This is a genomic window from Flavobacterium sp. AC267 (assembly GCF_979258715.1).
This window is the reverse complement of sequence record NZ_OZ409875.1, coordinates 2,191,128-2,248,798: the sequence shown is the minus strand read 5'-3', so window position 1 is coordinate 2,248,798 and position 57,671 is coordinate 2,191,128. Positions and strand designations below refer to the sequence as shown.

General features: G+C 32.5%; 63 protein-coding genes and 7 pseudogenes (2 of these 70 cut by a window edge). 39 read left to right on the top strand and 31 right to left on the bottom strand.

Translation table 11 applies throughout. The features are described from left to right. The 14 genes from ACZZ95_RS11560 to ACZZ95_RS11495 form a co-directional block, all read left to right on the top strand. Positions 1-801 carry the end of a hypothetical protein gene (locus ACZZ95_RS11560; protein ID WP_463469126.1) on the top strand. The gene continues 1,140 nt to the left of window position 1, outside the view, so 801 of the gene's 1,941 nt are visible here — the last part of the coding sequence; the start codon falls outside the window, past its left edge; the stop codon is at positions 799-801. A gap of 811 nt (positions 802-1,612) precedes the next feature. Then, positions 1,613-2,548, top strand: coding sequence for a hypothetical protein (locus tag ACZZ95_RS11555; RefSeq protein WP_463469125.1), 936 nt, complete (start codon positions 1,613-1,615; stop codon positions 2,546-2,548). 35 nt (positions 2,549-2,583) lie between these two features. Continuing rightward, on the top strand, positions 2,584-3,819 hold the full coding sequence (locus ACZZ95_RS11550) for a hypothetical protein (protein ID WP_463469124.1): 1,236 nt from the start codon (positions 2,584-2,586) through the stop codon (positions 3,817-3,819). 63 nt (positions 3,820-3,882) lie between these two features. Continuing rightward, positions 3,883-4,074 (top strand): hypothetical protein, encoded by a 192-nt coding sequence (locus ACZZ95_RS11545; RefSeq protein ID WP_463469123.1) that lies wholly within the window; start codon positions 3,883-3,885, stop codon positions 4,072-4,074. Positions 4,075-4,612: 538 nt separating this feature from the next. Next, positions 4,613-4,981: a hypothetical protein gene (locus tag ACZZ95_RS11540; protein ID WP_463469122.1), complete on the top strand. Its 369-nt coding sequence runs from the start codon at positions 4,613-4,615 to the stop codon at positions 4,979-4,981. A 123-nt stretch (positions 4,982-5,104) separates the two neighbouring features. Next, complete coding sequence (locus ACZZ95_RS11535) at positions 5,105-5,662, top strand: DUF6046 domain-containing protein (protein WP_463469121.1); 558 nt, start codon at positions 5,105-5,107, stop codon at positions 5,660-5,662. Next, the gene (locus ACZZ95_RS11530; protein ID WP_463469120.1) at positions 5,655-6,149 is read left to right on the top strand and encodes a hypothetical protein; all 495 of its coding nucleotides are present in this window, start codon (positions 5,655-5,657) and stop codon (positions 6,147-6,149) included. The genes ACZZ95_RS11535 and ACZZ95_RS11530 overlap by 8 nt, the downstream gene beginning before the upstream one ends. A gap of 194 nt (positions 6,150-6,343) precedes the next feature. Then, a complete protein-coding gene (locus ACZZ95_RS11525; protein ID WP_463469119.1) occupies positions 6,344-6,700 on the top strand; it encodes a hypothetical protein in 357 nt (118 codons plus the stop codon). Continuing rightward, positions 6,684-6,983: a hypothetical protein gene (locus ACZZ95_RS11520; protein WP_463469118.1), complete on the top strand. Its 300-nt coding sequence runs from the start codon at positions 6,684-6,686 to the stop codon at positions 6,981-6,983. Before ACZZ95_RS11525 ends, ACZZ95_RS11520 begins: the two co-directional genes overlap by 17 nt. A gap of 61 nt (positions 6,984-7,044) precedes the next feature. Next, on the top strand, positions 7,045-7,980 hold the full coding sequence (locus ACZZ95_RS11515; RefSeq protein ID WP_463469117.1) for a hypothetical protein: 936 nt from the start codon (positions 7,045-7,047) through the stop codon (positions 7,978-7,980). Positions 7,981-7,983: 3 nt separating this feature from the next. Further along, positions 7,984-9,438 carry a DUF4280 domain-containing protein gene (locus ACZZ95_RS11510; protein WP_463469116.1) on the top strand — a complete coding sequence of 485 codons (1,455 nt, stop codon included), beginning with the start codon at positions 7,984-7,986 and terminating at the stop codon, positions 9,436-9,438. Between the two features lie 74 nt (positions 9,439-9,512). Next, positions 9,513-10,130, top strand: a complete 618-nt coding sequence (locus ACZZ95_RS11505; protein WP_463469115.1) for a hypothetical protein — start codon at positions 9,513-9,515, stop codon at positions 10,128-10,130. 16 nt (positions 10,131-10,146) lie between these two features. Further along, positions 10,147-10,860 (top strand): toxin-antitoxin system YwqK family antitoxin, encoded by a 714-nt coding sequence (locus ACZZ95_RS11500; protein WP_463469114.1) that lies wholly within the window; start codon positions 10,147-10,149, stop codon positions 10,858-10,860. Between the two features lie 672 nt (positions 10,861-11,532). Further along, positions 11,533-11,859 carry a hypothetical protein gene (locus ACZZ95_RS11495; RefSeq protein WP_463469113.1) on the top strand — a complete coding sequence of 109 codons (327 nt, stop codon included), beginning with the start codon at positions 11,533-11,535 and terminating at the stop codon, positions 11,857-11,859. Between the two features lie 368 nt (positions 11,860-12,227). On the opposite strand, the gene ACZZ95_RS11490 is transcribed toward ACZZ95_RS11495, so the two are convergent. Continuing rightward, positions 12,228-13,028: an XRE family transcriptional regulator gene (locus ACZZ95_RS11490; protein ID WP_463469112.1), complete on the bottom strand. Its 801-nt coding sequence runs from the start codon at positions 13,026-13,028 to the stop codon at positions 12,228-12,230. 283 nt (positions 13,029-13,311) lie between these two features. Here ACZZ95_RS11490 and ACZZ95_RS11485 point away from each other — a divergent pair, with 283 nt between their 5' ends. From ACZZ95_RS11485 to ACZZ95_RS11375, 23 genes are all read left to right on the top strand, one after another. Then, on the top strand, positions 13,312-13,881 hold the full coding sequence (locus ACZZ95_RS11485) for a hypothetical protein (RefSeq protein WP_463469111.1): 570 nt from the start codon (positions 13,312-13,314) through the stop codon (positions 13,879-13,881). Between the two features lie 81 nt (positions 13,882-13,962). After that, positions 13,963-14,142 carry a hypothetical protein gene (locus ACZZ95_RS11480; RefSeq protein WP_035690512.1) on the top strand — a complete coding sequence of 60 codons (180 nt, stop codon included), beginning with the start codon at positions 13,963-13,965 and terminating at the stop codon, positions 14,140-14,142. A 295-nt stretch (positions 14,143-14,437) separates the two neighbouring features. Next, entirely contained in the window at positions 14,438-15,220 is a 783-nt protein-coding gene (locus tag ACZZ95_RS11475) for a DUF2586 family protein (protein WP_463469110.1), read from the top strand. After that, a complete protein-coding gene (locus tag ACZZ95_RS11470) occupies positions 15,162-15,770 on the top strand; it encodes a DUF2586 family protein (protein ID WP_463469109.1) in 609 nt (202 codons plus the stop codon). Before ACZZ95_RS11475 ends, ACZZ95_RS11470 begins: the two co-directional genes overlap by 59 nt. 105 nt (positions 15,771-15,875) lie before the next feature. Continuing rightward, positions 15,876-16,301, top strand: coding sequence for a hypothetical protein (locus ACZZ95_RS11465; RefSeq protein WP_463469108.1), 426 nt, complete (start codon positions 15,876-15,878; stop codon positions 16,299-16,301). Positions 16,302-16,549: 248 nt separating this feature from the next. Further along, on the top strand, positions 16,550-16,894 hold the full coding sequence (locus tag ACZZ95_RS11460; RefSeq protein WP_463469107.1) for a hypothetical protein: 345 nt from the start codon (positions 16,550-16,552) through the stop codon (positions 16,892-16,894). Between the two features lie 37 nt (positions 16,895-16,931). Continuing rightward, positions 16,932-18,515 (top strand): hypothetical protein, encoded by a 1,584-nt coding sequence (locus ACZZ95_RS11455; RefSeq protein WP_463469106.1) that lies wholly within the window; start codon positions 16,932-16,934, stop codon positions 18,513-18,515. Further along, positions 18,478-18,813, top strand: coding sequence for a hypothetical protein (locus tag ACZZ95_RS11450; protein WP_463469105.1), 336 nt, complete (start codon positions 18,478-18,480; stop codon positions 18,811-18,813). Before ACZZ95_RS11455 ends, ACZZ95_RS11450 begins: the two co-directional genes overlap by 38 nt. Positions 18,814-18,838: 25 nt before the next feature. Further along, positions 18,839-19,111: a zincin-like metallopeptidase toxin domain-containing protein gene (locus ACZZ95_RS11445; RefSeq protein ID WP_463469104.1), complete on the top strand. Its 273-nt coding sequence runs from the start codon at positions 18,839-18,841 to the stop codon at positions 19,109-19,111. Positions 19,112-19,113: 2 nt separating this feature from the next. Next, positions 19,114-19,425, top strand: coding sequence for a hypothetical protein (locus ACZZ95_RS11440; protein ID WP_463469103.1), 312 nt, complete (start codon positions 19,114-19,116; stop codon positions 19,423-19,425). A gap of 514 nt (positions 19,426-19,939) precedes the next feature. Then, complete coding sequence (locus tag ACZZ95_RS11435; RefSeq protein ID WP_463469102.1) at positions 19,940-20,248, top strand: hypothetical protein; 309 nt, start codon at positions 19,940-19,942, stop codon at positions 20,246-20,248. 64 nt (positions 20,249-20,312) lie between these two features. After that, positions 20,313-20,783, top strand: coding sequence for a hypothetical protein (locus ACZZ95_RS11430; protein ID WP_463469101.1), 471 nt, complete (start codon positions 20,313-20,315; stop codon positions 20,781-20,783). A gap of 382 nt (positions 20,784-21,165) precedes the next feature. Further along, complete coding sequence (locus ACZZ95_RS11425) at positions 21,166-21,648, top strand: M15 family metallopeptidase (RefSeq protein WP_463469100.1); 483 nt, start codon at positions 21,166-21,168, stop codon at positions 21,646-21,648. Positions 21,649-21,651: 3 nt separating this feature from the next. Then, positions 21,652-22,122: a hypothetical protein gene (locus tag ACZZ95_RS11420; RefSeq protein ID WP_463469099.1), complete on the top strand. Its 471-nt coding sequence runs from the start codon at positions 21,652-21,654 to the stop codon at positions 22,120-22,122. Between the two features lie 3 nt (positions 22,123-22,125). Further along, the gene (locus tag ACZZ95_RS11415; protein ID WP_463469098.1) at positions 22,126-22,503 is read left to right on the top strand and encodes a hypothetical protein; all 378 of its coding nucleotides are present in this window, start codon (positions 22,126-22,128) and stop codon (positions 22,501-22,503) included. Positions 22,504-22,659: 156 nt separating this feature from the next. Next, positions 22,660-22,947, top strand: coding sequence for a hypothetical protein (locus tag ACZZ95_RS11410; RefSeq protein WP_463469097.1), 288 nt, complete (start codon positions 22,660-22,662; stop codon positions 22,945-22,947). Continuing rightward, positions 22,934-23,236 (top strand): hypothetical protein, encoded by a 303-nt coding sequence (locus ACZZ95_RS11405; RefSeq protein WP_463469096.1) that lies wholly within the window; start codon positions 22,934-22,936, stop codon positions 23,234-23,236. The genes ACZZ95_RS11410 and ACZZ95_RS11405 overlap by 14 nt, the downstream gene beginning before the upstream one ends. A 146-nt stretch (positions 23,237-23,382) precedes the next feature. Then, a complete protein-coding gene (locus ACZZ95_RS11400) occupies positions 23,383-24,288 on the top strand; it encodes a hypothetical protein (protein ID WP_463469095.1) in 906 nt (301 codons plus the stop codon). Further along, positions 24,240-24,458, top strand: coding sequence for a hypothetical protein (locus ACZZ95_RS11395; RefSeq protein WP_463469094.1), 219 nt, complete (start codon positions 24,240-24,242; stop codon positions 24,456-24,458). Before ACZZ95_RS11400 ends, ACZZ95_RS11395 begins: the two co-directional genes overlap by 49 nt. A gap of 15 nt (positions 24,459-24,473) precedes the next feature. Continuing rightward, positions 24,474-25,157 (top strand): hypothetical protein, encoded by a 684-nt coding sequence (locus ACZZ95_RS11390; protein WP_463469093.1) that lies wholly within the window; start codon positions 24,474-24,476, stop codon positions 25,155-25,157. A 26-nt stretch (positions 25,158-25,183) separates the two neighbouring features. Continuing rightward, positions 25,184-25,441, top strand: a complete 258-nt coding sequence (locus ACZZ95_RS11385) for a hypothetical protein (RefSeq protein ID WP_463469092.1) — start codon at positions 25,184-25,186, stop codon at positions 25,439-25,441. After that, complete coding sequence (locus ACZZ95_RS11380; RefSeq protein ID WP_463469091.1) at positions 25,402-26,997, top strand: fibronectin type III domain-containing protein; 1,596 nt, start codon at positions 25,402-25,404, stop codon at positions 26,995-26,997. Before ACZZ95_RS11385 ends, ACZZ95_RS11380 begins: the two co-directional genes overlap by 40 nt. A gap of 155 nt (positions 26,998-27,152) precedes the next feature. Next, positions 27,153-27,551, top strand: coding sequence for a phage holin family protein (locus tag ACZZ95_RS11375; RefSeq protein ID WP_463469090.1), 399 nt, complete (start codon positions 27,153-27,155; stop codon positions 27,549-27,551). Positions 27,552-27,630: 79 nt separating this feature from the next. Here ACZZ95_RS11375 and ACZZ95_RS11370 read toward each other — a convergent pair. The 16 genes and pseudogenes from ACZZ95_RS11370 to ACZZ95_RS11295 all read right to left on the bottom strand — a co-directional run bounded on the left by ACZZ95_RS11370 (position 27,631) and on the right by ACZZ95_RS11295 (position 41,988). Then, a pseudogene (locus tag ACZZ95_RS11370) lies at positions 27,631-29,636 on the bottom strand (protein-disulfide reductase DsbD family protein). Between the two features lie 130 nt (positions 29,637-29,766). Beyond that, positions 29,767-30,039, bottom strand: a complete 273-nt coding sequence (locus ACZZ95_RS11365) for a hypothetical protein (RefSeq protein ID WP_463469089.1) — start codon at positions 30,037-30,039, stop codon at positions 29,767-29,769. 61 nt (positions 30,040-30,100) lie between these two features. Continuing rightward, the gene (locus tag ACZZ95_RS11360) at positions 30,101-30,709 is read right to left on the bottom strand and encodes a M16 family metallopeptidase (RefSeq protein WP_463469088.1); all 609 of its coding nucleotides are present in this window, start codon (positions 30,707-30,709) and stop codon (positions 30,101-30,103) included. A 43-nt stretch (positions 30,710-30,752) separates the two neighbouring features. Next, positions 30,753-30,812, bottom strand: a pseudogene (locus ACZZ95_RS11355) (hypothetical protein); the annotation flags it as partial. Positions 30,813-30,973: 161 nt separating this feature from the next. Further along, the gene (locus ACZZ95_RS11350) at positions 30,974-32,587 is read right to left on the bottom strand and encodes a M16 family metallopeptidase (protein ID WP_463471659.1); all 1,614 of its coding nucleotides are present in this window, start codon (positions 32,585-32,587) and stop codon (positions 30,974-30,976) included. After that, positions 32,551-32,889: an insulinase family protein gene (locus tag ACZZ95_RS11345; protein WP_463469087.1), complete on the bottom strand. Its 339-nt coding sequence runs from the start codon at positions 32,887-32,889 to the stop codon at positions 32,551-32,553. The genes ACZZ95_RS11350 and ACZZ95_RS11345 overlap by 37 nt, the downstream gene beginning before the upstream one ends. A 137-nt stretch (positions 32,890-33,026) precedes the next feature. After that, on the bottom strand, positions 33,027-33,248 hold the full coding sequence (locus ACZZ95_RS11340; RefSeq protein WP_463469086.1) for a peroxiredoxin family protein: 222 nt from the start codon (positions 33,246-33,248) through the stop codon (positions 33,027-33,029). Then, positions 33,214-33,702, bottom strand: a complete 489-nt coding sequence (locus ACZZ95_RS11335) for a peroxiredoxin family protein (protein ID WP_463469085.1) — start codon at positions 33,700-33,702, stop codon at positions 33,214-33,216. The genes ACZZ95_RS11340 and ACZZ95_RS11335 overlap by 35 nt, the downstream gene beginning before the upstream one ends. 79 nt (positions 33,703-33,781) lie before the next feature. After that, a complete protein-coding gene (locus ACZZ95_RS11330) occupies positions 33,782-34,165 on the bottom strand; it encodes a DUF4369 domain-containing protein (protein ID WP_463469084.1) in 384 nt (127 codons plus the stop codon). 147 nt (positions 34,166-34,312) lie between these two features. After that, on the bottom strand, positions 34,313-35,473 hold the full coding sequence (locus tag ACZZ95_RS11325; RefSeq protein ID WP_463469083.1) for a redoxin domain-containing protein: 1,161 nt from the start codon (positions 35,471-35,473) through the stop codon (positions 34,313-34,315). Between the two features lie 109 nt (positions 35,474-35,582). Next, positions 35,583-36,308, bottom strand: coding sequence for a hypothetical protein (locus ACZZ95_RS11320; RefSeq protein ID WP_463469082.1), 726 nt, complete (start codon positions 36,306-36,308; stop codon positions 35,583-35,585). Continuing rightward, entirely contained in the window at positions 36,301-36,990 is a 690-nt protein-coding gene (locus tag ACZZ95_RS11315; protein ID WP_463469081.1) for a RagB/SusD family nutrient uptake outer membrane protein, read from the bottom strand. Before ACZZ95_RS11315 ends, ACZZ95_RS11320 begins: the two co-directional genes overlap by 8 nt. A gap of 18 nt (positions 36,991-37,008) precedes the next feature. Continuing rightward, the gene (locus ACZZ95_RS11310) at positions 37,009-37,392 is read right to left on the bottom strand and encodes a hypothetical protein (protein ID WP_463469080.1); all 384 of its coding nucleotides are present in this window, start codon (positions 37,390-37,392) and stop codon (positions 37,009-37,011) included. Further along, the gene (locus tag ACZZ95_RS11305) at positions 37,313-39,643 is read right to left on the bottom strand and encodes a SusC/RagA family TonB-linked outer membrane protein (RefSeq protein ID WP_463469079.1); all 2,331 of its coding nucleotides are present in this window, start codon (positions 39,641-39,643) and stop codon (positions 37,313-37,315) included. The genes ACZZ95_RS11310 and ACZZ95_RS11305 overlap by 80 nt, the downstream gene beginning before the upstream one ends. Further along, entirely contained in the window at positions 39,579-40,595 is a 1,017-nt protein-coding gene (locus ACZZ95_RS11300) for an STN domain-containing protein (RefSeq protein ID WP_463469078.1), read from the bottom strand. The genes ACZZ95_RS11305 and ACZZ95_RS11300 overlap by 65 nt, the downstream gene beginning before the upstream one ends. A gap of 244 nt (positions 40,596-40,839) precedes the next feature. Next, positions 40,840-41,988 (bottom strand): FecR family protein, encoded by a 1,149-nt coding sequence (locus ACZZ95_RS11295; protein ID WP_463469077.1) that lies wholly within the window; start codon positions 41,986-41,988, stop codon positions 40,840-40,842. 279 nt (positions 41,989-42,267) lie between these two features. Here ACZZ95_RS11295 and ACZZ95_RS11290 point away from each other — a divergent pair, with 279 nt between their 5' ends. After that, on the top strand, positions 42,268-42,723 hold the full coding sequence (locus tag ACZZ95_RS11290; RefSeq protein WP_463469076.1) for an RNA polymerase sigma factor: 456 nt from the start codon (positions 42,268-42,270) through the stop codon (positions 42,721-42,723). Positions 42,724-42,890: 167 nt separating this feature from the next. On the opposite strand, the gene ACZZ95_RS11285 is transcribed toward ACZZ95_RS11290, so the two are convergent. Next, the gene (locus ACZZ95_RS11285; RefSeq protein ID WP_463469075.1) at positions 42,891-43,241 is read right to left on the bottom strand and encodes a gamma-glutamylcyclotransferase family protein; all 351 of its coding nucleotides are present in this window, start codon (positions 43,239-43,241) and stop codon (positions 42,891-42,893) included. 122 nt (positions 43,242-43,363) lie between these two features. After that, entirely contained in the window at positions 43,364-44,086 is a 723-nt protein-coding gene (locus tag ACZZ95_RS11280; RefSeq protein WP_463469074.1) for an MBL fold metallo-hydrolase, read from the bottom strand. Between the two features lie 103 nt (positions 44,087-44,189). On the opposite strand from ACZZ95_RS11280, the gene ACZZ95_RS11275 reads away from it, so the two are divergent. Beyond that, positions 44,190-45,065 carry a LysR substrate-binding domain-containing protein gene (locus ACZZ95_RS11275; protein ID WP_463469073.1) on the top strand — a complete coding sequence of 292 codons (876 nt, stop codon included), beginning with the start codon at positions 44,190-44,192 and terminating at the stop codon, positions 45,063-45,065. Between the two features lie 116 nt (positions 45,066-45,181). On the opposite strand, the gene fsa is transcribed toward ACZZ95_RS11275, so the two are convergent. From fsa to ACZZ95_RS11215, 12 genes and pseudogenes are all read right to left on the bottom strand, one after another. Beyond that, positions 45,182-45,838 (bottom strand): fructose-6-phosphate aldolase, encoded by a 657-nt coding sequence (fsa, locus tag ACZZ95_RS11270; protein ID WP_463469072.1) that lies wholly within the window; start codon positions 45,836-45,838, stop codon positions 45,182-45,184. Between the two features lie 532 nt (positions 45,839-46,370). Further along, positions 46,371-47,697: pseudogene (gene xylA / locus ACZZ95_RS11265) on the bottom strand (xylose isomerase). 9 nt (positions 47,698-47,706) lie between these two features. Then, positions 47,707-49,189: pseudogene (locus tag ACZZ95_RS11260) on the bottom strand (xylulokinase). 3 nt (positions 49,190-49,192) lie between these two features. After that, the gene (locus ACZZ95_RS11255) at positions 49,193-50,056 is read right to left on the bottom strand and encodes a GntR family transcriptional regulator (RefSeq protein ID WP_463469071.1); all 864 of its coding nucleotides are present in this window, start codon (positions 50,054-50,056) and stop codon (positions 49,193-49,195) included. After that, entirely contained in the window at positions 50,028-50,198 is a 171-nt protein-coding gene (locus ACZZ95_RS11250; protein ID WP_463469070.1) for a hypothetical protein, read from the bottom strand. The genes ACZZ95_RS11255 and ACZZ95_RS11250 overlap by 29 nt, the downstream gene beginning before the upstream one ends. Before the next feature lie 396 nt (positions 50,199-50,594). Beyond that, the gene (locus ACZZ95_RS11245) at positions 50,595-51,629 is read right to left on the bottom strand and encodes a glycoside hydrolase family 43 protein (protein WP_463469069.1); all 1,035 of its coding nucleotides are present in this window, start codon (positions 51,627-51,629) and stop codon (positions 50,595-50,597) included. A gap of 24 nt (positions 51,630-51,653) precedes the next feature. Further along, a pseudogene (locus ACZZ95_RS11240) lies at positions 51,654-53,088 on the bottom strand (MFS transporter). 388 nt (positions 53,089-53,476) lie between these two features. Further along, a complete protein-coding gene (locus tag ACZZ95_RS11235; protein ID WP_463469068.1) occupies positions 53,477-54,460 on the bottom strand; it encodes an endo-1,4-beta-xylanase in 984 nt (327 codons plus the stop codon). Positions 54,461-54,724: 264 nt separating this feature from the next. Next, a pseudogene (uxuA, locus tag ACZZ95_RS11230) lies at positions 54,725-55,889 on the bottom strand (mannonate dehydratase). 108 nt (positions 55,890-55,997) lie between these two features. Further along, entirely contained in the window at positions 55,998-56,177 is a 180-nt protein-coding gene (locus tag ACZZ95_RS11225) for an SDR family oxidoreductase (protein WP_463469067.1), read from the bottom strand. Beyond that, positions 56,165-56,737: an SDR family NAD(P)-dependent oxidoreductase gene (locus ACZZ95_RS11220; protein ID WP_463469066.1), complete on the bottom strand. Its 573-nt coding sequence runs from the start codon at positions 56,735-56,737 to the stop codon at positions 56,165-56,167. Before ACZZ95_RS11220 ends, ACZZ95_RS11225 begins: the two co-directional genes overlap by 13 nt. 17 nt (positions 56,738-56,754) lie before the next feature. Then, positions 56,755-57,671: pseudogene (locus tag ACZZ95_RS11215) on the bottom strand (alpha-glucuronidase family glycosyl hydrolase) (it continues 1,235 nt past the right edge of the window).

The following is a 57,671-nucleotide window of genomic DNA, read 5'->3' as shown; positions in this document are numbered from 1 at the left end:
AAAAAATTGATTTTAAATAATAATAAAATTGAATACTTTTCGCCTTTTCATAAATTACCTGATTCTATCGAAGAAATAAATATCGAGGAAAATTTATTCGGAAATTTTGAAGATAATTTAAAATTGCCTGCAAATCTAAAAGTGCTTAACCTTAACAAAAACAGTTTTTGGAACTTTACAATGACTATTCCTAATTCACTAGAAATACTTTTATTATCAGGTAACAAATTAAGTGACTGGCAATCTGATTCTATTCAGCAAACAAATTTAGTTTTACTTGATCTCTCTCATAATGAATTTTCAGGTTTTGATATAACGGGAGAATTACCTGATGGAATAGAAACTCTAAAATTGTCTCACAATAAAATGGATGACTTTAATCCTATGAAACTTCTTCCTTGGTCATTAAAAAAATTAGAATTAAACGATAACGACTTAACAGATTTTGACCCTCAATATTTGGCAGGAGACAATTTAAAAGTATTACTGCTTCATAATAACAAGATTACTAATTTTAATCCACGAAACTTAAATGACAGCTTACAAGAATTGAGTTTAGGTAATAACAAATTAACCAAATTTAACCCAACTTGGATTCCCTCAGAATTACTTGTACTTAATTTAGAATATAATCTAATCACAAGAGATTCTTGGAATCAATACTCTCAATGGGCTGAAAATTTATATGACTATGGTACAATTTACGTTGCCGGTACTACTGCACACATTCAAGGAACAGACACAGAATCATTTTTATTACAGCATAAATGGTCTATGTTACAAACACCGTATTTAGAATAATGATCTTAAAACAACATTCTCAGGAGTAGAGAATAAAAAAAATCATAGTCTATTAAAAAAATCTAAATATTTTTAGAATGAGCCGTCGGTCTGCTAGAAAACAAAACCTTCTAGTTGCTGGCGGTTTCTATTTATTTAATACATCATATCTGAATTAAGATTGTTTTTTCTTACTGAAACTACCGAAAAACCATGCTCTTTTTTTTCATTTTTTGTATCCTTCCAAACTACTTTTACACCCTCAATTTTTTTAATAGCTACTGTCTTTTACGATATCTCTCAAGCTAATTTTAAGACAATACTTCAACTAGTATATAAATCAATTAAATAAATACCACTATGAATCCTCTACTACTAAAAGGCAAAACAAAAATGCCTAAAATTCCCGACAAGAATAGTTTTAAAAATCAATTTCATCGTACCCAGATGAAAGAATTTAACTTCCAAAAACAATAATAATTAGACTTAAAAATCATGGCAATACAAACATTAAATACCATAAAAAATTGGTTTAAAACTTCTTTAAAACCTTCGCGAGCAACAATTTTGGGACACTTGGGATTCTTTTCGACATAAACTCGAAAAAGTTCCTGTCAAAGAGGTTGAGGGACTAGATGAATTATTAAATACTAAAGCAGACAAAACTGCTTTAATTGAACATCTTAATGATAAAAATGCACACGCTGCTCAAGTAAACACAGACTGGAATAGTGAATCTGGCTTTAGTCAATTACTTAACAAACCTGAATTTAAAACAATCAATGGAGAGTCTGTTCTGGGTGATGGGGATATAATTATTGAAGAAAGTGGATTGCAGAATTTAGATCAAACTTTAGCTAATGGAAATACGTCGACTAAAGAAATAATTTTTGAATCTAATGGAGGAGATACTACAACATTCAATAATATGGGAGTTCTTCTTAGAGGAAATAATAGTACAAATTCGTCTTTATCAAGTCTTGGTTTCTATACAGTAGGAACAAATGGTCTTGCTTATGTGGAAAATAGTGGTCAAATAACAGTTTCTCATTTTGGAGGAAGTACATTACAAATACAAAATAATGAAATTAGACATAATACTATTAACGGTAATTCAAGTTCATTACAGTTTGATAATTCGGAGCAAGGCCATTTTATTCAAACCATACCGTCTAAAACAGGAACAATTGCTTTATTAAGTGATATTGAACAAGGAGGATCTCAAAATTTACAAGATATCTTGCAGAATGGAAACGAAACAAATCTAACTGCTTTGTTTACAATGGGAGAAGATGAAGATATTTATGAAAATAAAATCAATGCAAAACAAATTGAAATAAAACATTCAAATGCTAACGATTCTGAAAAAAATAAATCAGTTTCTTTAAAAAGTGATTTAATTGATTTTACCAATTTAAATACCGGAGAAACTACAGCTTTATTTGCTGAAGGATTGGGATTTGGTAATTCAAATTTGAATACCTATTCTGTTTTAGAAATGAATCCAAATACCACGGCAAACTATTCAAATGTTTTAATGCCTGCAATTACAGAAGAAGGACAAACAAAAACCTTGGCTACCACAGATGAACTATCTCTGCAAGGAATTGTAAATGCTAATATTACAGCAACAAAAAATTTAGGGAATTCTTCTGTCGAAATATTAAAAGGAGAAGGGGAATCTGTAGCAGCAGAACTACAATTAGAAGCGCTGCAAATTATAATATTTTTTCTTCTCATGAAATTGGTAAAAATTATCACAATTTAATAAACAGGTCAGAAACTAAAGAAACTTCTATAGAGATGGATTCTGGGCTATTGACAATAAATCAAACTAATTCCATAGATAGAAGTAAAATTACTTCATTAAATTTTTTACCTCCTACGGGAATTAATACTATATCTTTTCCTGCACCTACAGGGGATAATAGTTCTTATGTTTTAGCAACTACATCTGATTTTAAAACTATTAATGGAGAATCGATAGTTGGTGAAGGAAATTTAGAAGTAGCGACCACTATTCCAGATGGTGCAATTAAAGTTGCAGGAGGATTAGCCCTTGATGGAACATTCAGGAATTTAACTGATAATTTAGGAAATCCTACAAGATTATGGATTAACAGAACATCTATTACCAGCGTAGCAGGAGATAATACCCTTAATAATGTGGCTTTTGGTCCTAGCGCAATGTCGGCTGTTTCTTCAGGAGTTTATAATACAGCATTTGGATCTGGAACTTTAATGGATAATACATCTGGTACTCAAAATACAGCTGTTGGATATTCATCATTACAAAATAATACAACAGGCTATAGCAATACAGCTGTTGGATGGAGTTCTTTAGGAGCTAATATTGATGGCGAAAGTAACGTGGCTATTGGTCAAGCGACAATGTTTTTAAACAAGTCTGGAGACAATAATATCGCAGTTGGAAAAAGCGCTTTAAGTGGAAATACTGCTGGCAATAATAATATCGCGATTGGTTATGTCGCATTAAGCAGTAGTCAGTCTTCTTCAAATATTGCTATTGGAACCAGGACATTGGTTTTTGCAGTAAACGGAAGTAATAATCTTGCCATTGGTGAAGAGTCTTTACAATTTAATGTTGACGGATCGTATAATACAGCTATTGGACTTCATACATTAAAAAATATTACTTCTGGTTCTTGGAATGTTGCACTTGGGTTATATGCTGGAAGATATACCTCTAAAAACACAGACAATACCTCATCTAATAATTCTATATTTTTAGGATCAGGTGCAATGCCTTTAGACAATGGAGGTTCTAATGAGGTTGTAATTGGAGATTTTGCAGTGGGTTCAGGGACTAATTCTGTCACTTTAGGAAATAATAATATTACTAAAACTTTTCTAAAAGGTTCTGTAAGTGCGAAATCATATAAAGTTGAAGCTTTAAATACGGCACCAACGAGCTCAACAGATACTGGCAGTCTAGGAGAAATAAGAATAACTGCAAATTACATATATGTATGTACCGCAACAAATACATGGGTGAGGTCTGCTTTATCAGCGTGGTAATTATTAGTAATTATCAATATAAAACTAAATAATGTATTTCAAAAATCACCTTAAATTAATTATATGAATAAATCAAAAATCACAGTAATCATTAGTTTATTAATTGTTTTGACAGGCTTAATTGATACAAAATTTGATCTTTTACAAGATGCTGGATTGTCGCTGATAGCAATCAACAGAATTAAATTAGTTGGTTTATTTTTATCGGTCGCACTTTCTAGCATTATTCCGCTATTTTCTAAAGAGGAAATGTAAAATAGTCTTCTACAGTAAAAAATATCCCAGAATCATTAGAAAAAACAAACCCTAATGATTCTGGGTATTTTTTTTCATTTTAAAAAACGAACCCAAAAATATTACTCCATTTATTTCAACTGAAACTACTGAAAACCAAGCCTTAATTATTCTTTTTTCAGCATTCTAACCTCTACTTTTACATACTCTAATTCCTCTATTAGAATTCCAAAACAAACATAAAATAGTACACTTTCACTTTCAGACTATACTCGAAGGTCACTACTCCAATTGCATAAATCATTCAAATAATTATATCAAAAGTTAAACAATTACTAATCATGGATTATACACCAAAAGATTTAGGTGAAACACCTAAAACACCAGACATGAGCGGCTTTTAAAAATCCACTGGAATCGCAATCTGCAGGAAATATTTTTATCGAAAATTTCAATATTACTCCTTTAGCTTCAACTGAAAAAAGTGAAAGTTTGGCTGAAATCATAAAGAAAGAAAGCAAAGACAGCTGTATTTAATCCGCTAAAAAAACAAAAAAAAATGATAGACGAAATTTCCATCCAAAACTTTAAAGAAAAATACGGGAGAATACTAAAACTTACTTCTGATGATCAATTAATAACAGTTTATTGTAAAAAACCAACTTTCGAGATCTACTTGAATTATCAAAAATTATATAAAGATAATCCGCACGAAGCAATTTTATTTTTATTTAAAGAATGTCTTCTTGAAAAAGAAAATTACGATGAAGAATTCATGCTTTCTGCAGGAAACTCAATTGTTGCAACAATAAAAAAAGACAGCGAATTTATGATCGATTCAACACCTCAAAAAGATGAATTCAAAAAATCTGCTTGCTATTATTCGATATGCTTTTCAGGTAGATCCGTACAAACTTCCTATCGATGAATTTTATAAGCTTCTTGAGGAAGCACTCTGGCTTCAAAAACATAATGACAGCAGAATGGAAAACATTATGATTACAGCCTTTGCCAAAACATTTTCAAACTAAAAATAAAAAATAAAATCATTATGAAATTCAATTTTAATGTAAACGAAATTTTAGAACCAAAAGACATTGAATACAACGGTATTAATTATAACGAGTCAGAATCAAAAGATTTTATTATTGACAAAACTGGCGACGAATTTAACCTGAGGGTTTTTGCTCCTTTAGTTTTTGAACCCCTTGTAAAAAATGATCTTAATCTGCCAAGTTTAAGAGTCGACGCTGTTACGGTAAATCTGAGTCGCTCTAAAACTATTAAAAAAGAGGGAGTTGAAGGAAGAGATTCAACAATCAAAGAACATATTACAAATGGTGATTTTAGTATTTCAATTGAAGGATTGATTGCCAATGAAACGGGAGATGAATATCCAAAAGAAAAACTTTTCCTGCTGAAACAATTCCTTAATGCACCTTATTCATTACGAGTAACACACGCTATTTTGAACCGATTTGGCATATATGAATTAGTTATCGATTCTTATTCTATTCCTTCTATTTCTGGAACAAAAAATATCCAAAAATTTACTGCCAGCGCTACATCAGATGAAACTGTCGAACTAATAATTAGAGACAATGCTTAAACTCAATGCCAAAATTAAAGTCTATGAGACTGTACGTCTCATCCCCTCGCCTAAGTTTTATGAATTCAACTATGTAAAAAATGTAAACATAAACAGTTCTTATAAATCGTTTACAGATACTGCTACCATTGTAATGCCTCAAAAAGTTTATACCGATACCAAAGGATATGATCAAAGCCTCTTTACAAATGCTAGTGGAGAAGAAAAAACAATTCACGATTTTTTTAAAGTTGAAAATTATATCGAAATATTTTTAGGATATGATGGGGATTATAAACCCGCTTTTAGAGGTTATATTACCAGTGTTCAATCTGATACAAACGCTGTAATAACCTGCGAAGATATAATGTATGCTTTTAAAAAAGTAAAAGCAGTAAAAGACAATGATATACAGGATAAAAAAGACAATCTTAATATTGTTGCTGTTAATCCAGTCACAAACGTTGACAATTTTAATCCTAAAACTTTTTTCGAAAAAAAGAATTAGAGAATTAAAACTCCCTTTTAAAATAAACGCTCTTGATGAAAACTTAGGAAATATTGTTGTCAGTAGAAATCATACTCTAGCTCAAGTTTTTGAAATGCTCAAAGACAAAGGAATCTATACTTATTTTAAAACCGAAATAACTGGTCCTGTCCTTACGATAACCAATAATCCACAGCGACGATACAGCAAACGAATTGTCGGGTTTTATCGATCGTAATTTTATAAAAAGTCCTTTAGCAGGAGCACTTGTAAAAAAACTGATTAATGAAGGTCTTAATCTTCTTGCTTCTCAACTTAATAAAGCTGTTCAATCTATTGCTGGAGGTTTTTCAGGAAGAGTAAATTTTAAATTTCGTTATAATATTATTGAAGATAAACTGGTTGTTGTCAATGAATCGAGTAAAAATACCCGAACGCGAGTTGAAAAATATTTCAAAAATTCTAATAGTCCGATTTACATTGAATTGGGAGATCCTAACGGCCAGCTTATAAAAACGCACATATTACACAACGATACCGACGATCTTCCTAAAGATGCTTCGCGCTTTTGAAAAAACAACAACAGAAATAGCTTCAGAATTGTACCAATATGCGGCTTTACGAGCAATGCAGTCTAAGCCAAACGGACTTGAAGGGTACATTCTCACTTTTGGTGAACCATTTGTGCGCCCGACAGATAAAGTAATTCTTGAAAATGCGAAAGACAAAGAAAAAAATGGAACTTTTCAGGTAGAAAAAGTAGAACGAAGTTATGGCGAGAACGGCTACAGGCAAAAAAATTTATTTAGGAAGAAGAGTAGAATCTGTATAAAGAGTAGAAAATGGGAAACATAAAAGATTTAATAAAAAATGTCGCTAACAGCAATCAGAATATTGAAACATTTGCTTTGCAAAAGTGATCGAAATAAATAAAGAGGCAGAATCGCTTCATAATCCTGATGATGCTTATACAGTAAACATTATGAGAGCTGACGGTGCCATTATTAAAAATGTACGTCTAAAAGCCTCTATTCAGGATTTAGAACAAGGAATTATTACCATTCCTAAAAAAGACAGCTGGGTTTTGGCTTCAATCATTGACGGAGTAGAAACTAGAGCGTTTATTTCGCAGTTCTCTGAAGTTGACAGATTAATGGGTAGAATACAAGCAGTAAACGATCCAAAATTGTTCACTGATTACAGTGCAGATGGTAACAAACTCTATATCCGTTATATTAAAGCAAACAACGAAGCCGAAACCGATGAAGTCAAAATTATTGATGTCGCTAAAATAGAATTTAATAAAGATAAAAACTTTAAAATAAGCTATTTTGATGAGGATGAAAAACCATTAGCAATCACACATTTTACATCAGATAGCCTTACAACGACTTTTAATTCAATTAAAGATAATATTGTAACAGAAGGCTCGGTGTTAACAATGACAAAAAGTGTTACTGATCTAAAAATAAATGATGATAAGGGTAAAAAACGAACTAGTTTAATAATAAAATCAAGCAACATATCAGCTCGTTTATTTAATGACGATGAAAAGGAAAAGATATCATTTGAAATGAGCGGTAACGAAAAAGCAGAAATAAAACTTACCGAGTCAAATGACACCATTCTTTTAGAAAAAAATAGAATCCAATTAAAGAAAGATGCTAATAATTTAATTGAAATTTTAGGTCAAAACGGTGTAAACATATTGACTTCTGGCAATATTAATTTAAAAGGAGAAAATATAAATATTGATGCTAATGCCAATATTAATATGAAAGCCAAAATGGAGATACAAGTAGAAGCTGTTAAAAATACTACTATACGAGGAGAAAACGTCTTAATCAATTAAATCATGTCAAAATATATATGTAACGGCGCCCAATGCAAATGCACTTTGGGTACTGCAGGTGGTACGTTGGAGGTTAACTCTCAAAATAAAATTTTTATCCAAAATAAATTAATGGCGACCGAAAATGAAAAAACATTTTCAAAAAATTTCATCAATTGTAAAAGGCAATCTCCGAATCCCCTTTGCACTCCAGATATTAAAGAACCATGGAGCAACACAAAAAGCAACGTACTTCAGACTGAACATAAAGGGCTCTTAGAAGATTCTGAGTGCATATGTAGCTTTGGCGGAAAAATTTCTATTTTAGATTCAAAACAATCTGAAACAAAAAACGTTATATTTGGCGACTACACATCTGAACCAACAGAAATCTCAAAAGTTTATGTCAAAGTAAGAACTTTACCAGACTATAAAGGAGAATATGGCTTTGACTGGTTAGATGTAAATCCAGAAACAACAGAAATCCAAAAAATACAAGGTGTGCCTTTTTCCAATGTTGAATACTTTTACAAAAAGGGAAATTCACCTCAGGATTTGGGAGACATTTTACCTATAAGTGATGATACTAAACCAGATGCCATAAAAGCAATTCAGGAAAATTATAATTTCATTAATTTCTGTGATTATGTTGATACTCCTTTTGTTTTACTAAAACCTGGTCAGGAAGCTAGATTAAGTCTTGAAGTCTTTTTTGAAGGAGACACTCAAGATGACTATATATCAATTACAGGTGATGAGTTTTATTATTTTGAAATTATAGATGGAGAAAAAAACGATAGGACAACAAGGAAAAAAATAGTACCTGGAGAAAAGTATCAACTTAAAGTAAAATGTTTAAAAGAATCTTTAGACAAAAACTATTATTTTGTGCATACTGGAGCAAGAGGCCCAAGAGAAGTTGGTGGACTTACTTTTATGGAGAATAAAGTATTAAAACTTAAATTCAGGGTTATTGCTTTGGTTTCAAATGAAAGAAATCCTAATGAGAAGGCAAAAGCTTTGTTTAAAAAGTTTAAGGATACAAAAGTAAAAGAATATTTAAATAATAATTCGCTTAACCAAGCAGGTTACACAGTCGAGATTGAAAACTTTGAAGCCATGGATGCGGATGATCTAGATGATTACTTGTATGCTTTTGATAAGGAAGAATGGACTAAAAGAAACTTATTTTCAAAAGATCCTAATAGAATCAGATACTATGAAGGATATAATAAAGATGGTGTTTGGGACACATTGAGTGAAGTGCAAGAAGGACAATTAGGAGATTTGATGGAAGAAGATGGAATTGATAACGAAGGAAATATAAAATATAAAGTAAAACAACAAAACGATATTGATTATATAACTATTGATGCCTATAAAAATAAATTAAGTGCCAAGTCTAAAAAATATGACTCAGGTGGGATTATAATTTTATGCGATCTTGAATGCACTGATAGTGCTATAGCAAGCATATAGCCGAATTGATCCTGTAGATCATTATGCTCTATTTGTTTATTCATCAGGAATAAATACTAAAGTTAACTATTCACATGAAATTGGGCATATGCTTGGGCTACCTCACTCTTTTTATAATTCAAAAGAAAAAGAAACTTATAGACTTGCCAGAGAATCTATTCTTGGAAATGGAGAGCCTGAAAAAAAATCAAGACGGAACAAATAATCCTAAGTATATACAAGGAATAAACAAACAAATTGTAAAAATTAAAAATGAAAATTATGCGTATTATGATATGACCGTTTTTTATTCGTTTAAAAACAGTTTGATAAAATATATAAACAATTTTATATCATCTTATAAACAAAAGTTACGAGTAGTAAATTACACTGAAACTGCAAAAATAGACATTAAAAGAAGTATAAAAGAAAGTGAGGATGCATTAGTTACTCTTAAAAGTATCGAAGATTATAATTATATGCTCTATACTTTAAAATGTAGTTTTCTTAAAGATGATTATATTGAGAATATGATTCAAAATAAAAATTATTACTTAGAAAAACTAAATCAAACAGAAAATAGTATGTTATTTTACAAACAAAAATCAACAAATAATATTATGGATTACTCTGAAATTAAGCTTTTTTATAATCATAATCAAATTCAGATAATGAGAAATGATTTTAAAAATTACAGTAAGGAAAAAGGCTAAAAAAATGTACTTAAAAATGAAAAATAAATATTATTATTTTCTTTTTTTTATAATTCTATCCTGCGGTATTTTAAAAAAAGATGTAAAAACAGGCTTTGTAGAAGTAGAATGTCTGACAATTGACAACTACAATAATAATTACTTATTTAAGGACTTTCCAAATAGAGAGAGAGATTTTTCTGGATGTGATATAAGAACTGAATTTGTAGATGGATGTAGTAGAAACGGCAAAATATCAAACGGTTATAAAGAAGGAAAATTTATAACTGAAGCTTGTTGCTGTGATAATTTAGGTAATCTCAAACAGTTCTCCAAAGAAGAATATTTCAAACATGGTCTTCGAGATAGTATTTTCAGACAATTTGATAATGATGGTAAAGTTGTCTATGAGACCACATTTAAAATGGGAACAGGATTATGGAAAGAATTTCATGGCAACGGAAAGATTTACTTTGAAGCTTTTACTAAAGATGGATATTTTACTGATACACTCCGTTTGCATAATAAAGAAGGTACAGTATTTGAAAAACGCCTATATCAAAAAGATACATTAGTTTATTACCAGGGAGATACTTGGTGTTTAAGATATCGATATCGACCTAATGACGGTACTTATATAGAAATAGATTCTTATGAGGTAAAAAATCTAAAACAAGGAGCTTTTAGAAATACTTTTCATTACAAAACCAAAAAGAATTTGACGATGATTACTTTACAAAAAGTACTCTGAAAAAATAAAACATTAAAAACAAATGACAAAAACATATGCTTTTAAGCAATAAAATATCTTTCTGCTTTGTACAAATTCTTTAGTGAAAGATAAACACTAGTCATGTTAATAGATATGAAAATTATAGTACTTCTATTTTTAATTTTTCAGACAAAAGTCATTTAATGAAACTGAAGCTTTAGATTGTTTGATAAGTAGAAAGTACCACACGAAAGGATTCGTGCGGTAGCAGGGGATATGTTTCCTGAAACGAGAGCATATACTTATCAGACACTGGTCGATAAAAATTGGAAATTTGTTTCTTTCGATTTAGAGCAAATTTAAATTCAATTGGTTAGCGACTAGAACTATGTACAAAGATGATTACAAAAAGGCATTTGGAAATTTAGAACAATATGACGGATTCGACCCTAGTGAAAATATTAGTAAACAAATAATAACATTCTGAAGAAATTATTTCTTTTGATTTTTTTAATCTTTCTATTCTCCTGTAACAAGGAGAAAAAAGATTTAAACATAGAATTATTAACCAATGAGATAATTTGCGTTGATAATATAAAGCGGTTCGATTTTATTGAAACTCGTTATCAAACTAACAAAGAATACGACAGTTTATCAAAAAACATGCTCCATTATAAGATAACTAACAATTTTGATAAAAAATATTTCATAATGTTTAATGAAAATTCAATTGGAACATTGGAGCGAGATCTTTATCGTGAAGCTTTAGGAAAAAAGGATTTTTCTCCATTAAATTCATTAGATTTTAGTTTGTACAAAAATGATTCGGTACTAGATGGTCGTTCTACAAAAGCAGAAAATTTCTGTGGCACTATGACTGGCTTCGATATCCAAAAAGAAGAATCCCTTATCACTAATTTTCTTAAACAAAATACACTTGAGAGAACTTATACCTTAAACGAATTGATTTTCCGGATGAATCATTACAAAGTTTTATTCTTCATCCTGGAGAAACAAAATATTTACTTCAGTAATTAATCTACCATATAGAGACGCACAAAAATGGTTTTCGAATATAGAAAAACTGAAACCAAATCAAGGGTCGATTTCTTTAAAGAATGATTCTACATTTACTAAATCAAAAATAACAGAAAATCAAAAAAAAGAAATAAGAGAAAATGCTTATGTTTTATTTGATGGTAAAATATATTCAAATAGAGTTCCAGTCAAACTAATATCATTAAAAGATAAAAACAAGAGAAATAAAAAAAAATTAAATTTCGAACTGAAAAAATTCTTTTACTTCCAAAAAAACAGAGTTAATATAGAAAAGAGAAAGCCTACTTATAAAAGGCTTTCTCTTTTTGCTTTATGAATTTATTGCTTTTTGAAACTGACTTTAATTCCTAATTCAACTTTCTTTTAAAAGCTTCTTCCAATTCAAAATATTTACTTTCTAGAGCATGAAGCTTTTCATAGATATTTATTGGATCTGGCATTTGTCTAGATGCGTACATACTTGCGTACCAAACTTCCAGAATATCTTCCGCATAAATAGAATACATCGGATAATTTCCGTCTCTGTTATCAGATTTAAGTATTAATTTTCCACTTTCCCTAATTCTGTTTAAAACCCTTTTTACAACTACTCCATCATTTTTACTTACAATTACATAAATTCTACCGTCAAGTATATCATCAAAATTATCCACATACTTTCCAAAAAGATAATCCCCGTCATGGATTGTTGTTGACATCGAATTTCCTTTAATTTCAAAACATCTGTAAGTACCGTTTTTAAGCATTGGCATACTAAAAGAAGGAAGGCTTTCCATGTATTCGGGATCTGCATAACCATCTAGATAACCTGCACGGGCTTTTACACCTACATAATTGATGTTTTCATCTCCTTCTTCATTTACGGTTATAATTTTCGGCACATTTAAACTAACCACATTATTTGATTTATTAGTAAAAATATCTTCGCTGTCTCCAAAAAAATATTCTGGATTTATATGACAATATGAAATAATACTTTGCAGTAAATCAAAACCAGGTTTTGTTCGTTTTCGTTCACCATCGGCCTGTAATCTTCCAATTGTAATACTATCAATTGTGGTACTTGTAACTCCAATTAGTTTTGCAAACGAGTTATTATTTAACTTCATTTCGTCTATAATGCGTTTTATCTTATCGTGTATTTCCATTTTGAAAGTCGCTTGGCTTATTATGTAATATGTTTTACTTAAAGCAAAACTTCAAGTATATGTTGCAAAGCTACACAATATATGAGTAATAATCATAACTTTTAATAAAAAATTTTACAATAAACTGATTTTCAATATATTAAATTTTAACAAATTATGAATTATCGTACACATTCATAGTCAAATAGTTAAATCATATTACTGAAACTATTGCGTTTTTATATGTAATATGTTTGCGAAATCTAAACATATGTTTTAAATTTGCTTAAAAATAATCCAACATATGATTTTAAAAGAATTTTACATCGAAAAGAAAAAAGCTATTGAAACGGAATTTAATTCTGATGCGTTAACAGTGCATTTATATAGTGATGCTATTTTTAAAACTCCTGTAGAAGCGCCTACAGTAATGTTTAAATATGATAATATATTTTGGGAAACATCTTCTGAAAAAAATTATAAAGCAGACGTCTCATTTTGTCTTTATGTTGTAATGCCTATTGGAACTGTTTCAAATTACGAAGGTGTTTTTGAAATTGCTCAACGCATCGATAAATCTATATTGTCAGCTAATAATAACAATGTTCTCATTGATACTAATTCTACTTTTAAAGTAAAAGAAAAACAGCACAGTAATGAGTATGATTATTGGAATAAAAACGATTACTTCATCTGGGAGATCACTTATAAAACCACTTTGATAGAAAACATTTTGAAAAAGAAATATATCCTCTTCAATAACGGATTAACGAACGAAGAACTAGAGGAACTAGGATACAATTTAACTTCAGGGATTATTGGAATAAATCCGAATCAAGTTGAAGGCAATGTCGATTTAAACATCAATTCTTAGTCTGAAAGAAAACTGCAAGCACAACCTTACAAAGCCATTTTTAAAACAAAAAAATAAACATACATTCTAAACCGAAAAATCATGAAAAGAAGCAGAACATTATTAGACAAAAGGCGAGATTATGTTATGAATTATATTAACACCAATCAAGCCAAACAAATGAAGGTTGTAGTTGCAGAACTTTCAGACACTTTGTTCCTTACAGAACGTACTATTTACACAATTATAAACGAAGGACTTGCCACGGAAGCCAAAGCATAAAAACTGAAACTACTGGACTTGACACTTCAAAAAATTGAAAAAGCAAACATTAAGTTTTAAATTTGTTCTCACAAATAAGTCTAAATTTTACCTCATGGCTTAAGGTAAAATCAAAGCAAAAGAACTACAAATTACAAAAGTTCAAAAATCAAAATTCTGCATTTTTGGATTAAAAATTACAATCACATTTTCAAATCATAAATACCATACGAACAAGTTTAACAACTTGATCAAGCTGTCTTTTGCTTTTTTGTAGCAAAACCAAAACATATTAAACAATTAAAACAATCATATTATGAGTACATTAAACAATGTAGTAATCAACAAACTATCAGGCGGATTAGGAAGAAGAAATCCAGAGCAGGACATGGTTTCAGGATTACTTTTTAACGGTGAAGAAACTTTAAATTTAAAGTTTAACGAAGTCAAGCGTTTGGCTTCTTTAGAAGATGCAGAAAATCTGGAAATTACAGAAACTTACGACATCAATGGGCAGTCTGCTTATTATCAAATTCAGCAGTTTTTTAGAATGAATCCTTCCGGAGATTTGTACATTATGGTTGTGGAAGCAGAATCTTATCCTGAGACTGTAAAAAATGCAATGAATATGCAGGAAAAAGTAAATGGAAACATTCGTCAAATGGCAATTATCTGCTCTAACGAAACAACATTTGCAGAAACAAAATCCGCATTAGCCATTGCACAAGAACAAGCAAATCTTGCCTTTAATGATTATATGCCTTTTGAAATCATTTTAGAAGGAAAAGGTTTTGATGCGACTTCAGAAATTACTTCCCCTTCTTTGGCATTATTAAACTCAGAAAATGTTTCTATTGTGGTTGCAATGGATGTTGAGAAAGCATTTGAACAGAAATTAATTCAAAGAGACACTAACAAAGTTTATACTTTGGCTCCAGATGAGGAGTTAGTTACTTTTCAAAGTTCTTCAAATATTTATAATATAAAAAATTTTGATGGTTTAAAAAAAGATGGCTCAGATGTTCTTGAATTTATACTTTTTGAAGATTCATACAAAAATACTGTCTGCGGTTGGATTAGCATTAGGCGCATTATCTAAAGCAAAAGTTTCTGAAAACATCGCATGGATCGAAAAATTCAATCTTACTGGCAATGGTTTTGCAAAACCAGGTTTTGTGGGAGGAAAAGAAATTAAGTCTCTAGGAGAATTAAGAAATTTAAATGAAAAAAGATACATTTTTACACAAACTCACACTGGTTTAGCAGGGATTTATTTCAATGACAGCCACACTTGCACTTCTGGAACTTCAGACTTTGCTTATATTGAAAACAACCGTACAGTAAACAAAGCTACACGTTTATTACGCACCGCATTATTACCAAAATTGGCTTCTCCGGTTTTAGTAGACATTGATGGAAAATTACCTCAGTCGGTTTCTAAAAGTTTTGAAGATTTATGCAGAAATGCTTTAGAAGGAATGGTAGCTAATCAAGAGGTATCTGCTTTTGATGTATATGTTGATCCGAAACAAAATATTTTGGCGACTTCTGAATTAAAAGTAAAAGCTGAAATCACTCCTGTTGGAACTGCACGTAAAATTGTGGTTGATTTAGGATTCAAAAACCCTTTCGGAATCGATAAGGCATAATTTTTTCACAAATTACAATTCCCAAAATTACAATTCAAAATACAATATTATAATGTGATAGCCATAAAACGTTATCATAAATATTAAAATAAACAAAAGCTAAATATGAATAAATTACCATTAATAAACGGACAACAACACAGCTGGTCTTCAATTGAAGTAAGCATTGCAGGCAATATTGTTACAGGCATTACCGCTGTAAACTACAGCGACTCAGTTTCTAAAGAAAATCATTACGGTGCAGGTGATATGCCAGTACACAGAGGCCGAGGGAAATATGAAGCCAAAGCTTCTTTAACTTTATATAATTACGAAGTTGAAGCTATTCTGGCAGCTTTACCAAAAGGACAAAGACTTCAGGACATCAACCCTTTCAGCATCATTGTAAGTTATTTAGATGACAGCAACGAAGTAATTACACACACAATTAGAAACTGCGAATTCAATTCAAACAGCAGAGGAATCAGCCAGGGAGACACTAAAATTGCTGTTTCTTTCGATTTAATCTGTTCTCATATTGAGTGGAATTAATCTGCCAAAAATACTTTCCTAAACCATAAAACTGTTTAAAAACCGACTCAAAAGAGAAAACCAAATCACCTCATGCGTTACGCAAAAAAGGAGTTCTGAGCAACATAAATTTTGCAAGCAATCTATTTAAATCTGCTCTTTTAGCAGTCCGTTTTAAACAATTATTTACTTCAGAAGGCTGTCCTGGGCATTTTCGTCCTGAAATAAAGCTCAGGCGACCTCTTTTTTTAATAAAATCGATTTTCAACATGAAAACAAAAACAACAGAAACCACAGAAATCCTTGATGGAAATATCACTCAAGCACAATTCAACCAATGGAAATACAAACATAAAAAAGTAGTTAAACTTTCTATTAAAGACGATGATGGCACTACCCTTTTTGCTTATTTCAAAAAACCAGATATGAGTATTCGTTCGGCGGTATTACAAGCTTCAAAAATGGATGAATTCAAAGCGCTTGAAGTTCTTTTTAAAAACTGCTATCTGGGCGGCGACGGAAAAATTGAACAAGAAGACGATTTGCGCCTTAATATAATTACAGCATTTTCAGATCATATTCAGCCTAAACCTGTAAAAGTAGAAATACTCTAAAAGCCTTTTTTATTCCTTTTTCTGTAAAACCAATATCATGATTATTAAAAACCATACTATAGAACTAAATGACACCAGCGCTTCAGAAATGGCAAGGTTTAGACAAATTATGTTTAACATTTGGCGACAGCAGATTGAGGATGATAGGAGTGCTGAAGAAATGCTAAACTCTTTTAAAAGCTCACAAATCAGCAATACAGCTTATTCCATTTCTGTAGTAGAAGTCATAGATTGTATTAAAAGAAACATTCAGCAAGTTTATTCAAAAATGCTTTTTAGTGATTTTATAGGACTTCCAAACAGTACGCCAGAAAAAACTGGAATTATGTTTTACAACGATAGTCAAGGAACGCAAAAAACAGGAGCCATACATTTAGAATGGAACTATTTTTTAGGGCTAAACTTAATTCCAAAAACTTTTAAACCTAATATAAAAATTGGCAAATATCATACTGAATTTACTTTAAGCATTTTTGATCATAATCTTGAAAAAATTGCTTTCAAATTTATCGTTTACGATTTTGATCACTTTCTTGCATTACTCGACTCATTAGGAGTTGTAATTACTAGTGACGAACAAATAATTATTGATTTATATCGTAAAAAGATTAAAGAAGCCAATGGCAACCCAAATAAATTAGATGTAATTTATGAATCGGCGCCAAAAACTTTATTTGGTAAAAGGGATGATGCTGAATTATATGAACATCTTGAACTCATTCTAAAAGGTATGTCTTTATTAGAAGGAATGATAGGACCTACAGATTTTGATACAAATGAAGACAAAGCAATTTTACAAATTCTTTATGCAATAAAAAACAAGGAGGGGTTATATGTAATTCTTCGTGATACTGATTTATTATATAGAATATACAATAAACTTCATGGTGAAGAAGTACAAGATTTTTTACGCTTTTTAACTCGATTAGTTTCAAAATTTGACCATTCAAAACCAACAGATACAGTATATTTTGATAATAGTTATTATTTATTTAGAGATACTCATATAAAAACGGAATGGTCTGGAAGAACATTAATATTAAATAATTATAAAGACGCAACTCAATTGGTAGGTAAACCTAGAGAAGCCTACAATCCAAAAGAACTTGACAGAATGTATCCGCCTGGAGTTTCTGAAGTTTACATACCAAAATATTATATTCTTAACAAACCTTTTAATCCTCTTGCAAAATTAAACTTCGGAACCAAATTAGGTGAATTAGGTGAACAAGTAGGCGACGATAATACTTTTGTTATTGCTCTGAAAATATATAATATGACAACCAAACAATCTAATTGGGATTTGTTTAATGTCGCCACAGATTTGTTGAGTTTATTATCTGCCTACGGTGCATTACGCATTGTATTAGCAAAAGGAGCACCAATAGCTGCAAGATCTCTCGCTGGTCTTGTTTTAGCAAAAGATACAGCACATTATGCTATGCTGAGTAACGGGACTTTGGAAAAATGGCACGAAAACGGTTATGGCTGGCTAGCCAATCTCTGGATTGCTTTTAGTGTAACAACAGACCTTGCTTCTTTTGGACTGCCCAACTTATCTAAAATCGCTAAAGAAGGAAATATTGCGAGCAGAACTTGCAGAAACTGCAGAAGATGCTAAAGAAATAAGAAGGGTTGCTGATGAAGCTAATGAAATTGTAAAAGCTCAAACTGGGAAAGATGTTTCTAAAATGTCTAAGAAAGAATATGAAGACTTTTTTGATTATTTAACAAAATGGGAAGGAAATCCAAAAAAATCTAAGGCAGGCTATTTAGGGGCTAAGAAACTAAATAGAAAAGAAATTGCTGAATATAAAGCAAAAATAAATTTGCTTTCCGAAGGGCAATCAAAATTAATTATACTCCCAAAAGGTGATAAATTTCTGAAAGGACGTAAAGTCCGCTTTTCATGCCTATAGCGGTAATCTCTATGTAGAAAAAGGAATGACAGAATATGAAATTTTTCATGAATTTAAGCACTTTGAAGAATTTAAAAAGCTAGGAAGGGAAGAATATCTTAAAGGAGCTAAAGACATAAGTGGAGATCTTACACTTGACTTAATTAGAACTTATAAACGAGAAAAATATGTTTTTGATGAAATTATGAAAAATAAAGCTAAATTTAGCGATTCACAATTAAGACATGCACAGAAATATATTAATGATGTTATTCAAGACTGTATTGATCATAATATTGATATAACAAAAATAAAATAGATATGGATATTAAAGAGCAAATCCTTGAAATTTTAAAAAAATGGATAGAAAAATCAAATTTTCTTACTTATGACAAAGATATTGGTTTTAGATGCAGGGATAAAGAAATCAAAGAATTAAGAGATGGTAAAACAGAAAAAGAAGTCTATGTAGTATCTTTTAAAACAGAAAGCGATATAGAATATAATAAGAAAGGTGAGATTACTTCATTATTTGAAGGGATATACCATTATGCCTATTTTGATGCAGAAACATTAGAATTACTCTATATTAATTCAAACACGGGATACATTGAAGTTGATGGTTCTTATTAAATTTTTGAAAGAATAAATTATGAGTGAAAGAAGTAAAATTCTAGCAATTTTAGATGAACATTTATATGGCGCCTTCTTAGTACTAAGCAATACCATTTTAAAGGGAAAAACTACAGAGATTTTCAACCAATAAACGAAAAATCTCCTTATAAATATCACTGGCACAATCATGATGTTGATTTAAAATATTCTGTTATTTTAGATTTATTAAAAGAAATCATTCCAGAAAAAGCAAATAAAAACAATATAATTGATATCGAACTATCAACTGAAGAAACTTTAGGAATAAAAAATGTTTTTGAACGTGAAATAAATCACATTCTGTCTATTAGAAAACCTGCTAAAGATGGTTATACTATAGTCGTTTTTAATAAAGATGTAAAAGTTGACACAAGGAATCAAGCTGTGACCGATGGTCGCTTGACGGCTTTTAATGATATTTATTTAATAGCTAAAGAATGTCTAGATGAGAATAAACTAATGTATTTGAGTATTGACTAATATAGTTTTTATTATGAATCCAAAAGAACAAGTACTTAAGTCTTTAAAAAAATGGATTGCAAAGAATAATTTTTCATACGACAAAGATATTGGCTTAAGGTGTCGAGAAAAAGAGTTAAAAGAGTTAAGAGATGACAAAACAGAAAAAGAAGTATATGTAGTATCTTTTCATACTGAAGACCAAATAGAATACGATAAAAATGGCGAGATTATTTCACTGTTTGAAGGTATGTTTTGCTTTGCATATTTTGATGCAGAAACTTTAGAGTTACTTTATATAATGAAAAAGGCAGGATATATAGAAGTTGATGGTTCTTATTAAATTATAATTTCTATTTGAATATAAAGATAAATTTGAAATTATTTTTAAATATAAACACAACATCATGCCAAGTACAACATATATTAGTTATGAAAAAGATAAAGGATTTTGGATTCGAGAATTTAAATTTGAAATCATTACTGCATTTATTGTAAATGCATTTGAACAAATAGGTTTAGAAGATAAACCAGAATGGTATTTAGAGACTTTTGAAGATTTTAACGAAATCACTAAAGGGCATCAACATGGTATAATGTTTATTTTATTCGATGATTATTTGGCTTTTAATACAAAAAGAGAATTACAAATTATTGAAGTTTTTGAATTAGCAAAAAAGTTAATTCAAGAAGAAGGAGAAAAATTACTCCCAGAAAAACTAAATAAAATGCAAGATATTAAAGATCGTCCGCATACAATAGTTGAGTGGACAGGTCCTTTATATACAGATGATATGATTCATGTTGTTGATATCATGATAAAAATGCTAAAAAGAGAATGGTATGATGGAGATTATAAAGTAGAATTCAAATATTAATTTCTTAAAATTAAGCTTAAGTTATGTGCAAGAGGTACTATTAAAAACATCTTTTTTTAAACTTTGAATACCCGTCTTTCTCAACCAGAAACACGGGTATTTTTTTGTCCTTTTTATCCAAAACAAAAACAAAAAAAGATAAAAATCTTCTGCTGAAACTACTGTTTTACGCAACCATAATATTTCTAAATCAGTCTATTTAGGCGTATTTTTACAGTCTAAATAAAACCACATTTTAATCTCAAAATGAGAATAAAAAATGAGTTTTTTTCAATTCTAAAAACTCAAAAACACAAAAAATCTTATCGCCAATTTAACACCGTGATTGTTTTTCAAACAATCGGGAAAGTCTTTTTATTCTTAAATCATTAATAAACACAATATGGATCAAACAACAAAAAAACACATTGATTTGCTTCATCCTTCCGTGAGGGAAGAAGTTACTAAAATCATCGAAGAATGTGACCTCGCATTAACTGGAAGAGCAAAAATTCGTATTACGCAAGGTCTGAGAACTTTTCAAGAGCAGGAAGATCTTTATGCTTTTGGCCGAACTAAACCAGGAAAAAAAGTAACCAATGCCAAAGGCGGTCAGTCTATTCACAATTATGGCTTTGCAGTAGACATCTGCCTGATAATAGACGGAAAAACTGCCTCATGGGACACAGCAAAAGATTGGGATGACGATAAGATTTCGGATTGGCAGGAATGTGTTGACATCTTCAAAAAACATGGCTGGAACTGGGGCGGAGACTGGAAAACTTTTAAAGATCTGCCTCACTTTGATAAAAAAGGATACGATGACTGGAAAGTGCTTAGCAAACTTAAGCGTGACAAAAAAAATTATGTAATCTTATACAAATAACAAATGAAGCATTTCAAATTAAAACATTTCGCATTTTTAATTATTCTTTCTTTGGCAATTTCATCCTGCAACTCTACCAGAACTGCCTTGTTCGATCAGTATTCTTATGAAAAAACAATCGAGTTGAAAGTAGAAACGGTCAATTTAATGAATAAGTCCACAATGCCCTATTCTGAAAATCAACAAGAGATTGAAAAACTGTTTCTTAACATTGAAAAACTTATCGAATACGAAAAAAACAAACCCAATAACGAAATCACTTTTCAAATGTGGAAATTGCTTAGTGATAAAGAAAAAAATCTTGTGGCAGGCTTTTTCAAACGCTGGGAAACAAAAGGATTGGTATCGAAATCATTTTTAGAAGAATCAAAAAAACAAATTTTGGAGGCTTTTGATTTGCTCATTCAATATGAAATCAAAAAAGACAAACAATCAAAAGATGAACTTATCGATTTAATAAACCTTAATTCATAGAAAATGAACCAAGACAAATTAATAGAAAACTTAAAAAGGGAATTAAAAACTATTCTAGCAAACAGCTATAAAGATCTTAAACCTCAACTGGAAAAAGATCTCAACATTTTTTTGCAAACATCCAAAGAAAAACTGGAGCGCTGGATTATTCTATTTTCAACTGGAGATTTAACCGAAGAAGAGTTGGAATGGCTTTTAAAAAGTCAGTTAGACTTAACAGCATTGCAAGCATTACAAACTGCAGGGATTTCAAAAATCAAACTGAATGCCATTAAGAATAACATTATAAAGATCATTATTCAAATTAGCAAGCAAATTGATTATTTCCGCAGTTTAAAATTACTTTTTAAACTAACAAAATCTGTTATAAAAGAGTTTTAAAAGCTACTGAAACTACTGATTACTAAGCTTTAAAATCTTGATTAAGAAATGCACAAAGCTTATTTTTACAGTATCAAATAAAATATCATTTTCTTGAATATCGCGCGCAGATTCAAAGATGATTTCAATTAATAAAACAATAAATAATAACTACATATGAAAGATTTTATCATAGATGAAGACTTGTTAATTACAAATGGTGACTTTGCCATTAAAGACGCTGATCAGCAAAACATAGAGCATCTATTGTTAAGCCAGAAAGGAAGCTATAAAGAGTTTCCTATTCTTGGAGTAGGAATTAAAAAATACATCAACAGCCCGGATACAACTTCGAGGCTGAGACTAGAAAACGAAATAGACAAACAATTAGCGTATGACAACTTTCATGTAAAAACGTTAGATGTCAACGATTTACAAAACATTAAAATCGATGGAAACTATTAAACCACAAGAAAATCAAAACATTTTTGATATCTCACTGCAAGAATACGGCAGTATAGAGAAAGTATTCGACATTTTAGAAGACAATGACCAATTTGACCTTACAGAAGATCTTTCTGTTTACAACGATTTAAAAATTGGCAGAGAGGCTTTTAAAAAAGATATTGTCGAATATTACAATACCCGAAATTTAAAACCTGCCACTTCAATTAGTGAAGAAGAACAATATCTACTGGACAACTTTTCCGGAATTGATTATATGATTATTGAAGATGATTTTATTATCTATTAATAAGCAGTTAGCTTAAAAATTTCTCCTTTTTAGAAATTTCTAATACAAAAACTGCATTTCTGCGAGCATCTATAAAAATAACATAAATAACTATCTATAAGCATATTACACATGTCTTACAGGCTAACTATATCTAAAAAAATAATATGGCACGTACAATTGCTGAAATACAGAATGAAATTCTGATTGAAAAAAGAAAGCAGTCTTCCCTCAGCGGACTCACAGAATCTAAAACCAGTATCTGGGGGCTTTGGGTAAATATAGTGGCGACTGCTATTTGGGTCCATGAAAAAATAGTAGAAAAAAATGCTCTCATTTCGAGACCGCATACCTTAAACTGGTATCGCGAACAGGCTTTAAATTTTCATTATGGTTCTCCTCTTGAGCCAGATTCGAGTAAAGAAATGACATTGATTTGGAAAGATGGCTCGTATCAATTTGACACTACTAATCTTTCTGAAGCACAAATTGAAGACTCTAAAATAATAAAATATTGCGCCGTAAGCGAAATTGATTTGGAAACAGTTCTAGATCCTGAAAAAAAACCAGCAGAAATATTCTCTGATTACTTCCATAATAAAGTCGGTGTGGTTTTTATAAAGGTAGCAACACAAAAAGGAGATAAAATCTCTAGAATTGATGTCCCGAATGAACTTTTTGCTTTTAAAGAATACATCTCAAAAATTAAAGACGCAGGAAATCAAATTTATATCACTTCTGATGATGGCGATAATCTAAAATTAAGTTTAAATGTTTACGTCGATCCTCTAACGATTTTTATAAACCCAAAAGACATTGAATATTATCAGTTAAAAAGTTTAACCAGAGAATTAAAAGAGGACGAACAAACCAAATTAACAAAATACGAAGAAGCGCTATCGAAAGAGCCATTAGATACAAGAAACGGGTCATTAATCTTGAACGATACAATATTTCCTGTATTAGATGCAATTAAAAATCACTTAAAAAACATTGAATTTAATGGCGCTTTTGTAAAAACTTTTTGGTTGATGCCATTCAGAAAGCCGCAGGAATTAAAATTCCAATTTTAAATAAGGTAGAAACCGCTTCTGCAGCGAATCCTAATGATCAACAAAATCTTATTTTAAAAGATGTAACGAATATTGAATACTTTATTCCAAGTGCGGGTTATTTTGATATGGATACACTTCAGATAGACATAAACTATATTCCTTATACATTTTACAGAGATGAACAATAGTCTAATACATTTACAATGAATAAATATACCATTTTAAAATGGGAAAAGCTGTTGTTATGGCTCATCCCTCCTATTCTCAGGAAAAAAACGCATGTGGACTGGCTGGATGTTCTTCTTACTCCACTTCATTCCCTTTATGAAAAGATTCTTTATAAAATGCAAGATACAGGACAGGTAATTTATCTGGAAAAAGTATTAAATGAAGCTTTTAATATCTCCAAAAATTACGATCCTAATTTAAGTATTGAACAAAAACGACAACAAGGATTAATTTATATCGATGAATCTATTAAACCTTCATTGCAATACTTGTATCTCCATAAAGAGTATTATAATCCAGATAAAATTTTAGAAGATGGAACGAGGGTTCAAGGAGATTTAAGAATTCCGTTATTTAAGATTTTTAAACATGATGTTAAATATGATGAATATAAAGACAAGGATTACAAACCTATTTATTTAGCACATTTCGAAGATTACACAAAAATTTCTTATGCCAATTTCAGAGTTTTCATTCCTGAAGCTTTAATTAAAAATAAAACTATAGTAGCCGAAACAAATGAAGATTCTTCTGTCTCACAAACTGAAGCCATTAACATCAGTTCTCCAGAATATCATAATCTTTTAAACTTCTATAAACTAGCAGGTAAAAGTTATGAAAGTTATGGATACACAATAGAAAATAAAATCACAAAATAAAAAGAGACGTTAAAAATAGATAAAAAATGAAACAAGTAAATTTTAGTCATCCTGGAGGTTTTCCTCTTGAGCAGGAAACTTTAGAAAGACTTCAGACAGCTTACAGGTCTGAATTATACGAAGCAATAAAATCGCATTTAAGCATTGAAACAGATAAAAACTATATTATTGCTCACGCGACAATGCGACAAAAGGTTGGGCAATTATTAATAGGGACGAAAATAATTTACCCCTTCCTGGAATTTTGTATCCAATTACTGAAGGCTCAAATACTGGTTATTTAAAAACTACAAGAACAGGAACCAGTTTGGTATACGGAACAGGAGCTTCACAAACTGCTTATTTTGATTATGAAGCAACGTATATCAGTCAATCTGATTATTCAAATCGTCCAGCAAATCTCCAAAATAATGATACTTTAACTGTTAATTATTATAATTTACAAAATTTTAAAATTTTAAAAGATCTTAAATCTATTGAAGCAGATATTAATTTAATTAATCAGTCTTATCTTCCTCTTGACGGTTCAAAAGCAATGCAGGGAGATTTAGATTTAGGAAATTACAAATTATCAAGATTAGACACTAGAGAAAACTATGACGCTAGTGTAAGAGCAACCGATTTTAATTTTGGATCTTCAAGCAGAAGGGGATTAAAACATCCCGGGGATTATCTAGGCAGAGCATTAGTTGACAGTAGCGTACAGACAGAAACAAGTATTACGCTAAATTACAATTCAGATTGGGAAAGAACATATATTGGAGGAAAAGTATATTTAGACAATTTAAATTCAACAACTTCAAATGGTTCTCTATTAGTTTTAGATGAACAAAACCAGATTAATAAAAATAACACATTAATTGACTCCCTAATTAACCGTATTACAGTTTTAGAAAGCAGACCTGCTTCTACGGTTCCAATTGGAATGATTGCCATTTGGGGAAAACCAGCGCCATTTCCAGAAGGATGGGAAGAATATGTTCCTTTGAGAGGTAGAATGCCTGTTGGGTTAGATGTAAATGATTCTGCATTTAATGCATTATCAAAATTGGGAGGAAATAAAGAGAAAAAACTAAATATTAATGAAATTCCACCGCATACGCACAGTTATGAAAAAGCAATTTCAGGAAGAGGTTACAAAACAAACAGTGATGATAATCCATTAGGATCAAACATATCAGAAAATTCGGGGAGTGCTGGAGGAGGATTAGCTTTTTCTCTTATGAATCCTTACAGAGTTGTTAGTTTTATAGAATATACGGGCAAGTCAAGTGATACAACACCACCAACATCTCCTACTAATTTAACTGTTTCAAATATTGGGACTAGAAGTTTAACATTAAATTGGACTGCGTCAAATGATAATATTGGTGTTACTGATTATCTGGTTTATAAAGATAATAGTAATACTCCTTTAATCGAATTAGGAAAAAACGTTCTAACTTATAATGTAACGGGATTATCTCCCAATACTTCTTATTCCTTCCAGATCAGAGCAAAAGATAATGCAGAAAATTTATCAGATCCTGCAACTGTAAATGCGACGACTTTAGATATAACTCCTGTAAATCCAACGGTACCTACATTACAACATGCTTATTATGGAGGTGAAAGTATGACACTCCAATGGCCTAACTATATTGATACAGAGGTTCTAACTTATGAATTATATCGCAGTATAAATGGTGGTGGACCTATGCTTTTACAAACATCAACTAATACTTTTTATTATGATAAATTATCAAATGGTTTAACTTATTCATATCAAATTCGAATCAATTCAAATGGCTACACGTCTCCTTACAGTAATACTGTGACAGTAACGGGCAGATCTTCATAAAATAATTCTAATTCATAATCTTTTGGGTTTAATATCCCAAAAGATTTCTCTCTACCACTCCAAAAACTCTAAAACAAAATACCAATGATGCAAAAATTTCAGAATACTCAAATGAATTAAAACTACTGCTGTACGGAATTTTTATTTATTTAGAAATGGATACAGGAATTGTCAAGGTTTTATTTTACCTAATGATAATGGATACTTTTTTGGGGGTTATCAAAACTATAGTATTAAACAATCGTTTTACTTTCAAAAAATTAGCGGTAGGTTTTGTTTCAAAGCTAGCTGTTTTATTAATTCCAACTGCTTTGGCCTTAATGAGCAAAGGACTTAATTACAACTTTAATTGGTTTGTAACAGCAGTGATGAATTTACTAATTGTAAGCGACGGAATCTCGATAATCAGTAATATTATAGCAATCAAAACAAAAAAAGAAGTAGAAAACTTTGATGCCATAACACTTATTCTCAACTCTATAAGAAGTCGTTTGATCCAGCTCTTTAAAAAATTATTGTTAGCCATTGATCCTAAATATCATATGGAAAAATAGAATTAATTAAACACAAATTACTTGTTTGAAAAAAAAGCTCCAAAAATCAAATTTTGGAGCTTCTTTTATAGCAACAATATTATTTTCTAAATTTCTGAATCCCGCTTTGCAACCAAGCGTAATATTCTTCAATATCAGGATTATAAGCCGATGGCTCAGCCAAACTTTCACTATTATGATCTACAATTACATAAAACGGCTGTGCATTTGCTTTGTACGTTTTAATCTGTAAATCGCTCCATTTGTTGCCGATTGTTTTAATTTTTTTTCCTGTGGTTTCGGAAACATATTGCTCATTTTCCGGCAGTTCTTTTTTGTCGTCCACATACAAGGAAATCAAAACGACATCGTTATTCAGAATTCCCAGCACTTTCGGATCTGACCAAACCAATTCTTCCATTTTTCTACAGTTTACACAAGCATACCCGGTAAAATCTAGCAAAACTGGTTTTCCAGCTTTTTTGGCAAATTCCATTCCTTTATCATAATCATGAAAAGTGATTATATTCTGCGGTCCATGCTCTGCTCCTTCTGGCAGTGATCCCGTAATTTTCAATTCAGAATTACCAGAAACTCCAAGTCCGTTTGGAGATTCGCTGTACTGCATTGGCGGTGGAAATCCGCTGATTAATTTTAGTGGCGCGCCCCAAAGTCCCGGAATTAGATAAATTGTAAAAGTCAGAACGATTAATCCGAAACCTAATCTTCCAACTGAAATATGATTTAGCGATGAATCATGAGGTAAAGTAATTTTTCCAAATAAATAAAAAGCTAACATTCCGAAAACGGCAATCCAAATCGCAAGAAAAACTTCTCTTTCTAACCAATGTAACTGCGACGACTAAATCGGCATTGGATAAAAATTTAAAAGCCAGAGCCAGTTCTAAAAATCCTAAAACTACTTTCACTGTATTCAACCATCCGCCCGATTTTGGCAGCGCATTTAACCAGCCTGGAAATGCCGCAAATAATGAAAACGGTAACGCAATTGCGAAAGAAAAACCTAACATCCCAACAATTGGGGCAATTCCGCCTTTTGAAGTCGCTTCAACTAATAATGTTCCAACAATCGGACCCGTGCATGAAAATGATACAATTGCTAAAGCCAAAGCCATAAAGAAAATTCCAATCAGCCCTCCTCTATCTGCCTGCGAATCGACTTTATTCGCTAATGCATTTGGAAGCATAATTTCGAAAGCTCCCAAAAATGAACAGGCAAAAACAACCAATAAAATAAAGAAAATTAAATTGAACCATACATTTGTTGAAAGCGCATTTAAAGAATCGGCACCAAAAATTGCCGTTACAATTGAACCTAATAAGACATAAATAATTACGATTGAAATTCCGTAAATCAGGGCGTTTCTAATTCCGGTCGCTTTCGTTTTACTTTGTTTGGTAAAATAACTTACCGTCATCGGAATCATCGGGAAAACACAGGGTGTTAATAAAGCTAGCAAAGCCAGATAAAAAAGCTATGATAAAAATATTTAACAAACCTCTTGATTCATTTTTCTTTTGAGAATCAACTACTGCTTTTGGAGCTTTTTCTTCTGCCTTAACAATCGTTTTTTCTTCTTTAATTACTGAATCTTCTTTTACAACTGTACTTTCTGTAACAATTAATTTATTGTCTTTCGGAATTTTAAATAATAATTCTTCTGCTGTTGGCGGTAAACAATTGCTGTCATCGCAAACCATAAATTCAACTTCGCCTGCAATGTTCGAAATTTGATCTGAAGTAAATTTGATCTTCTGCGTAAACAGCGCCTTATCTTCAAAATATTTAATTTTCATGTCGAAGATTTTATCTACTACTTCATGCCCTTTTTCTTCGGTTGTTTTTCCGATAAGCTGAAAATTTTTATTGGCATTTTTGAAAGTGAAAGCAGTTCTCGAGGGCCCGCCTTCTTCTATATATTGTCCGTATAAATGCCAGCCGGATTGTATAACAGCCTGAGCTTTTAAAACATATTCTCTATCTGCTATTTTTTCTACTGATGTTGACCACTTTACAGGATTGTACATTTGTGCAGACATACTTCCTGAAAGAAATAACAGTAATGTAATTAGGATATTTTTCATCGTTTTTGGTTTCGGATTAAAAAAAAAGAGCTGTTGGCAGACAGCTCTTTTGGTCTTTCATAGAAAATGGCTTACTAATTCAGATTCTTAAATGAAAATAATGAAAGACGACTATTAAAAATTGTTGGTTTTAGTTTTCAGTCGCAGTCGCAGTCGCAGTCGCAGTCGCAGTCGCAGTCGCAGTCGCAGTCGCAGTCGCAGTCGCAGTCGCAGTCGCAGTCGCAGTCGCAGTCGCAGTCGCAGTCGCAGTCGCAGTCGCAGTCGCAGTCGCAGTCGCAGTCGCAGTCGCAGTCGCAGTCGCAGTCGCAGTCGCAGTCGCAGTCGCAGTCGCAGTCGCAGTCGCAGTCGCAGTCGCAGTCGCAGTCGCAGTCGCAGTCGCAGTCGCAGAGTATAACTTTGTCAAAGTTTAAAACTTTGACAAAGTTGGCTTTCCTAGACTGAAAACTGAGACTAAAAACTGAAAACTATTTCAACGGTGCTCCATTTTGATCTAGAGAGCCAGATTTTACAACAATCATTTTATCCAATTGAATGTATTTCTTAATCGCATCATTTACCTGTTGTAAAGTTGCTTTTTCGATATCTTTTGGATATTGGTCAATGTAATTTGGTTCTAAGCCTCTTTCTATAAAACTCAAAATGGTTCTCGCCATTCCGCTTGTAGTCGACATTCCTACTTTAAAACTTCCGATTAAATTGGTTTTCTTGTTTTCTAATTCGGCGACCGTAATTCCTTCTTTTACCCATTTATCAACCTGAACCATTGTAGCGTCCAGGCCTTTTTGAAATAATCCAGGATTGAAAGATGCATTTACAAACCAATAACCACCTGTTTCTATATTACCGCCTAAACCAGATGAAATACTATACGTTAAACCGTCATTATCACGAACAGTCTGCATTAAACGTCCAGCGAAACCAGCTCCCAAAGTATAATTTCCAATAAAAAACGGAATATAATCGGCGTCGGCTCTTTTTAAGCCTGTAAACTGACCGATGTATAATTCTGCACTTGGTTTTTCTGGAATCGTAATTACTTCTGTTTTTGCAAGCAGATTTTGAAGCTTCTTCAAATTTTAGTTTTTCTGTAACACCGCCATTCCAGTTTTTAAATGATTTTTTTAAGGAAGCATTTAAGTTAGCGCCATCGGTATCTCCTACGATTACCAGACGCATTGATGCTGTTCCAAAATATTTTTTGTGGAAAGCTTTAACCTCATCCAATCCTGCATTTTTAATATTGGCAATATTATCTTCAACACTTAAACTGTAATTTGGATTTGTTTTTGGATAAATAGCCTGAGACAACGCAATATCTCCCCTTTCCCCAGGATCATTTAAACTCTCGTCGTGTTTCCAATAAACTGCTGTTTTAAATTTTCAAATTCTTTGGTATCAAACAACGGATTTCTCAATTCTTCTGCCAATAAAGCAATTACCTGATCCAGATCTTTTTTCAAACATTTGAATCCAATATTTATTTTGAAAGTTGAAGCATTAACATTTAAAGAAACGCCTAATTTCTGCAGTTTTTCTGAAAATTTAAATTTGTCGTTTAGCGTTGTTCCTTTTGATAACATTGACGCTGTTAAAGCCGGAATAACATCGTTTTTAGTTTCGCTTGCATAATTTCCAAGCGAAATACTCGTCACAACGGTAACGAAATCTTTTGCTGAAGTTTTCACCGAAACAACATCAATTCCAGATACTTTTTCTCTTTTGAATGCTGATGCTGATTTTTCGATTAAACTTTCTGCAGAAGTTATTTCTTCTGATGTATTTTTTATTAAAGATGAGCCAGCAAGACTTTCTTCGTGACCCTTTTCATTTTCTGGATGTCTGTAATAAAACGGACCATATTCTTCGGTGAATTTAGTCGCATTTGCAGTAGTGGCATTTTGAGAACCAGATTGTTTCGGAATAAAATATCCTGTTGTACTTTGATCTTCTACCAAGTATTTCTGTGCAACGTGAAGCACATCTGCAGGGGTTACTTTTTTCAGTCTGTCAACACCCGTAATATAATCTGTCCAGTCGCCAGAAGCAATTGCTTCGTTTAATGCCGATGCAATTACCCCAGATCCATCTCTAGCTAAAATAGTCTGTGCACTAATTTTTGCCACAACTCTATTTACCTCATCCTGTGTTACACCTTCTTTTTGAATTTTAGCCACAACTTCGCTGATTTTTGCATCAATATCTTCGTGTTTCGAAGTGGTTGGAAAACCAACACTTATCGTAAAAAGTCCAACTTCTTTAAAATTAGTTGCGCGTGCGCTTGCGTAAATTCCTAAACGAGTGTCTACAAAAGTTTTACTTAAAATTGCCGATGGTCCTGATCCAATAATTTGAGCCAAAATGTTCAGCGCCGGAAGATCTTCATTTAAAGCTCCTGGAATTTTGTACGCTTTGTTTACAACGCCAAGTTCACCCGGTTTTCTAACTATAATTTTACGTGCACCATATTGCTGAGGCTCTTGTGTATAAGGCTGAGGCATTTCTTTTGGCGCTTTTGTAATTTGGCCAAAATACTTTTCGATCAATTCAAAAACATTTTCTTTTTTGAAATCGCCGATAATAGTCAAAGTAGCGTTATCCGGCCAATAATACGTATTGTAGAAATTTTTCAATACTTCGATTGGTGCTTTTTCAATATCAGATTTCCACCCAATTGTGGAATGATGATACGGATGCGCGATGTAAGCCGAAGCCCAGATTTCTTTATCTAATAGCGCATTCGGATTGTTTTCGCCTCTTTCAAATTCGTTACGAACAACCGTCATTTCTGCTTCTTTATCTTCTTTTGTCAAAAGAGAATTACGCATTCTGTCGGCTTCAATCTGAATTGCCAATTCGATTTTATCGCTAGGAAGTGTTTCAAAATAATTTGTACGATCGTACCAAGTGGTTGCGTTTAACTGTGCTCCTGTATTCTGGAGTACATCTGTAATTGTATTTCCATTTTTTTGTTGAAAGTCGGAGTTCCTTTAAACATTAAATGTTCTAAAAGATGCGTAGATCCTGTGTTTCCCAAAACTTCATGTTTAGAACCTACACGATATACAATTTGTACAGTGGCAACAGGAGAAGCATTGTCCTGCAAAAGCAACACATTCATGCCGTTTGGCTGATATAAATATTCCTCTATCCCGCCTAACTCTTTTATTTTCTTAAAGTTAACCGATTTATTCTGAGCTGAAATAAGCGTACAGAATGCTAATGAGCAATAGCCTAGAAAGATGTATTTTTTCATTTTTTAATTGAGATTTTTTTTAGTTTTCAGTCGCTTTTTTAGTTTTCAGTCACAGTATTCAGTCACAGTTTTCAGTTACAGTTTTGTTGAGACCGAGACTGAGACTGAATACTGAGACTGAATACTATGACTAATAATTATGATTTACTAAAAATTTCTTTCAGTTTCGATTGAAGTTCAGCTTCTCTAAGATTTTTGGCTAAGATTTTACCGTCAGGTCCAATTAAATAGTTCGTTGGAACCATTTTTACACCGTATAAGATTGCGACTTCGTTTTGCCATCCTTTTAAATCAGAAACGTGTGTCCAAGTTAATCCGTCTTTTTCAATTGCTTTTTCCCAAAGTTTCTTTTTTATCATCTAATGAAACTCCCAAAACATCAAAACCTTTATCATGATACGTTTTGTAAGCCAAAACTACATTCGGATTTTCTTTTCGGCATGGACCGCACCAGCTTGCCCAGAAATCTACTAAAACATATTTCCCTTTATAATCAGACAATTTAACCACTTTTCCATTTACATCAGTCTGAGAAAATTCTGGAGCGACGACGCCAACAGCTGTTTTCTCATTAAGATCGATTGATTCTTTTAACTGTTTTCCGTAAACTGATTTTTGTATTTCTGGAGATAAAACAGCATAGTACGATTTTACTTGTTCTGGAGTTCCGTATGATACAATTCGGTCATTAATTACTAAAGCAGTGACAACTTTATCTTTGTTTTTTTTGATAAATTTATCGGTTAAATCATCAGCTAGAGTTTGAAGATCTTTCCATTTTTTATCCATCATCGTTTGCTGTTCAGCAGTCAATTTTACTTTACCATTTTGTTGTAAAGAATCAGATAATTTATAAATTGGCCCAGCAATCTTTTGTATTTTTTTGAATTCGTTATCGTAGTACGACTTGTAAATATCGTTTTGCGCATACGCTGACTTTAGCTTTGAAAATAGAATCTTTTTTGGCTTCTACTTTTATTTCTTCATTATCTAAAAGAAAAAATGCACCATATTCTTCTCCTTTTAATTTAATGGTATATAATAATGGTTCTGAAACTTTTCCCGAAAAAGTAAAAGCTCCGTCTTTATTGATTTGGGCAGAATCTGCTATTTTTTTGTTTCCTTTTTCATCTGTATTTTCCAGATAAACAGTTCCTTTATCTAATCCGGCAATTGTACCGTTAATAATAAATCCTTCTTCTTTTTTTGAACAGGAAGAAAGCACGGCCATCAGCGCTAAGGCAGACAAACCAGATTTTAAGATTGTACTTTTCATGTTATTATTTTTATTGTTATTTTTTATTTGAACACATAGAGACATAGATCTGCTGGCTTTAAAAAAGACGTTTCACTTATTAAACAAACAGAACTCTACTGCTCAACTCATTTTTTTAATTTTTAATTCTCAATTTTTAATTTCAAATTAAGATTTCAATAATTCTTTTAATTTCGCTTCTAAATCTGCACCTCTTAAATTGTCGCCGATAATTACACCTTTACTATCAACTAAATACGTTGCTGGAATTGTTTTTACATTAAATGATTTACTCACTTTGTTATCATCTAAAAGATTGTGCCACTGCATATTTTCCTGACCTAAAGCTTTTTGCCAAGCTTTTTCATCTTTATCAATTGAAATACTTAAAATTTCGAATCCTTTTTCAGCATATTCAGAATAAGCGGTTTTAAGATTTGGAATTTCCTTGCGGCAAGGCGCGCACCACGAAGCCCAGAAATCAATTAAAATGTATTTTTTTCCGGCTACAATTTCTTTTGTTGTATACGCTTTTCCGGTCGCATCTTTCAAATTAAAATTAGCAACACTTGTCCCAATTAGCGATGTAGGATTCAAGTCTTTGTCAACCAATTGTCCGTAATAACTTTTTTTAGCCGTTTCTGAAAATTGCTCAAAAAGAGGTTTTTGGTCGGGCGTAAAATAACTGAATTGAGTTATCATAAAAAACGGCCCCCACCAAGTTGCTTTGTGTTTTGTTATAACATCTGTTGTACTTTTTTCTACTTTAGCAAAGAATGCTTTTTCATCTGCTTCAAATTTTTTCCATTCTGGAGTATTAGCAATAGAATCCATTACTTTTTTATTGCCGGTAGTTCTCGCCTTAGAATATAATTTTGCCAGTTCTTCGGTACCTTTATGATAAGCTTCGTAATCTTTGTTTAATTCTTGTTTAAAAGCAGTTTCCTTTTTAAAATAATCATTCGATTTAGATCCTGTAATAACTTCATTTTTAAAACTAATTCGCTCATCTTCTTTATTTGAAACTGATGCATCTGCTGTAACTTTTATTTTAGCATTTTCGGCTATTAAATTAATGTATCCTTTGTTTTTTCCAAACACTAAATAAAAAGATCTCGGTTCATTTAATTTTCCTGTGAAAGCAAATTTGCCTTCCTTAACTGTTGTTTCTGCAACTGGTAATTCAGAAGAATGTGTTGCTCCAGGAACTAATTGTACAGTTGTTCCATCTTGAAGCCCCGTAATATTTCCTTCAATAGAATAAGACGTCGCCGCTGGAACTGCCGTTTTTTTCTTTTGAGCAGTACCGTTGTTTGAAATTAAAAACAAACAGATTGATAATGCCTGCTATTTTATATTTAATTACTTTCATTTTTTTGATTGATATTTTAAAAAAAACTTCCCTTTCGGAGTTCCTAATCAGGAAGCTTTTAATTTATTATTTAGCTACATTTTGTGTAATTGTTCCGTTTCCTGGGTTTTGTGTAGCACCTTGAGGAAATGGCATTGTCCATAAATGAGAATCTGATGATAATGTGTAAGTATTCCCGTTTGCTGTTTTGGTGAAACTTACTTTATAAACACCCTCAGCATTTAAACGGCGTGCGTCTGCAAAAGCAATCAAGGTATTAGTAAGTTCATTACTTTTTGTTCTAAAAATAGCTCTCAATGCAGTGGCCTGATCTGTAGTCGAAATATCTTGATAAGAAGCTGGCAGAATACGCGTTTTACGTACTGTATTTAAAACTCCCAACGCCTCGCTAATTTTATTATCGCGAGCCAGACATTCTGCTTTAATCAAATACACTTCTACAGTTGTGATCCCTCCGAAGTTAAAAAAGCCAGACAAAGTTCTTCTGTAATACGTTTCGGCACCAACAGTGTAAATTTTCCAACGAGATATAAAACGTGTATCTCCAGCTTCAAAACGCTGCGCGCGTTCTACTGGAATACTGTTTTCTGTCGATAAATTATTTGTAATACCGTGACGATAATTATAATTTTCTACATAATTAAATCCCATAGGAGAAGTTGTAGCAGTATAAGAATTCGGAACATCGATAACTGCTTTATTGGTATTGTAATATCCAATCCAATCAAACAATTTATTATTTTCTGCCAATGCCAAATCTGCATATTTTAACGCTTCTGTATAATTATTCATTTGCAGATAAACTCTTGAATAAAATGCATAACCTGTGCCTAAATTTGGATGTAAAGCTGTCTGAGAAACTTTTGGCAAATAAGGCAGCCGCTTCTTTAACATCATTCAAAATAAAATCGTACAATTCTTGAATTGTGACTTGTTTGCTTGGCGCATTAATATTTGCACTCGTAATTAAGGGAACTGATAATTTTGTTGAAGCTGTTGAAGCTACATAAGTATCTGCATAAAAATTAACCAGATTAAAGTAATTCATGGCACGAAGTACTTTTGCTTCTGCCCAAACTATTCTTTGTTCTGCTTCTGTTGCTTTAGTTGTACTTAATGCATTTTCGATAATTAAATTAAAAGTAGAAATTCCTTGATAGCTGGCATAATACGCCGTTTCATCTGAAACCTTCAATGCAATACGATCGGCATTTTCGTCCCACATATAATTGGCATTATACAATCTATTACTTGCTAGAGAAGCAACAGTTACATATTGGTCATTTAATAATTGTGAAGCGCCAGTAATATCAACTCTGTGATTGGTATATTCGTCACGTAAAAAAGCTTCATAATCTGCTAATGTTGTTGGTGATTTTGATCCTTTTGGAACATCGCTCAAATAATCTTCGCAAGAGACTAATGTTGCTCCTAAAGCTAATAAGCACGCTATCTTTTTATATATATTTTTCATCGTCTAGTCCTTTATAAATTAGAAATTAACATTTACACCTAAAACAAAACTTGGAGAAGTGAAACCGCCTAAAATAAACTTAGCATCTCTGCTCTTTGCAAAAGTGTAAACGTTTTCTGCGTTTAAGTTGAAACGTACGCCGTCTAGTTTTACTTTTTTAATAAGTGCACTTGGCATTTGGTACGCTAAGGAAATGTTGCTTAATCTCAGATTTGAAGCATCCAAAATATTGATATCTGCATACGAATAAATTGTACGGGAATCTGAATTAAATTCTGGATCATATTCATAAACTGCTCTAGGGACATTTGTAAAAGCTTCGTCACCAGGTCGCATCCAACGATCTGCAATATGATTGTTTACAACTGTAATATCTGTTACATAACCTCCTGCAAGCACCATTATAATTGTTGGCTAACATTGGAAGGAAACTATTTCTTACCTTATGTCCTAACTCATAAATGAAAAGAGCCGAAAGCGAGAAATTCTTATAATTAACTGAAGTATGGAAAGAACCACTGTGTGTAGGAACTGTTGAACCATAGTCATCAATCGCTTCCAATTGTCCTGGATTGTATTTTACCGCAGTTCCTGAAGCATCATAAACCTGAGGAATTCCTGTACTGCTTAATCCTGCCCATTTGTAACCATAAATAGAATTAAAGTTGGTACCTACTCTAGGAAAAGACTGTGCTTGATCCAACTGTAAGTAATAAACAGGTGCTTTTACATTTACATAATCGACATTGTTTTTGTTGTAAGCATATAAAACTGCCGCGTCCCAAGAGAATGAAGGTGTTTTAACAATTGTTCCTCTTAAACTAACTTCGATACCTTTGTTAGTCATTTCTCCGTTGTTGATTTTATAGGTAGAATATCCCCATCCTTCTGTTGGAATTCCTTGACTGCTTGCTAATAAATTTTCTCCTTTTTTGTTATAAAGATCTACAGTTCCTCCTAATCTGCTGTTGAAGAGTGAGAAATCTAAACCGACGTTTGTTGTAGTAGTTTTTTCCCAAGATAATTCTGGATTTGGTCTTGATCGAACGGTTCCCTGATTTCCTCCAACATTTGGATTAGAATTATAATAAGCTGTTAAATAGGGAGCAGAATCTTTTGCAATATTTCCTCCTATACCATAAGAAACACGAACTTTAAGCGCATCTACCCATGAAGCTGTAAAGAATGATTCTTTATCGATATTCCATCCTGCTCCAGCTGACCATGTAGGCTTATTTTGATATTCACTGTCTGTTCCCCAAAGATTCGAACGATCCCATCTTAAACTTCCAGATACTGAATACTTTTTATCATATGTATAACCTCCTGTTCCATAAAGAGAAACGTAACGATTTAATAATTCTTTTTCTAATGAAAATTCGTCTTGTATCATATATCCACTAAACACACTTCCGTAAACTTTAAGAAGATCTGACTGATTTATGGGCGTAAAACCTAAGGTCTGAGCATCATATCCGTAACGTGTGTTATTATTAAATTGTAACTTACTGTGACGAATTTCCATACCTGCAATGGCAGAAAAATCATGCTTGTCAGCAAAAGTCTGATTGAAATTTAACTGCTGACGGAAATTATACGCATTTGTAATCTGCTCTGTATTTTTTACAATGTCTCCGTAAGGCAAATTATAAACTGCTCTGTTATTCGCAATTGTTACCATACCATTTACCTTACTTCTTACGTAATACGAGTCTTTATCAAATAACTGACTTTGGCGATCTGAACCAAATTCGTATTGAAACATAGCATTGTATGTAAAGGCATTACTGAATTTTATATTAACCTTGGCAAATGTTCTGTTTAAGAAATTTTTACTTTCAACTAAATTTCTTCCAAACTCATCCATTGGCGTAATATTCATATCATAAAGACCATAATTTTTGATAGAATTTAGCGTAAAAGCATTGTAGCGAGATTCTGGCGTAGAAACAAAATTAGTTCCATCATTATTAACCAATTGATTATACGGCTGATATTTAAATCCAGGTCCCGAAGTAAAATTAGGATTTGAAGCAAAATAACTCTGCGTATCTCCTGTACCAAAATTGGTGTAAGATCCTAAATCTAAAGACAACCAGCTGTTAATTTGTGTTGAGTTTTTTAAGTTAAGACCAACTGTTTCGTTTTCAGAATAAATATCTTCAAGCTGATTGCTTTTGTATGTCAAAGAAGCATTAAAGCTATTTGTTTCTGTTGCTTTACCTAAACTAAGATTGTGCTGTAGAAAATACTGATCGCGTTTTGCATATCGTGCAATATCATCAAAGTATTTGTAACCTTGAGAACCCAGTTGATCTAAGCGACCGTTCATTTCTGCCTGCGAAATATTTCCGGCATAACCGTTTAAAATAGTCTGCATTCCTAAACTTGTAAATACAGCATTATTTAGCATTGACTGTGCATAAGTACTTGCATTAGCCGTTTTTAAATTAGGATTTCCATCTGCCCATCCTCTTTCTAAACCAATAATATCTGCTGAATTTGTTAAGTTTCCTGTGTAATTTCTATAAGGCGTAACTGTTAAATTACTTGAAAAGGAAATAGTTGTCTTTCCTGCTTTTGCTTTTTTAGTGGTAATAACCACAACTCCATTTGTCGCACGTGCACCATAGATCGAAGAAGTCTGCAGCATCTTTTAAAACTGTAATAGTTTCAATATCTTCTAAATTCAGATTAGGTAAATTTTCTTCTATACTCGCATACGGAGTTAATTTTGTATTCTCTACCGGAAATCCATCAATTACATATAAAGGCGCACTTACACCCGTCATAGTAGTTGTACCACGAATTTTCCCATCTTGATATCCAACGATACGTCCTTCTAAAATTTTGTCTAAACTATTTAAACGTCGCTCTTGGAAATCTTTTGCTTTTAAACTAGAAAAAGATCCTGTTGCTTTTTCTGCACTAATATCCTGATAACCTGTCTTTAAAACAAGTCCTTCTAATTCCAAAACATCTTCTTTCAAAACAACATTGATAACGCTTCTTCCTTCAACTTTAATTTCTTGTCTTACATATCCTAAATAAGCAAATGCCAATGTAGTTTCACTGCTTACGGTAATTATCTGATATTCTCCATTAAAATCTGTTTGTACACCTCTTCCTGAACCGTTATCAGAAATCGCGGCACCAACTAAAGGCATTCCTTTTTCGTCTGTAACTCTACCTTTTACAATAAAATCTGCCTCAGCTTTTACTGTCTGCTTGTCTTCTGGCGCTTTTTTCGCCATAAGAACAATATGGTTTCCAGAAACTTTGTAATCAGTTCCCGTATTTCCAAAAATGGTATTTAATAGTGTTTCAATAGCAACATTACTCTCATTAATAGTAATGATTCTGTTTAAATCTACAGATCTAACATTGTAGACAAATCTATAGTTGGTCGTGTATTCAAGCTTTTCAATAGCTTTTGCAACAGTCATATTATTAGCGCTGAAAGAAATTTTAGCTTTTTGCGAATAACTGGTTCCGGCGTGCATTATTGTTAAGGCGGTGAATAAAAATAATGTGGTCAATTTCATCTTCAAATCAAATTTCAAAAAAGGCTTGTCGAACCTGATTCTGTTCAATAGTTTTTTCATACTTTTAAAATGTTTTTTTTAATGTTGGTTGGTTAATTAACTGACCGCATTTACTCTACCGGGAAATGTTGGCGCATTTTCCGGTTTTTTTATAAATAACGATCCTTTTCATTTTTGGATTCGTGTTACATAGGCGCTTATATTTATTTTAGATTGTTGATTCTAGATTGTTGATTTTAGATTATAATGGATTTCTTTAATCTTTAATCTTTAATCTTTAATCTTTAATTTTTAATTTTTAATTCTATTTAATCGTAATTCTATCTCTGTCAATAATATAATTTATGGCGTAACTATCGCTGAAATATTTCAGAACTACTTCAATTGGTTCATTATCAAAGCGGGCATTAAAAATTTCTTTTCCCAGCATTTTATTTCTGTTAATGAAAGTTACATTATAATGACGTTCCAGCTTTTGGATAATATCATTAAAAGAAGCATTTTTAAATACCAGACTTCCTTTTACCCAAGCTGTATAATAATCTGTATTAACTTCTTCCGTTCTAATTACCGATTGGCCTCTTATATTTGAACCTTTTTCTCCAGGTTTTAAATAAACAGGATTTTCTTTCGTTTTCTCATCTTTATAAAGCGACACTTTCCCATCCACCAAAACAACATCTGTGCTTCTATTTTCAGTATAGGTATCCACATTAAACTTAGTTCCCAAAACCTCAACATTTACATTCTGCGTATTCACGAGAAACGGATGCATTTTGTCTTTTTCAACTTCGAAATACGCTTCTCCAAGCAGATAAACTTGTCGGTTTTGATTTTTTATAAACTGCACTGGATATCGAAATGATGTTCCAGCGTTTAAATACACCAAAGTTCCATCTGATAATTGTACTTCAAACTTTTTACCGTACGGAATTCTAATTGTATTGTAAACTGCAGTTCCTTCTGCATACGATTTAGAATAAACCAATCTGTTTTTTTCCTGTTTTCCAATTACATTTCCGTCTTTATCGATTACATTTCGTGCTTCATTTGGATTAAGAGTCTGCGATTCGTCGCCAAGTTGCAATACAATTTCATCTTCTCTCGGAATGACACTATTTTGTTTGGATTGAGGAGCATCTGAATTTTTATAAAAATAAAAGTCGCCCAAAGCCACAATTAAAATCGCCGCATATTTAAAATACGATGAAAATCTTCTTTTTCTAAAAACATTATTTTCTTTTTGAATTCTTTCTGAAAGTTGTTTTCTAACTTCAGTAGAATCAAAAGAGTTCATAACGGTATCCACTGCGTAATTGGTTTTTATAAAATCCTTAAACACAATTCGGTTTTCATCCTCCTTTAACCATTCTGTCAGCGTTTCAATTTCTTCCTGACTTGCCTGATTTGTGATAAATTTAACGATTAACCGTTCTGATTTTTTCACTGTCATTTTAGTTGTTTTTAATATTATTACGAAGCAAAAAAACAAAACCCTAACAATTTGATAAAGTTTTTTTCATTTTGATGATTTTTTTATTTTTCACAAGTTTTTTTCCTCAATAAATTCTACTAATTTGATAGAGATTAAAGGGTAAATGTTTTTATCTTTGCGATTTTGACCTGTTTTATTTGTAATAATTTTCAAATAGAAAATACTAAAAGGACTTATTTTTTATTAAAAAAACGCCGATTTAGATCCTAAAAACTATTAATTTATATATTTGTTTCTATGAAAACCGATGATTACCACGATAATGATACACTAATTGAGTCTCTTAGAAATGGAGATGAAATGGCGTACAGCTATCTAATCGATACTTATCATCATAAACTTTGCGTGTACGCCAACAGTTTGGTAAAAAATGTTTACAGTGCCGAAGACATTGTTCAAAATGTTTTTATCAAGGTTTGGGAACAACGCACGAGATTAAAATCGGATCACGCTTTAAAGAGTTTTCTCTACAAATTAACTTATAATGAGTTCATCGATTTATATCGAAAAAATCAATCTCTGTTTTCTTTAGAAAAGTCGTATTACGATGCTTTGAACGGAATTGTTCAAGAAGATGACTCAGAAGCTTTTCAGAGAGTTCTGAATGCTGTAAACAAGGAAATTCAAAATCTGCCTCCAAAATGTAAAGAGGTTTTTATTTTGAGTAAAAAAAGAAGGTTTAACCAATATTGAAATTGCAGAGCATCTGGATGTTTCTATAAAAACCGTTGAAGCTCAAATTACTAAAGCCTTTTCTATTCTACGTTCTTCACTAGAGGAAAAAGTGAGAAGCGTTTTGTTTGTATTATTTGCTAAGAAAAAAAAATCAGACTAAATTAATTAATCTGAATCTTTTGACTTTATTGTTTTAAAGCATAAATAAACCCAATTCCCTTTTGACCATTTTCGAGTTCGTATTCTGTTTGAATTCGAATATAACCGTCTCCTTCAAATTCGTCCAGATAATCCCAATTCTGAGTTAGATCATAAGAAAAAAGAACATAACAATTAATTGTTTCTGCTTCATCAGGATTTACAGAAATAAAACCATTATAACCTAAAGAAGAACCCCAGCCACCTTCTTCCAGCTTTCCCTTAATACTTGCTTTTTTCCACTCTCCCTTTATCGGATCCATAACCGAATGATTTGATTCACCCGGCGCCAGCGAACCATAAATAATCAAAGCCGGAATTAATTCTAAATCTCTCATCTTTATTCTATTATCTTGCTTCCTTCTTCTTTCTTCTTGCTTCTTTCTTCTTTCTTCTTTCTTCTTTCTTCTTTCTTCTTTCTTCTATTTTCTATTCTCTTTCTTCTTTCTTCTTTCTCCCCCTAAAACTCTAAAACAGGCATCTTCATATCATGATACAAAAGTACTTTCCAATTCTCTTCTTTAGCCTGCAGTTCCCATTTTTTACGTGATTCCATGGCGCGCTTTCCATCAAAATCTGTTTTGTAGGCTACGTGCATTGACAAATATACTTTTTGAGGTAAATCGTCAGCGCCGTAAAATACAATTTCATCGTTGGCTTTGATCCAAAATACTTGATGGAATTTGGTATGTCCAGCCGAAACTTCATAGAAAATTTCATCGGTAATTTTTCCGCTGTCAGAATCTAGTAATTCAACATTCGGAAGTTTTTCCAATTCACTTAATATTTCAAAAACATAAGACGGATTATTGATTTGTTCTAAAGCAAAATCTATTTCTCTTTTTTGAATGTAAATCGTTGCATTAGGAAAATTTTGAACCAAATTACCATTCTCAAAGTAACCAATTCCTTCTATATGATCTTTGTGTAAATGCGAAACCAAAATTTTTGTAATTTGTTCCGGCTCAATATTATTTTTTCTTAAGATTTGATGAATAAATGGAATTCCATCATTTACAAATCCTAGACCAAAATCAAGTAAAATAACATCATGATCTGTAATAACCAGAAAAGGCTGAATTGCCATTTTGAGTCCAGAATCGGTCGTTTTTTCTGTAATAAGTTTGAATTCTTTTTTAGAATCTGCAATATAATTTCCTTCTTGTAAAGCTATGATTTTCATTTTGTTCTTGCGCTAATTTTATAACAACACAAAGTTCTTAAGAATTTCTATATTTGTAAAACCTTATTTTTCGATAAAATCAATCGATAAAACCGATTTATAAATGGAACTCAGACAACTCAAATATTTTCTTAAAGCAAAGGAATTATTGAATTTCACCGAAGCAAGATCGGCATTACATATTAGCCAAAGCACTTTATCACAACAAATTAAACAATTGGAAGAGGAACTGCAAGTACCGCTTTTTAATAGAATTGGTAAACGAATCAGTTTGACAGAAGCGGGAGATTTATTTTCTGTTTACGCACAGCAATCTGTTAATAAAGTCGCTGACGGTTTCGAACTTTTAAAAGATCTGAATAATCTTGAAACAGGAAAAATTGCAATTGGTGTTACGTATGCATTGCGTCATGTGGTTACAAAAGCTTTGATTGTATTTAGTTCAGAATATCCTAAAATTCAATTCGAAATTGTATTTGGAACTTCGCAGGAATTAATTCAAAAACTGAATCATTTTGAACTCGATGTAATTTTGACTTTTGAAGAAATCGCTTCCGAGGCTCATTTCAAATACAGGGAATTATTTACTTCTCCAATGGCTTTGGTAACTTCGTCTGAAACGCCTTTAATTCATAAAAAAAGTATTTCTCTAAAAGAAGTTAGTTCCTTGCCGCTTGCATTGCCATCGAGTGGTTTTAGCACCACGCAGTTTATTAATAAGGCTTTTGAAAAAGACAAACTTCACCCAAAAGTCACAATTGAAATAAACGATATTCCGACTTTGCTTGAATTAATTAAAACTGGAAAATGGCATACGATCTTAACCAAAACAACAGTCGAAAACGAAAAAGATTTATTCGCTATTCCGATAAAAGGACAAAATATGACACGAACCGCAATGCTGATTTCTTTGAAAGAAGTCTATGAGAAAAAGGCTGTTATTGCTTTTTTGAAAACACTGATGGAGAATTTGAAATAGATTTTTTTATTCTTTCTTAGAAACATGAATCCAGAAATAATCAGTCGGTTTCAATTAAAAAAACTCCGTTTCAAATGACTGAAAGGGAGTTTAAAATTGTACAAAAATGGAATTTATTAAAGATTCATCTTTTTAGCATCTTCAACAAATTGTTTTAAACCAATATCGGTTAACGGATGTTTTAATAATCCTTTTATTGCCGAAAGTGGTCCCGTCATTACATCCGACCCTACTTTTGCACAGTTTACAATATGCATAGTATGTCTTATTGAGGCAGATAATATTTGTGTTTGATAATTATAATTATCGTAGATTTCTCTAATTTCTTCAATTAGATGCATTCCGTCTGTCGAAACATCATCTAAACGTCCTAAAAATGGAGAAACATAAGTCGCTCCAGCTTTTGCCGCTAATAAAGCTTGTCCAGCAGAAAATACTAAAGTTACATTGGTTTTAATTCCTTTAGAAGAAAAGTATTTACAAGCTTTTATGCCATCGCCAATCATAGGCAGTTTCACCACAATCTGCGGATGAAGTGCGACAAGCTCCTCGCCTTCTCGTATCATGCCGTCAAAATCGGTTGAAATTACCTCGGCAGAAACATCGCCCTCTACGATATTACAAATATTCAAATAATGTTTTAGAATATTATCTTTTCCGCTAATTCCTTCTTTTGCCATTAAAGATGGATTGGTTGTTACGCCGTCTAAAACGCCTAATGCCTGCGCTTCTTCAATATCTTGAAGATTAGCGGTATCAATAAAAAATTTCATAGTTTTTTGGTTTAAATAGTTTGATTAAATAGTGGTTTATTTTGAATATAATCGTGTAGTTTGTCGTTTCTTGTTCCTTGAAATGACAAGATTGTGTTTAATTAACTTTGACAAAGATTCTGTGTAGATTCCAGCAATTTGTAGAAACGCACTGCAGTGCGTCTAAGTACAGTGAGTAAAATGTGCATTTTGATCGATTCCGCTCTTCAAAAAACCTTCAATAAAAAAATACTCACTTATTATTTTATCAAACTGACTTATTTTGGTTTTCATTATCAAAAAATAGTAACTAAACCTTCCATCTATTTTCATCAAATTTAAATCTCAAAAACAATTCATAATCTTAAATACACATTCTTTTATTTTATCTTAAGAAATAAATTAAAATAGCTTTTAAAAACAATTTAACTTTCTATAGCTGTCATTTTAAAAATTATAAATCTTTCAGATATTCTGTCTTAATAAATATTTTTAAAAAGACCTAACAGGTTTTAAAAACCTGTTAGGTCTCATATCTTCTAAAAAATACCCATTAAATATATTGGTTGATGATATTTTCAAACAATTCTTGTTTACCACTTTGAAGCGTTAATTCTCCATTTTGGTTTGCAATATCATATAAATCTTTAAGGTTTAATTTTCCGTTTTCGAATTCTTTACCTTTTCCAGAATCAAAAGAGCTGTATCTTTCTGTTCTTAATTTTTCGTAAGGAGACGAAGTAATAATTTTATCTGCAGTCAATAAAGCCCTTGCAAAAGTATCAGCACCACCAATGTGCGCCAAGAAAACATCTTCTAAATCTGTAGAGTTTCTTCTGATTTTTGCGTCAAAGTTTACACCGCCACCTTGTAATCCGCCAGCTTTTAAGAAAACCAACATAGCTTCAGTAGTTTCCTGGATATTATTTGGGAACTGATCTGTATCCCATCCGTTTTGGTAATCACCTCTGTTTGCATCGATACTTCCTAACATTCCTGCTTTTGCAAGCAACTTCTAATTCGTGTTGGAAAGTGTGTTGTGCCAATGTAGCGTGGTTTACCTCGATATTGATTTTGAAATCTTTATCTAAACCATATTCTTTTAAGAATCCAATTGCTGTTGCAGTGTCAAAATCGTATTGGTGTTTAGACGGCTCCATTGGTTTTGGCTCGATAAAGAAAGTTCCTTTAAAACCTTGAGCTCTTGCATAATCTCTAGACATTGCCAAGAATTGCGCCATGTGGTCTAATTCTCTTCCCATATCTGTGTTTAGTAAAGACATATAACCTTCTCTACCACCCCAGAATACGTAGTTTTCTCCGCCTAATGCAATCGTTGCGTCAAGCGCTAATTTTACTTGTCCTCCGGCTCTTGCTACTACATTAAAATCAGGATTTGTAGCCGCACCGTTCATAAATCTTGGATTTGAAAAACAGTTTGAAGTTCCCCAAAGTAATTTAATTCCAGACTCCGCTTTTTTCTGTTTTAAGTATTCTGTAATTGTCGCCAGACGTTTTTCAGATTCTGCGAAAGTTGCTCCTTCAGCGATCAAATCGTAATCGTGGAAACAGAAATAATCGAATCCCATTTTGCTTATAAATTCAAAAGTCGCATCAGCCTTGTCTCTTGTCGCTTGAACCGCATCTGTAGATTGATCCCAAGCAAATTGCTGTGTTCCTGGTCCGAATGGATCACTTCCTTGTCCGCAGAAAGTGTGCCAGTATGCAATAGCAAATTTAAAGTGCTCACGCATAGTTTTTCCAGCTACAACTTGGTCTGGATTGTAATATTTAAATGCTAATGGATTATCAGATTCCTTTCCTTCAAATTTAATTTGACCAATACCTTTGTAGTATTCTTTATCTCCTAAAACTATCATTTTGTTCTTTTATTTATTTGTTAATATTAATTCTAACTCTTGTTTCCATTTTTGATATGCCGTCTCGTAAGGCTCTTTGTTTGTCAGCGGTAAAAAAGTCATTACATGATCGTTGGCACTAATATTAGCTCCAAATTTATTATAATCACCATCTTTTAAGCCTACTGCTCTCGCCGCGCCTACTGCTCCCGTCGTATTGTAAATTTCAATTTCGTGACCAATTAAAGTCGCCACGGTATTAGAGAAAATCTCCGAACGGAAAAGGTTATCATTTCCTGCTCTAATAACATTAATAGTCGCATTATCATCTTTTAAACATTCCATTCCGTACACAAACGAAAAAGCAATTCCTTCTAAAGAAGCTCTAAACAAATGTGCACTGTTGTGAATATTTAAGTTGAGGTTCAAGAAATGAGTTCCAATATTCTTGTTGTTGAACATACGCTCAGCTCCATTTCCAAACGGAATTACGACCACACCTTCTGATCCCACTTCAATATTCGAAGCTTTTTCATTCATTGCTTCATAACTTTCGTTACCCATATTATTACGTAGCCATCTGTACTGAATTCCTGCTCCGTTAATATTCAATAATTTACCAATTCGAGGCGTCTCCAATTCGTAATTAACGTGAACGAAATTGTTTACTCGCGTACTTTTTCCTGATGACAATTCGCTTACAGCATAAAATACACCCGAAGTTCCGCCCGTAGCCGCAACTTCTCCCGGATTCAACACATTCAATGCCAAAGCATTATTAGGCTGATCTCCCGCTCTGTACACAATTGGAATTCCTGCCGGAAGTCCAGATGCGACCGAAGCTTGTTCTGTAACAATTCCTTGATTTGTAAAGTTTTCTACAATTCTTGGCGTCAAAGATTGGTCAATTCCATAATAATCCAAAAGCCAGTCGGCCACTTTATTGTCTTTATAATCCCAAAGCATTCCTTCAGACAAACCATTTTTGGTTGTTGTTACTTCGCCTGTTAGTTTCAAAGCGATATAATCTCCAGGAAGCATGTATTTATCAATATTATTGTAAACTTCTGGTTCATTTTCTTTCACCCATTTCAATTTCGAAGCCGTAAAATTTCCCGGAGAATTTAATAAATGCTCCATACATTTTTGCTCTCCAATTTCTGAGAAAGCCTTATTTCCAATTTCAACCGCACGGCTGTCGCACCAAATGATCGAATTTCTAAGCGAATTTCCAGCTTTGTCCACAATCACCAATCCGTGCATTTGATACGAAATACCAATTCCCTGAATTTTAGACGCATCGATATTAGCTTCTTTAATCGCTCTTTTTGTAGCCGTACAAATGTGCCGCCACCAAATTTCAGGATCCTGTTCTGCCCAGTCTGAATGCAGAGACAAAATTTCCATTTCGTTTTGAGGCTCGTTCAAAACAATTACTTTTTTGCCCGTTTCGGCTTCTACCAAGGTCAGCCTTGACAGAAGAACTTCCAATATCATATCCGATATAATACATAATTTACAATGATTCTCTTAATATTAAATTTGTTGGCACATAACACTGAGTATCTTCATCATGCGTAATAAATGCCGCTTTGGTTCCTATTTCTTTAAAATCAGTTGAAACAACCGATATTCCTTTATATATAAATTTTTTCATTGGAGTTTCGTTATACGACAAAAAACCAACATCTTTTCCAGGCTCAAAATCCTTCTCTTTACATTGCTCTAAAAAGTATCCCAAAATCCTGTCACTCACACTGATGTAAGCAATTTCTTTTTCGATATTAAACTTTTTAGGATCTGTAATAATTTCATATTTAAAATTAAAATCACCACAGAATTTCTTAAAAAACTCAACCGTTTCCCACGGGTGATTCGTAAAATCTGGATATATAAAATCTATCTTTTTATACTTTTTAAACAAATCAACCGCCTGTGTCAAAGAATCATAAAATGCCTTTCCAAAATCCTGAAAAACATAATTATGCGTTTTATCCGCCTGAATATTCCAATCGATCAAAAGCAGTTTATCATTTGAAATTGCCGACAAAGCCGGAGCAATCGCCTTGTGATCAAAATTCATAACCACATATTTATAGTACTTCCCGATTCCGTTATTGATAATCGTTTTAAAAACATCAATATTATAGTGATGAAACTGCACATCAATAATCACATTATCTGGCAGATTATTTACAACCGAATGATACAAAACCTCTTTATAAGCTTTAAAAGTATCTAAAACCAAAAGTACTTTTCTCGTTTCACCTGCCACATAATAGCCTTTATTGGGTACAGAATCGATTGTTTTCTGCTCCTTTAGAATCGAATATGCCTTAAAAACTGTATCCCTAGAAAGCTGATATGTTTTGCAGATCACATTCACAGATGGCGACGAAATCTCCCTTTTGCAAAATATTTTCTGCAATCGAATTTGTGATTCCGTCAACCAGTCGCTGGTACTTCGGAATATCACTGTCATGATTAATTATAAACTCAAATTTTTCTTCTTCTTTTAGCATACCGTTCTGTTCCGTTCTGTTATGCTAAAGTAGATAAATTTCTTTTACAAAAAATTCTTTTTGACATTAAAATTGTTAATTTTTAAAAATTACTATTTTCAAATTTTGGGCGTGTCCCGCCGAAAAAGGGGGTCGGGCTATTCGCCGCAAGTCCTCGCTCTTCCTTCGTCAGGCTGTGGGCTTTCCACTGCTATCCCTCACGCAAACCGTTTTCAAAAACTCTAATGGTTATATCAGATATAAAAATCAATTTTAAAACTCCAGCGGAGCGTAATATTTATAGACCAATCATTCACGAATTTTAAAGCTTTAGCGAAGCGACATCTATTTGGCATTTAAAAAACATATCGCGCCTCTGGGACTTAGCTTAAACATTTTTTATTGATAATTGAAGTTTTAATCCAGCGATCTTCTTATTCCATAAGGATCAATCGTTACAATTGAACCATCTTCGAGATAATCGATTTTGGTTACTTTCATACTTCTTAAATGCGTTACTCCTTTTGATAAACTTGAATCGTGATAAAACAAATACCATTCTTTCTCAACTTCACAAATCGAATGGTGCGAAGTCCAGCCCACAACCGGATTCAAGATTCTCCCCTGATATGTAAACGGCCCATACGGATTGTCTCCAATCGCATAACAAATAAAATGAGTATCTCCAGTTGAGTATGAAAAATAGTATTTCCCGTTGTATTTATGAACCCAGGAAGCTTCAAAAAAACGACGATTATTATCGCCGGCAAGCAAAACTTCTCCGTTTTCATCCACAATCTTAATTTCTTTTGGTTCCTCGGCAAACTCCAGCATATTATCAGTAAGTCGCGCCACAATTGGCCCTAAGGCAGGTTCATTTCCATCTGGCTCTTCATTATCCTGATCGTATCTATTATTTCTATATTTCTGAAGCTGTCCGCCCCAAATTCCTCCAAAATAAATATAATGCTTTCCGTCTTCGTCTTCAAAAACCGCGGGATCAATACTGTAACTTCCTTTTATCGCATCTGGTTCGGGCATAAATGGCCCCGAAGGAGAATCGCTGACAGCAACACCAATCTGGAAAATTCCATTGGCACGTTTAGCAGGAAAATACAAATAATACTTCCCGCTTTTATGTGCCGCATCTGGCGCCCACATTTGCTTTTCGGCCCAGGCAACATCATTTACATGAAGTGCTACACCATTATCTACGGCTTTTGATGTAATATCTTCCATTGAAAACACGTGATAATCTTCCATTCCGAAATGATCTCCGTTGTCATTAAACGGAATTCCTGCGTCAATGTCGTGCGACGGATAAATGTAAATTTTTCCATTAAATACATGCGCCGAAGGATCGGCTGTATATATGTGAGAAACTAATGGCTTTGAAATCGCCAGTTCATTAATTTCCTCGAAATTAATTTGTTCAATACTATCTTCAGGCATAGTGATCTTTATTTTTTAAAATAATTAAGTTCTTCTTTGTTTTAAGTCAGTTTCAATCTGCACTTCCATTTCTTTATTGATTTTATAGAAAAACAATAATCCCGCTCCAATTAAAAATGGAATGGCAGGAAAAATGCTGACCAGTAATCTGATTCCGCTAATGGCTGTTTCTGTCTGCACAGCTGAGTTTGGAGCGTAATGAAAATATCCTAAAAACAATGTCGTTAAAGCACCGCCAATGCTTAATCCCGCTTTTAAACCCACCATCATGGCTGAGAAAATAATCGCTGTTGCGCGACGATTGTTCAACCATTCTGAATAATCAGCAACATCTGCAATCATCGCCCAAAGAATTGGGATGGTAATTCCGTAGAAAAATCCGTGCAAGATTTGGGAGAAAAAAATTAAGCTGATTGAAGTTGGCGGAAAGAAATAAAAAGCAACAATAAACAGTGTCGAAATAAATAAAAACAATCCGAACACATTTCGCTTTCCGTACTTATCGGCCAGATTTTTTGACAATGTAATTCCGACAATCATAAAAATAATTCCACCTGCATTAAACAATCCAAATCCAGCTGAAACGGGATCATTTCCAAAATGATTCAAACCAATTTTCGATAAAGTATCTAATATTGGTTGAATAAAAACAGCCAGTTGATCTTTATTTACATAGTTTTCAAAATAATACACATACGAACCGCCTTTCATGGCCAAAGTAATAAAAACCAAAGTCGTAAGCGTGAGCATAATAACCCAAGGTCTATTTTTAACCAAATCGCTTAAATCTTCTTTTATACTCGACTTCTGTTCTGGTTTTGGAATGATTCTTTCTTTTGTCGTTAAAAATGTTATCAACAGCATAATGGTGCCAATGATTGCCAGAACCGTCATAACTTTTTCAATCCCAATTGCTTTATCGCCGTTTCCAGCACTTTTTATAATTCCAAGCATAAAAACCTGAACAAAAAATTGCGCAAACATAACGGCCACAAAACGGTACGATGACATACTGTTTCTCTCTGACATGTCGCCAGTAATGACGCCGCTTAAAGCAGAATACGGCAGATTATTTCCTGCATAAAAAAGCAGTAATAATGTATAAGTTACAACTGCATAAATTACTTTTCCTTTATAAGCAAAATCTGGAGTTGAAAATGCCAATAATGCCACCACACCAAGCGGAATTGCTGTTGCCAGAATCCAAGGTCTGAATTTTCCCCATTTGGTACTGGTTCTATCTGCTAAAACACCAATAATTGGATTAAAAATAAAAGCCGCAATTAAACCAACAACTAACATGATTATAGAAGAATCTGTTGGCGAGAGGCCATAAATATCAGTATAGAAATAAGCCAGATATGTCATCAAAGTTTGAAAAACTAAATTGGCAAGCAAGGTCACCTAAACTGTAGCCAATTTTTTCCTTGATGGATAATTTTTGTGATATGTTAGTCATTTGTGGTTTTGTGGTTAGTTAGTTCTTATTCCTGCAAGGTTTCTAAAACCTTGTAGGTTTAAATTGTTTTTATGCGACTTCTCAATCATACCTACAAGGTTTTAGAAACCTTGCAGGTAAGCAAATAAAACTCAAAACAATCGGTTGTGTAAATTTAGCTAAAAAAACATATTACGCAAATTTAGTTTACTTTATTTCAGAAATATTTTCAAAAACAACCGCTTGTTAATTATTTTTCAATCTAAAGTTAATTTTACTACCTATTTTTCAGTCTTTTTCAACTTCAAAATACTATCATAAGCTGGTTTATGTTCTAAATTAACATCAAATGGCGACTGGGTAATTCGTTCTCCCATTTATAGGCCAGTCATTTAGCCATGATTGTTTATCATAAACTCCCCAAAAAGTAACGCGACTTGATTTTGTCTTTGTGCTTTAAAAACAGTTTAAAAATGGAAGCATAACGTGTCGCCAACTGCGTCTGTACAGAATCTGGTAATTTTTTAGGATACGGATTCATTTTCGCACTTTCTTCAAAGTTCTGATTTACATCTGCGCCCTTTAAATCCCACGGATTTGGTAAAACGGTAATATCCAATTCTGTAAAGGCAACTTTAATTCCTAATGCCGAATATTCTAAAATGCTTTTTTCAACTTCTTCTAATGACGGACTTTGTAATCTCCAATGTCCCTGAATACCAACGCCATCAACTTTCCCTCCAGCCTCTTTTATTTTTTTGATTAAAGCGATTGCTCCTGCTCTTTTTGCAGGTTCTTCAATATTATAGTCGTTGTAATACAATTCTGCTTTTGGATCTGCCTTTTCTGCGAGTTTAAAAGCATCAACTAAATATTGCTCTCCAAGCGTATTCAAAAAAACAGATTTTCGTAAAGTCCCGTCTTCATTTAGAGCTTCATTTACAACATCCCAGGACTTAATTCTTCCTTTGTATTTTGAAACAATTGTCGTGATATGATCTTTCATAAAAGCTTTCATTTCTGTGCTGTCAGCGATTTTTTCCATCCATGGCGCTAATTGGCTGTGCCATATCAAAGTATGTCCATGAATGAACATTTTATTCTTTTCGCCGTAAGCCACAAATTTATCCGATAAAGCAAAATCATATTTGTCTTTTTGCGGATGCGTGAACATAGATTTCATTATATTTTCTGCCGTAATAGCATTAAATTCTTTTTGAATTAGCGAATCGACTTTGATATTTTTTTCTTCAATTTGATCTGCACTTAAAGCTGTACCTATATAAAAATCATTTTTATAAGCATCTTTTAATGTCGTGACTTCTTGCTTTGAAGAACAATTTACAAACAGTATTGTAGTCACTGCCAGCAAATAAAGATTAATAAATTTCATGTATTTTTTGGTTTAATAGTTAATAGTTTTTGCAACACATAGAGACATAGTTTTTCTTTGCTTACAAAAAAAGACATTTCACTTGCTTAAATAAACATTGTATGCTCATAGATGCTTTCAATCTTGTCATTTCGACCTAAGGAGAAATCTCCGCAAGAATCTCCAAACAGAATGTCGTGAATCTTTATTGAATTCTTCTTTGATTCCTCGTTCCTTGGGAATGACCAATATTCAAATACTGAATTTGAGTATAAACTTTTAGAATTACAAATTCAATTTATAAGCAATCCCCATTTCTAAACCTCGCAGTTCAGCAAGACCTTTTAATCTTCCTACCAAAGAATATCCAGGATACGTTTCTTTCGTTTCGTCTACCGAATGCAGAAAACCGTGATCTGGGCGCATTGGCAGACTTATTTTTGTTTTGTTCATCAATACTAATAATTTCTCAACAATAACTTCCATTTTAGTATCACCATTTAAATGTTCCGATTCCCTAAAAATAGTTTCGCTTTCGCGGAATGTATTTCGAAGGTGTAAAAAGTGAATCCTATCTCCAAAATCATCTATAATTTTTTCCAAATTATTATCAGGATTCGCACCTAAAGATCCTGTACAATAACACAACCCGTTTGCAATTGAAGGCACAGCTTCAAAAATAGTTTTGATATCTTTTTCGGTCGAAACAATCCTTGGTAGTCCTAAAACCGAAAAAGGAGGATCGTCTGGATGAATGGCCATTTTTGCGCCGACTTTTTCTGCAAGCAGGAACAACTTCTGATAAAAAATAAATCAGGTTTTCTCTTAGTTTTTCATTGTCAATATTGGCGTAATTATCTAATAAAGACAAAATTTGTTCTGCCGTAAAATTGATCGTACTTCCTGGCAATCCCAATAAAACATTTTTAAACAGTAACGCTTTTTCTTCTTCCGAAAGTTTACTTCCAAAATTTAAAGCTTTTTGTTTTGCATCTTCAGAATAATCATTTTCGGCATTTGGTCTTTTTAAAAGAAAAACATCAAAAAAAGTAAAAGCATCCTGATTGTACAATAACGCTTTACTGCCGTCTTCGTTACTAAAGTTATGATTAGTTCGCACCCAGTCTAAAATCGGCATAAAATTATACGTGATGATTTTGATACCGCGTTCTGCCAGATTTTGTAAACTAGTTTTATAATTTTCGATGTATTGCAAATAATTTCCTGAAGAGCGTTTGATTTCTTCATGAACTGGCAGACTTTCAACAACGGTCCATTCTAAACCATGATTCCAAATAATCTGCTGTCTTTCTTTTATAGTCGCGATTGTCCAGACATCACCAACCGGAATTTGATGCAAAGCCGTTACAATTCCCGTTGCTCCAGCCTGCTTAATATCGACCAAACTTACCTTATCATTTGGACCGAACCATCGCATGGTTTGCTTCATTTTTATCATACTTTTTTTTTCTGCACTAAGTCGCTAAGTCACAAAGTTTTCTTTCAAAGTTTTTAAAATAGAACTTTGTGACTTAGCAACTTTGTGGCATTTTCACAATTAAAAACCTATACTATTTCCTCCATCAACTGGCAAAACTGTTCCCGTTGTATATTTTGATTCGTTTAGAGCGAAATAATAAACAGCATCTGCAATGTCAGATGGCTCTCCTAAAAAGCCCATTGGTGTTCTTCCTAATACTTTATTTTTTCTTTCAGGATCATTATCTAATGCTCGCAACGAGACATTTTGGTTTTTATAAATCCTGGTGCAATACAGTTTACACGAATGCCAAACGGAGCCAATTCTGTAGCCATCGCGCGCGTCATTGATTCGATTGCGCCTTTACTTGCCGAATATGCAATTACTTTTGGAATTCCGTATTGTGATGCCATAGAACTGATATTGACAATGCTTCCTCCTTCATTTTCTTTCATGTTTTTGATCACTTCTCTGCTCACCGAAAAAACACTCAAAAGATTGGTATGAATTACCGAAAGAAAATCGGCATCCGTTACATCTGGAATTTCTTTTTTCAGATTGATTCCTGCGTTGTTTACTAAGATATCTATTGAATTATCTTTGGTTAAATTTTCAATCATTGCCGGAATTCCTTCCAAATCATTCAAGTCAAAAATTATCGGAATTGCATTTTCCCCAATTTCACGACAAGCCTCTTCAGTTTTGTCTTTTGACCGGCCAATTATATACGTTTTGATTCCGTTATCGCATAGTTTTTTTGCTGTTGCATAACCTAATCCTGAATTTCCTCCTGTAACAATTGCTGTCTTTGTACTCATAATTTTGCTGTATAATTCTAATTTCCCGGGGCAAATGGGAATTTTAATGATTTAAAATACTCTAAAGTTTGTGTTGGTTTTTCGACTCCTGCAGGAAGTTCTTTTCCTGAAAATTGCTGAAAATATAATAAACAGGCATCACGCCACCATTTTGCTTCTTTCTGCTGAATTTCGAGTAACATTTTCACTTCGTAAAAACGTTCGTTGTCAACATATTTTTCAGCTTTATTCCAGACATTCTGCATTTGAGCAACTTGATTTACGCCTTCTTGATATTTCAATGCAAGACTGTTCCATAAAGTTAGTCCGTTTTTTAATTTATAATCCCATGAAACATGATGAAACCATAATAAATCTTTCTCTGGACAGGTTTCTAAATTATCAAATAAATTCGCCGCTTCTGGCGCATATTGCGAAACAGCATTTGTTCCCGACTTTGATCTGTCGAAACCAATTCCATTTTTATCTGCTTTATGATAATACGTCGGATTCCATTCTGGCCTTGACAAATCAGAAACCCAAGGTCCTGGGCCGTAATGATGTCCCGTATCCATAATATGATGCAGACCCAGCGGTGTCATATAATTTACGACTGCTTCACGTGATTCGATCATCATATTTTTAACTGGTTTTATGAAATTTTGATCGTTAGAAAAAGTACATCTCAGCCATTCATCAGCAATAGTTTCAGCATCTAAATACGGATTCCAAGCCAATCTTCCGAAACCGTACCAATTCGCCTGCGTAAAAGGATGTCCCGTCCAGTTCAAGTCATTCCCTATGTTAGAAACTCCAGCGATTCCAGTTAATTTATTTTGATATAAAGTACCGTCAATTGCCTTAGCAACAGTTGAACCTTTTCCTTTTTGATAAGTATCTGATTCTAAAACTTCCTGAAATAATTTGGGCAGAAAAACCAAATGTGTACTAAATC

What these genes read in the sequence shown, in the direction of transcription:
- ACZZ95_RS11550 (WP_463469124.1), top strand. Translation starts at nt 2,584, where the DNA reads ATGGATTCTGGGCTATTGACAATAAATCAAACTAATTCCATAGATAGA.
- ACZZ95_RS11545 (WP_463469123.1), top strand. Translation starts at nt 3,883, where the DNA reads ATGAATAAATCAAAAATCACAGTAATCATTAGTTTATTAATTGTTTTG.
- ACZZ95_RS11540 (WP_463469122.1), top strand. Translation starts at nt 4,613, where the DNA reads ATGATAGACGAAATTTCCATCCAAAACTTTAAAGAAAAATACGGGAGA.
- ACZZ95_RS11535 (WP_463469121.1), top strand. Translation starts at nt 5,105, where the DNA reads ATGAAATTCAATTTTAATGTAAACGAAATTTTAGAACCAAAAGACATT.
- ACZZ95_RS11530 (WP_463469120.1), top strand. Translation starts at nt 5,655, where the DNA reads ATGCTTAAACTCAATGCCAAAATTAAAGTCTATGAGACTGTACGTCTC.
- ACZZ95_RS11520 (WP_463469118.1), top strand. Translation starts at nt 6,684, where the DNA reads ATGCTTCGCGCTTTTGAAAAAACAACAACAGAAATAGCTTCAGAATTG.
- ACZZ95_RS11510 (WP_463469116.1), top strand. Translation starts at nt 7,984, where the DNA reads ATGTCAAAATATATATGTAACGGCGCCCAATGCAAATGCACTTTGGGT.
- ACZZ95_RS11505 (WP_463469115.1), top strand. Translation starts at nt 9,513, where the DNA reads ATGAAATTGGGCATATGCTTGGGCTACCTCACTCTTTTTATAATTCAA.
- ACZZ95_RS11500 (WP_463469114.1), top strand. Translation starts at nt 10,147, where the DNA reads ATGAAAAATAAATATTATTATTTTCTTTTTTTTATAATTCTATCCTGC.
- ACZZ95_RS11495 (WP_463469113.1), top strand. Translation starts at nt 11,533, where the DNA reads ATGTTTAATGAAAATTCAATTGGAACATTGGAGCGAGATCTTTATCGT.
- ACZZ95_RS11490 (WP_463469112.1), bottom strand. Translation starts at nt 13,028, where the DNA reads ATGGAAATACACGATAAGATAAAACGCATTATAGACGAAATGAAGTTA.
- ACZZ95_RS11485 (WP_463469111.1), top strand. Translation starts at nt 13,312, where the DNA reads ATGATTTTAAAAGAATTTTACATCGAAAAGAAAAAAGCTATTGAAACG.
- ACZZ95_RS11480 (WP_035690512.1), top strand. Translation starts at nt 13,963, where the DNA reads ATGAAAAGAAGCAGAACATTATTAGACAAAAGGCGAGATTATGTTATG.
- ACZZ95_RS11475 (WP_463469110.1), top strand. Translation starts at nt 14,438, where the DNA reads ATGAGTACATTAAACAATGTAGTAATCAACAAACTATCAGGCGGATTA.
- ACZZ95_RS11465 (WP_463469108.1), top strand. Translation starts at nt 15,876, where the DNA reads ATGAATAAATTACCATTAATAAACGGACAACAACACAGCTGGTCTTCA.
- ACZZ95_RS11460 (WP_463469107.1), top strand. Translation starts at nt 16,550, where the DNA reads ATGAAAACAAAAACAACAGAAACCACAGAAATCCTTGATGGAAATATC.
- ACZZ95_RS11455 (WP_463469106.1), top strand. Translation starts at nt 16,932, where the DNA reads ATGATTATTAAAAACCATACTATAGAACTAAATGACACCAGCGCTTCA.
- ACZZ95_RS11445 (WP_463469104.1), top strand. Translation starts at nt 18,839, where the DNA reads ATGACAGAATATGAAATTTTTCATGAATTTAAGCACTTTGAAGAATTT.
- ACZZ95_RS11440 (WP_463469103.1), top strand. Translation starts at nt 19,114, where the DNA reads ATGGATATTAAAGAGCAAATCCTTGAAATTTTAAAAAAATGGATAGAA.
- ACZZ95_RS11435 (WP_463469102.1), top strand. Translation starts at nt 19,940, where the DNA reads ATGAATCCAAAAGAACAAGTACTTAAGTCTTTAAAAAAATGGATTGCA.
- ACZZ95_RS11430 (WP_463469101.1), top strand. Translation starts at nt 20,313, where the DNA reads ATGCCAAGTACAACATATATTAGTTATGAAAAAGATAAAGGATTTTGG.
- ACZZ95_RS11425 (WP_463469100.1), top strand. Translation starts at nt 21,166, where the DNA reads ATGGATCAAACAACAAAAAAACACATTGATTTGCTTCATCCTTCCGTG.
- ACZZ95_RS11420 (WP_463469099.1), top strand. Translation starts at nt 21,652, where the DNA reads ATGAAGCATTTCAAATTAAAACATTTCGCATTTTTAATTATTCTTTCT.
- ACZZ95_RS11415 (WP_463469098.1), top strand. Translation starts at nt 22,126, where the DNA reads ATGAACCAAGACAAATTAATAGAAAACTTAAAAAGGGAATTAAAAACT.
- ACZZ95_RS11410 (WP_463469097.1), top strand. Translation starts at nt 22,660, where the DNA reads ATGAAAGATTTTATCATAGATGAAGACTTGTTAATTACAAATGGTGAC.
- ACZZ95_RS11405 (WP_463469096.1), top strand. Translation starts at nt 22,934, where the DNA reads ATGGAAACTATTAAACCACAAGAAAATCAAAACATTTTTGATATCTCA.
- ACZZ95_RS11400 (WP_463469095.1), top strand. Translation starts at nt 23,383, where the DNA reads ATGGCACGTACAATTGCTGAAATACAGAATGAAATTCTGATTGAAAAA.
- ACZZ95_RS11390 (WP_463469093.1), top strand. Translation starts at nt 24,474, where the DNA reads ATGAATAAATATACCATTTTAAAATGGGAAAAGCTGTTGTTATGGCTC.
- ACZZ95_RS11385 (WP_463469092.1), top strand. Translation starts at nt 25,184, where the DNA reads ATGAAACAAGTAAATTTTAGTCATCCTGGAGGTTTTCCTCTTGAGCAG.
- ACZZ95_RS11375 (WP_463469090.1), top strand. Translation starts at nt 27,153, where the DNA reads ATGGATACAGGAATTGTCAAGGTTTTATTTTACCTAATGATAATGGAT.
- ACZZ95_RS11345 (WP_463469087.1), bottom strand. Translation starts at nt 32,889, where the DNA reads ATGAAAAAATACATCTTTCTAGGCTATTGCTCATTAGCATTCTGTACG.
- ACZZ95_RS11340 (WP_463469086.1), bottom strand. Translation starts at nt 33,248, where the DNA reads ATGATAAAAAAGAAACTTTGGGAAAAAGCAATTGAAAAAGACGGATTA.
- ACZZ95_RS11330 (WP_463469084.1), bottom strand. Translation starts at nt 34,165, where the DNA reads ATGAAAAGTACAATCTTAAAATCTGGTTTGTCTGCCTTAGCGCTGATG.
- ACZZ95_RS11320 (WP_463469082.1), bottom strand. Translation starts at nt 36,308, where the DNA reads ATGAATAATTATACAGAAGCGTTAAAATATGCAGATTTGGCATTGGCA.
- ACZZ95_RS11315 (WP_463469081.1), bottom strand. Translation starts at nt 36,990, where the DNA reads ATGAAAAATATATATAAAAAGATAGCGTGCTTATTAGCTTTAGGAGCA.
- ACZZ95_RS11310 (WP_463469080.1), bottom strand. Translation starts at nt 37,392, where the DNA reads ATGGTGCTTGCAGGAGGTTATGTAACAGATATTACAGTTGTAAACAAT.
- ACZZ95_RS11305 (WP_463469079.1), bottom strand. Translation starts at nt 39,643, where the DNA reads ATGCTGCAGACTTCTTCGATCTATGGTGCACGTGCGACAAATGGAGTT.
- ACZZ95_RS11300 (WP_463469078.1), bottom strand. Translation starts at nt 40,595, where the DNA reads ATGAAAAAACTATTGAACAGAATCAGGTTCGACAAGCCTTTTTTGAAA.
- ACZZ95_RS11295 (WP_463469077.1), bottom strand. Translation starts at nt 41,988, where the DNA reads ATGACAGTGAAAAAATCAGAACGGTTAATCGTTAAATTTATCACAAAT.
- ACZZ95_RS11290 (WP_463469076.1), top strand. Translation starts at nt 42,268, where the DNA reads ATGAAAACCGATGATTACCACGATAATGATACACTAATTGAGTCTCTT.
- ACZZ95_RS11285 (WP_463469075.1), bottom strand. Translation starts at nt 43,241, where the DNA reads ATGAGAGATTTAGAATTAATTCCGGCTTTGATTATTTATGGTTCGCTG.
- ACZZ95_RS11280 (WP_463469074.1), bottom strand. Translation starts at nt 44,086, where the DNA reads ATGAAAATCATAGCTTTACAAGAAGGAAATTATATTGCAGATTCTAAA.
- ACZZ95_RS11275 (WP_463469073.1), top strand. Translation starts at nt 44,190, where the DNA reads ATGGAACTCAGACAACTCAAATATTTTCTTAAAGCAAAGGAATTATTG.
- fsa (WP_463469072.1), bottom strand. Translation starts at nt 45,838, where the DNA reads ATGAAATTTTTTATTGATACCGCTAATCTTCAAGATATTGAAGAAGCG.
- ACZZ95_RS11250 (WP_463469070.1), bottom strand. Translation starts at nt 50,198, where the DNA reads ATGCTAAAAGAAGAAGAAAAATTTGAGTTTATAATTAATCATGACAGT.
- ACZZ95_RS11245 (WP_463469069.1), bottom strand. Translation starts at nt 51,629, where the DNA reads ATGCCTGAAGATAGTATTGAACAAATTAATTTCGAGGAAATTAATGAA.
- ACZZ95_RS11235 (WP_463469068.1), bottom strand. Translation starts at nt 54,460, where the DNA reads ATGAAATTTATTAATCTTTATTTGCTGGCAGTGACTACAATACTGTTT.
- ACZZ95_RS11220 (WP_463469066.1), bottom strand. Translation starts at nt 56,737, where the DNA reads ATGAGTACAAAGACAGCAATTGTTACAGGAGGAAATTCAGGATTAGGT.